We start from the raw sequence: 57,671 nt of genomic DNA, 5'->3' as shown, positions 1-57,671 counted from the left end.
TATTGATACTGTCGATGGATTTGAAAACTACTTCAATATTTTCAAAAGATATGGTAGGTTTTTTCTGAGTTGGGTTGTCGTTTTTAAAAAAGTAGACTCCTTTGTCTTGTGTAGCAATCCAAGTGTTTTTGCCAGAATCTTGAAAAGCAGTAGAAATTTTATTAGTAGTAAGCGTGTTGTACTTATTAATGGTTCTTTTAAAATTGAAATTAGCATCTAGTACTTCAATACCATTATCTTCTGAAATTACCCAAAACTGATTGTTAATTTTTTTAATTCCCTTAATATTTTGTGAAGTAATAGTTTGTGTTTCTATTTCCTTACCTGTTATGAACTTAAGACCGTTATTATAGGTGCTAGCAACAATGGTTTTATCATCAATAAAGATAGAAGTGTAGTTGTTTACATCAATTCTGTCTAGAGTTTTAGGGTTAATAAGCTTATCAAGCCTCCATAGAGATTTGTTGGTTGCCACCCAATAGAATTTACCATCATACTGAATGTCATTTACTTTATTTAAATCTATTTGAAAATTAGTGCGTAGCGGAGAAAGGTAATCTTCACGAACTCTAACGATTCCTTTATCTGTTCCTAAAAAAGTATGATTGTTGACAGTTAAAATACAATTAACACTGTTTCCTTCAAAATTATTGAACACGTTATGACTTTTAATGCTGAAACCTTTATCAGTTCCAATTAAAAGAGCATTGTTTTTGGTTTTGACAACGTTTATGTTGTTGGATATTAATCCGTTTTTTGTTGTATAGTTTACAAATGAGTTGCCATTATATTGAATTAAACCTTTATCAGAAGCTAACCATAAATAACCCGTACGATCTTGAACTCCGTCGTTAATGTGTAAACTTGGAAGTCCGTCATTTTTATTATAAGTTTTTAAAGGTTGATTTTGAGCAGAAGCACTCATCAATCCATAAAAAAAGAAATACAAAAGTGTGTAAACGAAATTTTGCATCAAGAGGTTTGGGATTCTTGACGCAAAACTATTTTTAAATAAAACTTTAGTAGAGTTAAGGTTTAAAAACTTCATTATAACAAACATACTTAAATTAAACGTCATTACGAAGAGCAGGAGGGAATTGCTTTATTCGTGATGACGTTTGTTCAACAATTATAAGTTATTATTTCATAGCATATAAACGCTTGTTGTTAGGGTCTGGTTTTACGTGTTCTAATTCGCCGTAAGGTTTTACTAAAGGTTTCAAAACACACAGAGCAGATGCTTTTCCTGTAATTATTAGTTGATTGTTTTTTACAATATAAGTCCATCTAAACTTTTCTACAGGAATGTTTGTTTTTTGTACTTCTTTCATCAAATTTTCTTCCCCAGCAATAAAATCCATAATTTCTTCTTGCATTACAAAGTGTGGAATTTCATTGTCAGAATTGTGATAATCCAATTCTAAATTTACAGGTATACTATATTGAACTGTATATGGTTCTCCTACGTAGCGTTCTCTTTCATTATTTAAAGCATCGTACCAAGCAATATCTTTTTCTTCTGGATATTTTTTAGCAATTTCTTTAGATAAATCTACTTTTCCAGGAGAATTTGCTGTTGGGTAAAATACATAATATGGTTGTGCTAAATAATGGTTAGAAAACTCTCCGCCAAAAACATTGTAATAAGGTGATGCAACTACCTGAGGTATTTTATCTTCAGTAATAAAAGCGCTTTTAAGCGTGTTAACTAAATCACTGTTTGACGCTAACTCATTTGTATGAAAGATGATTTTTGTATCATTAGTAATAACATTGCTTTTCAACAAAGGTAACCTACCTTGATCAATTGCTTTTTGTAAAGCTTCAGTAGTTACTTTTCCGCCATTTACAACTGTTTCTAAGTTCATTGCTTTAAACGGATTGTTATTGTTTACAATATGAATTTCTCCGTAAGGATTTTCACTAGCATTACTATTCATCCAAGTAATGATTTCTTCAATAGAGTATTTTCCATTAATAACATCATAGTTTTTCTCTTCAAAGTATACGCGAGCACTGTCGTAAAAATGGCTGTTACCTTTATCGTTTCCTGTAATAAAAACTACAGGGTTTCGGTATTCTACAACAGATTTCTCAATAACTTCATCTAGTTTAGCAATATTTCCCAGTTCTTGGTTTTTGTTTTCTTTTTTTGTGTCGTTGCAGCTTGTAAATACTCCGATAAGTAGTAGTAATCCCATTACCGTTCCTACTTTTAAAATGTTTTGTTTCATAGTTTTTTGTTTTAAGGTTATTATAGTTTTATTGTTGTAAGATGATGGTTACATCTTTACCTAAATTAAAATCGGTTGACAACTTATTTAAGATATTAGGTAGGTTTCTATCGCTAATCCATTGACCGTTTTCTTGCTTCTCAACAGAAGCTATTAATCCGTTATTACCGATTTGTAATTTTAAACTTGTGTATTTTTCCAAATACATTTTTAATACTGATGAATAATTGTTGTTAGACCACATAATTGTTGTTTTTATATGATCAAAATTACCACAGAAGGATAGGTGAATTGGGAGTAAATTAGAATTCGTAGTAGATAAATTAGAATTCGTAGTTTTTTGTCGGTAGCTAACATTAAAAAGGAATAATTGCCTTAAATATTAAAGCTAACTACCAACATTTATTTAATAACAATCTGTTTTAATTTGATTGTTTTTTTTAAAGTAATTTAAAGAAGTGTTTAGTTTGTTTAATACGATTTGTTCTAATGCATTTTCGACACCTTTAAGCATTTTGATAGAACCACAAATCATTATTGTTCCACCGTTTTGCAAAACCGAAGCAATTGTATTCTCTTCTTTTACCAATAAGTCTTGAACATATTCTTTATCCTGCTCTTGAGAATATGCAATATGAATGTTGTTGTTTTCTATATTGTTTAGTAAAGGAGTATAAATTTTAAAAGATTCCTGTGTTCTACCACCCCAAAACAAATGTGTTTTTGTTCCATTTTTTTGTTGAAGCATTCCCAAAAAGGGACCAATTCCAGTTCCGTTAGCTATTAAGATTACTTCTTTGCTCTTTTTTGGAAAATAAAAGTCTTTATTCTGTTTGATGTTTGCTTGAATAGGTTCGTTTTCTTCTAATTGATAAAGTAGATTAGAACATATACCGAGTTCATGTTTTTTTATACTTAATAAAATGTCGTTATCTATTTTTCCGACAGAATATAAACGTTCAATATTGTCTTTTTTGGGTGTAATAGCGATTAAATCTCCTGAATTAAAGCGAAGTTTTTTTGTAGGCTGTAAGCGAATTAAAAAAGAATCGTCGTTGTTTAAATCGGTTTTAGAAACCGTTGTGAATGTTTGTTGTTTCTTAAGTTTTTTAACTATTTGAATTAACTCTAAATCAATTCCTGTTTCTTGACTCCATTGATGCCCCCAAGTTTTAAAATCTTGAAACGATTGATTATTAATTTTATAAATAGGTAAAACCGTATTGAATTCACAGAGGTGTTGTAGTTTGTTATCTATATCAATAGCAAATTGACAAAAATGAGGATATGCTCTTGAGCCAAAACCAACTATTGAGTAGTTTATTGGGTTTAGAATAGTTATTTGTTGAACTAACTGTAAGAATTTAGAAGCGTTAGAAGGAGCTTCACCTTCTCCGTAAGTAGAAGTTAATATTATTAGATGTTTTGCACTTTTATAAGAAGTGTAATTGTTTAAGATGTCAATGAAAACAGTTTTTCCGTTTTTAATTAAAGCATTGAATAAAGAAGAAGCAAAAGGGTAGGTGTTGTTTGTTTCTGAACCTACTAAAATGATAATTTCTGCATCATTTTTACTGATTTTATTTTTAGGAAGTGAGCTTTTCTGTGTTCTTTTTAAGGTCATTGCAAATCCTGAATAGATAAAGAATAGGATAGATATTGAAGAAAGTAACAATACTATTGACCAAATGACTGTTCCATTTCCTGTGTGTAATAACAAGCTCCAGTTTAAAAGTATGCTGGTTAGCGAAAGATTTTCTTTACTGATTATGTTCCCTGTATATTGGTGAATTAGTACTTCACTATTATTTAGTTTCACAAAAAAGTAATCTTCTTCGTCTTCAGAAAAAGGGAACTCTACACTTTTTACCTCATTTAAAGAGGTGTTTTTAAATGTAGGGAAATCAGCAACTGCTATTTTTTTGTTAGAAGAAGCTGAAGAAAAATTATAAGAGTGATTAATTTTTTCTTTGGGTAAAACTGAAAACCTATCTAGTGATAAATACACTCCTGTTAGCGTGATGATAATTATTGAAACAAGCGTGTAACGACCAATAATAATATGATAATACTGTTCAAAATTTTCTTTTATAACTTTAGAAAATAGTTGTTTAATTCCACCTTGTCGTTTGGCAATCAATATAAGTCCCGTAATTGCGATTAAACTCAGTAAAAAAGAAACAAAACCTACGATAAATCTTCCTGTTGATTTTAAAAATAATGACCTGTGTAAACTCGTAGCAAATTGAAAAACAGGATGTTTTTTTTCTAGTTCTCCTAGTTTTTTTCCTGTAAACGGATTTACATAAAAAGTAGCGCTTTTTCCTTCTTTTGTAATAACAGAGGTTGTTACAAAATCATTTTCATCAACAGTAATAGAAATTACTTCATCGTACTGTTTTTGTAGTTCAGAAATAGTTTGCGCAAGTGTTATTTCTTTGGTGTTAGAAATACTGTATTCTGATAGCTGCTTTGAAATAGGTTCAAAAGCTAAAATAATACCTGTAATGGCAGCAACGAATATGAAAAGAGAAGAAGATATAGCCAAGGTTAGGTGGCTATATCTCCAAATTGAGGTGGTCATTTTTGTTAGATGTTTATTTATAAACTATTGAGGCATTAAGCGTATGTAGCGAATAAAACCTTTACCTTCAAATTTGTTTTTAAGATTTTCAGTAGTTAATTCAAACTCTACATCGTCTTTGTAGTATTCTTGATCTTCTACAGCCGATTCAAATCTGATTTTGTAACCTTTATCAATCTTATTGTTATCAATGTTTAGTATGCTAATAGTTCTACCACCACCGCTAACTGTAGCACCAGTTATAGCATCGATATCAGAACGAACTTTTCCTTGGAATTTCCACCATTCTGTAATATCAGAATACCACTCTTCATCATCACCTATTACGTATAATGTTTCTTCATATTCGTCCTGAGGGTTTAGTAAAGAAATAGTGATGTAAGCACCTTCACCTGTATAATTTTTCAGTTGAATCATACATTTATAACTAGTGTTATAACTAGTGGTAAAAGCCATAGATAAAATTGCAATTAACAGTATTGGAATTATTTTTCTCATTTTAATTTGGGTTTTAATATTGTATACAGGTTGAGTGAATCTAATATGTTTCAATTAAACTACTCAACCTGGTAAACGAACTTATTTTAAAAAGTTAATATTGATATGTTGCTTTTTTAATACTTCATTTTCTTTGGCTAAATCATATACTGTTTCATCAAAGTCGGTAGTAATTGATTTATCCGCGCCAATACTTAACAAGTAATTGATAACATCAGTATTGTTAGCTTGCATAACAGCTAAGTGTAATGGGGTTAATCCATTACTGTTTTTAGAGTTTACATCAATTTTTAAAGTATTGATTTTTTGCAACAAGTCTATACTGTTTTTTTCAATAGCGATATGAAACAATGTGTTTTTGTTAGCTTGAAGTTGTGTTAAATTTAGTCCGTTATTAATTAAAAGATTCATCTTTTGAGTAAAATCATTCACTTTTTTTGGATGGTAATTTTTTACCAAATAGTAAGCTAGAGAGTTTCCTTTATCATCTTTTACTTGAGTATCAGCTTTATTCTTTAGTAAATAATCAACCACTTCAAATGAGTTGTTTTCAACAGCATACGTAAGTGCTGAATGTCCTTTTTTATTAGTGTGGTTCATGTTTTTTGTTTTTTCTGATAGTAATTGAATAATCTCTAAAGAGTTTCTGCTAGCTGCGATAATTAAAGGAGTATTTCCGTTATCATCAACTTGATTAGCATTTACGCTTTTATTAAGGAAATAGTTAAACGTATTTACATCTTTGTTTCCACGTGCTAAATTATGAAGCGGTGTTTTTCCGCTAGTATCAGTAATATTTGGATTGATACCTAAACTTTCCAAATACTTGAAAAACTCTAGTGAATTATATCCTGCTCTAGAACCTTGAGTAGCTAGTAACATAGCATTTCCTCCTTTTTTATTTAAGTTTTTATAAGGTATGCCTTTCTTAATAAGTAGTTCTAATATGGTTTTATTACCTTTTTTAGCTGCGTAATTAAAAGCCCCATTTCCATCGCTGTCAATACTTTGTAGGTTTAATCCTTTGGAAGAAAGGTACTCTACAAAAGATAGGTTTTTCAAACTAGGTAAAACTAATAGCAAAGCATTTGCTCCATGTTCGTCAACATCTGTTTTGATGTCAATTCCATTTTGAATGCATAACTCATAAATTTCTTTATTGGTTTGCCCTGCATTTGCTGCAAAAGTTAATGGAGATAATTGATGAGAATCTTTTAAATCCATACGAGCATTATTGGCTATTAAATGTTTCATTATTTCAACATTGTTTTTGTAAGCAGCCCAGAAAATATAAGTTCTTTTATCGTGTGTTATTTTGTTAACATCATTCCCTTTTTTGGTTAATAGATGTTTAATAACCGTATTAGGAGCTCCACCCAAAATGGCTTGCGTAACAGCATCAAATCCATTCGGATTTAATGCTGTGGCATTGTTGCCTTCTTTTATTTTTTGCTCAACAAGTTCAATGGTAGGGTTGTTTTGCCAAAAAGATCTTTCAAAAAACACATTTTTAGTTTGTGCTTGTATTGTACTAACAAGTAGTGTTAGTATAAAAATGATTTGTAATTTTTTCATGTTTTAATTTTTTAGAATCTATATCGTAAGGTTGAACCAAAACTAGCAGGTTCTATTCTGTTTATGTAGCTAGTACGGTATGCATTGTATCCTATTTCATTAAAAATATTGTTACCAAAAACATCAATGCTTACTTGTTCATTGAGTTTATAAGATGCTTGTAGGTTTACTGTAGTATAGGCTTTCAAATCAAAAGGTTTTACACCAGGAACTACACCAGTATGTGTATAATTTCTGGACCAGACATTATGAGGGCGTTCTCCTAAATAGTAAGCTCCCGCACCAATTGATAATCCATCTAATGAATTTGTAAATGCATAACGAGCCCAGAAATTAGCGGTGTGTTTAGGAGTGTTCATAGGGCGTGAGTTATAGTAATAAGATACGTGGTCTTTATATCTGGCATCTAAATAAGAATATCCTCCAATCACTTCTAAATTAGGTAATACACGGCCGATTAATTCAATTTCAACACCATTTCTAACATCTTCACCACCTTTCATGTAGTAACCGAGAGAGTTACCGTTTTCATCTATAGCTTCTAAGTTTAAGTTTTTACTACTGGTATAAAAAGAGGTAATATTGAAACGTAAAGCATTGTTTAACCAAGAAGATTTAATTCCTGTTTCAATTTGATCCCAACGTTCAGTACCTAACTCATTTCCGTTGATGTCTGTATAAAAAGAACTTCTAGGGTTTGAGTTACTAGCATACGAACCAAAAACAATAATGTTTTCTGTAGGTTTTATATTAAATCCAACTAACGGGTTAAAAGCATCATCTCTTTTAGCACCGGTTAAACTACTTCCTAAAAAGTTACCTTTGGTTCTTTCAAGTGTAGTATATCGTAAACCTAAAAATACATCTGCCCAGTTGTTAATGGTAATTTTATCTTGAATTGTAAATCCGTATGATTTCGTTTTTGAACCACTAGCTCCATTAGTATTTAAAGCAACACCAACATTAGAAGAAAGTTTGTTGTTAATAGTTTCTCTAACGTCAATAATATCAATATAATTTCCGTTATCATAGGTAGTAGTATAAGAATCATTACTAAATTCAGATGTTCTATAATCTACACCAATTTGGAAAGTGTGTTTAAGAAAACCAGTTTCTACATCTTTACCAACAAGGTCTAATTGTAATACGCTATTGTTATCTTTTCTTCCTCCAGCTCTATATTGGCGGTAACGTTCTGTGGCTTCTAAAAGAGGTAAATTAGATCTTCCACCTCCTTGAGTTAAAGAAACAGACTCATTATAAGTTTCTAAATCAGATGAGAATAAACCAGCTTTTACAGTAAGTTTATCACTAATTTCTCTATCAAAACGAATTGCATAGGTTGTATTTAAGGTTGAACTCCTGTCAGAATCAAATCCTAAAAATTTGTTGTTTGAAAGTAATAAAATGTTGTTTACATCATAGGTTCCTAAGTTGATAGTTCCAGGATCTGGAGTACGACTATCATCCATATAATCCATTTCTACTATTAAAGTAGTTTTTTCATTAGGTTTCCATGCTAATGAAGGGTTAATATACATGCGTTCAGAGTTAACAATAGCTCTGTAACTATCCGCTCTATCATATGAGCCAGCGATTCTAAAAGCTACGGTTTCGTTTTTGTCTAGAGGTCCGTATACATCAAAAGTAGGACGTAATTTACCAAAACTACCAGCTCTTAAACTTACTTCACCACCACTGTAAAATTTTGGTGTTTTAGTAACAATATTAATAAGCCCACCAACAGAACCTAAATCACCACCCAAACCTTGACTGATTGCAGAAACTCCTTTTAATACTTGAATGTTATCAACACCTGCCATATCGGTGATAACTCCAGTTCCTCTAAAATCTGAGTTAATACGAACTCCGTTTTTTAAGAGAGGAATTCCTCTAAACCCTCTTAAAGACATACTTTCTTTGGTGTTGCCATAAGTGGCAAAAGTATAAACACCAGCAACGTTTTTGGTAACATCACTTAAGTTTAACGCGTTTTGTTGATTGATTAGTTTGTCTGATAAAACAGAAATACTTTGTAATTGCTCATTTGGAGCTAAAGGTAAACGAGTAAGTGTTTCTAACTTTTCTGCTCTTTTATTTCTTGCTCCAAAAAGTTCAATTTCTTCTAGTTGTGTGTCAGATTTTAAGATGAAAACAATATTATTTATATTACCTTCAGCAGTAGTAATTTTTTGAGAAGTTTGAGAGAAACCTACTGCACTAGCTACAATTTTGTAGGTTGAATAAGGGATATCTTTTAAGATGAAGTTTCCTTCATTGTTAGTTTCTGTACCAATATTGGTTCCTTTGATAAAAACACTTGCATACGGAATTGCTTCGTTGTTTTCTGATTTTACAACTCCTTTTATGGTTGCTTGACTATAGATTGATTGAATACAACTACATATAAGTAGTAGAGATACTATAATTCTCATTTCTTTTTTATTTGAGAGGTTTTTGATTTTAGCTTATTTTTTTATGAAAGATTCAATGGTTTTATCAATTTCATTTTCTTGTGAAGTCTCTTCTGAAAATAAATGTTTATAAAGAGGTTTGTTATCTACTTTATTTTCTAGAGAAAGATTGGTATTTCTACCATAAACTTCATCCCATTTATTTCTTATTAATTGCCATTTGTTCTGATTTTTTTTCCACCAGTTTTGTGCAGCTTTACATCTACTATCTGGTACTTTAACGTAGGTGTTATAACCTTTTTCATGAGCAACAACAATATCTTCTTTACCGGTTCTTCTTATAATTTTTCTATTATCTTGATCGTGTAACCAACCGTAACTTGTAATTTCATGGCGATTTCCTCTTTCTGTAATATTATAATCGCTTCTTTTGGTGTATTCTCTTCTTGGTAAAGGGGCATCTGTAGTATTTTCCCAGTAGCTTTTTCCGTCTACATGTACCCAAGTTCCAGAACCTTCGTATCGTGGGCTATCATCTACTTGATATACTTTTTGAGTCCATTGTTTCTTAACTTCTGATTTTGGCTTCGTTTGAAACAACCAATTATTATCGCCATTATACATATAAAAGTCAGTGTTTTCGTATAGCCAATCTTGCCTCCAATGCTTAACTATATGTGGATTAGTAGGGTTTCCAACTTGTAATAAGTGTTGAATAGAGATTTTATTATTCTCATCAACTATTAATTCTGCCCATTCTAAACCTTTGTCAGTTTTTGTCTTAGAAGGTTTATAAAGCGAGTCTTTACTGTTGTTAAAAGTTTCAGCAAAATTGAAAGTTACTTCATAGCAACCACACATATCTTTTATGGCTTGTCTATCTTTTTTCTTTTTACTTTGAGCGTTAACGGTAAGTGTAAATAGTAATATAATACTACTCAATAATATTTTTTTCATTGTGAGTTTTGTTTGAATTTATTTTTCGACAAAAATATAAATTTTATTTAGACTGATTAAAAATAAAAGATATATTTGCAGAAAAATTATTAAGAATGTTTCTAAATAAGATTAGTTTCCTGTTTTTATTTCTCGTAAGTTTTGTTGTTTTCTCTCAAGAAGCGAGCAAGCAAGACAGTCTATTTTATAATAAACTTGAAGAAGTTGTAATAACAGGTCAGTACAATCCTCAATCAATAAAGAAATCAGTATATGATGTAACAGTTATAGATAGAAAACAAATAGATAAACAAGCTGCCAACAATTTGGCAGATCTGTTAAACTTTAAATTAAACTTAACAGTTGTGCCAAATGCTCAGTCAGGGAAATCTACAATTTCATTATTTGGTTTAGATTCTCAATACTTTAATATTCTGATTGATAATATTCCTTTAGTAAGTGATAATGGACTGGGAAATAACATTGATTTAACTCAAGTTAATTTAGATGATGTTGAGCGAATTGAAATCGTTGAAGGAGCTATGGGAGTTGAATACGGAGCAAACTCAGTATCAGGAGTTATTAATATTATAACTAAAAAATCCGTTCGAAGTAAATGGAGTATAAAAACATCGTTACAAGAAGAAACAGTTAGTAATGAATTTGCCTTTTTTGACAAAGGAAGACATATTCAAAGTGTAAATGTAGCGCATAACTTTTCTGATAAATGGTTGGGTAGAATTAGCTTTAATAGAAATAATTTTGCTGGTTTTTATGATAATAGAAAAGGAAGAGATTATTATAATAACGATAGTTTAAGAGGGTATAGTTGGTTGCCCAAAGAACAGATTAATACAAACGGATTTGTTAACTATAAAAACGAGCGATTTAACTTAAGTTATCGATTTAATTATTTTAACGAGTATATAAATTATTACAATCCAAGTGTAAGAGCTAACATAAATACCGATACACAAACTAGTAATCCATCTGCTACAGATAGAATTTTTAAAACGAATAGGTTTGTAAACAACCTAAATGTGAATGGTAATTTAAAATCAGGAAGTTCATACTCTATATTCGCTTCTTATCAAACACAAGATAGGTATTTAAACGAGTTCAATTACTATATTTTAAGCGGAGACAAAACAAATGAAGTAGACGAAATTTATCAGTCAAGCGAAGTCTTCTTTTCTAAAGGAACTATTTCAAACTTCATAAAAAGTAATCGTCATAACTTTCAACTAGGATACGAAACTCGATACATAAGCGGTTTTGATACTCAAGCATCAGGTAGTGTTACACAGCAAGATAAAAATCGAAAGCAAAATAATTATGCATTACATGGTTCTTCTGAAATTAATTTTTCAGATTCTTTTATGATTCGCCCAGGTTTACGATTTGAATATAACTCTTTTTTTCACTCTAAACTTTTAGGTTCATTAAGTCTTCGCTATTTATTAAAAAACGGTTTTGAACTTAGGGGTAATGTAGGAACCTCATACAGAACTCCAAACTTTGAAGAATTATACTACTACTTTGTAGATTCTAACCATGATGTAAGAGGAAATGAAAATTTAAATCCAGAAAATGGATATTCAGTTTCAGTGGGTTTAAAGAAAAAAAGTTGGTTTGATAACTCAAGTATATCATTACTAAATAACATAAAAATCAACTATATAGATGTTAGTGATAAAATAGATTTAGCAATTGTAAACTCTTCACCGTTACAATACCAATACATAAACATTGATGCTTACAAGTTGTGGGGGCTTTCATCAACTAATACTATAAAAGCTAACAATTGGGTGATTAATTTAGGTGCAACTCTACAAGGAATATCTAGAATAGCCAATTATGAAGTGAATGCAAAAAATGATTTTTTATACTCATTTCAGCTAAATACAAGTGCTACTTATGAAATAGAAAAGTGGCAAACAGCATTCACAGTCTTATTAAAACATAATGGAAAACAACAAAATTATGTTGCTTCAGGTACAGATAATGAAGGGAATTCCATTTTCTCAAAATCTACTATAGCGCCCTACAATTGGTTGGATGCTTCTCTTAAAAAATCGTTTTTTAATAACAAGTTAGAAACAACTATAGGTGCTAGAAATTTATTTGATGTTACGAATGTAAATGTAAGTAATGCAAGTACTGGTGGAGCACACTCAACAAATAATAATGCTCTTTTGTTGGGTTACGGACGATCATACTATTTAAAACTATTATATAATATCAATTTTTAAAATTAATAACCATGACAAACAAGATTTTATCATTTTCATTATTAGTAGCAACTTTCTTACTTTCAAGTTGTTCTAGTGATAATAATTTACCCTCAGAACCTATAAAAGTAATAATAGAAGGGGCAACTGTAACACCAGAAATAGGAGGGGCTAATCAACCTAATCAAGTATATGTAGATTTAAGTACAAATACAACAACGAATGTAAAAAGAGATTCATGGGATTTAGGTTTTTATTCAGGAGATAAGTTTAAAGTTGTTATAAATGGAGCTATTTATATGGCGGCTGCTCAGTTGTCTTCTACTGATATAGATGCTGTTAATTCTTCAACCCAAGAAGTGAAAGATTTACAACCTAAAGTAGCTGTAGGTACTTTTGATGCTTTAAGCTCAACATATATAGATGTACCAAACGGAGATATAAATACTACTGCAATAGCAGAAGTATCAGATAATGATGAAGATAATAAAGTGTACTTAATAAATTTAGGATACGAAATAGGAACAGAAACACCAGCCGTAGGAGGAGTAGATATCTCTGATGATTCTAGAGGCTGGAAAAAAGTTCGAATTTTAAAAGATGGAGATACTTATGTTTTACAATATGCAGATTTAGATGCAACTACACATAATGAAGTTGTAATTACCAAAACAGAAGATTATAATTTTACTTTTTTCAGTTTCAATGCTGAAAATATTGTAAATGTTGAGCCTAAAAAAACTGAGTGGGATTTAAACTTTACAGTTTTTACGAATGAAATTCCAGGTTATGGAGCCTACGGTTATTCAGATTTTGTGGTAAACAATTTAAAGTCCGGTGTAAAAGTATATATGATTGACACAGAAACAGAAGATTATACATACAACACTTTTTCATTATCAGATGTAAATTTAGACAGCTTTAAAAATGATCAACGTGGTATTGGTAGTAGCTGGAGAAATGGAGGAGGACCAGGAGCGTTACCTTCTCTTAAAGAAACTGTTTTTTATGTATTGGAAGATACTGATGGAAATTTATATAAGCTAAAGTTTTTAGCAATGACAAATGAGGCAGGAGAACGAGGTTATCCTGAGTTTGTGTATAGTTTATTAAAATAATTAAGAGTTCTTTATTTATTAAATTTTGTTAATTTTTGTTTTGAAAAGCTATCTGACTGAAAGGTTAGATAGCTTTTCTTGTTTATGAACAAGATTAAAAAAAATAGAGAGTATTATGTTAAGTTTTATTTTATGGGACCAAATTTTTCTACATATTTTTTTTCGTGTCTCTTACAAGTAGTGTGTTGTGTTTTATTTCCATATAATAACTTGTAAAGTTTTTCACTATCCTTAGTAGCGTACCTAATTACATATGAGTCTTTTTTGGAATTTTTATTTGAGTAAATATTTCTTTTTTTAAGACCATTTAAATTCAAATAACGTTCAATTTCCTCAATAAAGTCTATGGATCCAATTGTTATTTGAGAAAGAATTGTGTTTTTGTATAAACTTACACAACCGCTTCCTGCCCAACATCCTCTTAAAAAATGATTTTTTAAATGCTCAGGAATTTCGGGAAATTTTATGGAGGTGTTTTTATTTGTAGTCATACCTAACCCTAGAAGAGATTTTATGATTTTCTGGTTTTCAATATAGATCCAGTAAATTTCACCTTGCACTATTCCGCCATAATTGGTTTGTCTTCTATATTGAATTTTAGAGTTAGACTTAAATATTTCTTTTACATTTTCAAGTTGATATTTATACTTACTATATATGTGGAGGAAAAATTGATTTTTCTTTTTATTTAATGCTAAATGACCATCAGTAAAAATATACCCCAATAAATAGGCGCTTTCTGTATTTAAGTCCTGAAAAATGTTTTCATTTATACTCTTTTTATTGATGTCAGCAAAGTTTCTTTTTGGAATTAAATAATAGTCTAGAATAGAAGAAATTTTATGAGGTTTTAGATTGTTTTCCAAAGCTATTAAACGAATAGGTTTTTCTCTAACAAGATAGTTGTCAATTAAGTGTTTTGAAGAAATAGGGAGTTTGATTCCCTTAATTAAAAGCTCATCCTCTTTTTTTTTACTAAAACATCTTTGACATAACTTGTTAGGATATATAGTTAAGTTTTCTTTATTATCACAAGCGCTACATTTTCTTTTCATCTTTAAGCTGTTTAAAACAATTTTTCTTTTAAATATTTTGAAGTATATGATTCTTTGTTTTTTGCCAATTCTTCTGGAGTACCTGCAAAGATTAAATTCCCGCCTTTTTTACCACCTTCTAAGCCAAGATCTATAATATAATCAGCACATTTAATCAATTCAATGTTGTGTTCAATAACAATAATTGAATGTCCTCTTTCTATCAAAGCGTTAAAAGAAGCTAATAACTTTTTTATGTCGTGAAAATGCAGTCCAGTTGTAGGCTCATCAAAAATGAATAAAGCTTTGTCTTTGGTGTTTCCTTTTACTAGGAAAGAAGCTAGTTTTATACGTTGTGCTTCACCACCAGATAAAGTAGAAGATGATTGTCCTAATTGTACATAGCCTAATCCAACGTCTTGTAAAGGTTTGAGCTTTTTAGCTACTTTAGTTTGTTGATGAGCTGAGAAAAAAGCAACGGCATCATCAATGGTCATGTTTAAAATATCGTCAATGTTTTTGCCCTCAAAAGTTACTTCTAGCACTTCTTTTTTAAAGCGTTTTCCGTTACATGTTTCACATTCTAAATGCACATCGGCCATGAATTGCATTTCAATAGTTACTTCTCCTTCTCCTTTACAAACCTCACAGCGACCACCTTCAACATTAAAAGAAAAATGTTTAGGTTGATAATTTCTGATTTTGGATAATTTTTGATCAGATAAAAGCTTTCGAATATCATCATAAGCTTTGATATAGGTCACAGGATTAGAACGAGAGGAACGACCAATAGGGTTTTGATCAATAAACTCTACATGTTTTAAGGTGTCAAAACTTCCTTTAATCTCAGTATGCTGCCCTAATTTATCGCCATATCCTATTAGCTTTTTTTGCATGGCAGGATATAAAATTTTCTTGACTAAAGTACTCTTACCACTACCCGAAACTCCAGTAATAACGGTTAAATTATTTAGGGGAAAAGCAACATCAATATTTTTGAGGTTATTTTCACGAGCACCAATAATTTCAATAAAATTCTTAGAATTTCTTCTACTGGTTGGAACCTCAATTTTTAATTCTTCAGATAAATATTTAGCTGTTAACGAATCGGATTGTAGGATTTCATCAAAAGTGCCTTCTGCAACTACACTTCCTCCATAGGTACCTGCTTCAGGACCAATATCAATAATATAATCGGCTTCTTTCATGATATCTTCATCATGTTCTACCACAATTACAGTATTTCCTAAATCGCGTAAATTTTTTAATACGCCAATTAATCTTTCGGTATCTTTTGGATGTAATCCTATACTAGGTTCATCTAAAATATACATTGATCCTACTAACGAACTACCTAATGATGTAGCTAAGTTGATTCGTTGACTTTCTCCTCCTGATAGTGTGTTCGAAGTACGGTTTAAGGTAAGGTAACTCAAACCTACATCGGTTAAAAATTGTAAACGATTGTTGATTTCAGTAAGCAAACGCTTACCTATTTTTTCTTCGTATTTATTTAATTGAATACTATTGAAAAATACAGCTAACTCGTCTAACGGAAGTGTAACTAACTCAGAAATTGTTTTACCGTATACTTGTACATAATTGGCTTCTTTACGTAAACGTTTCCCTTCACATTCCGTACATTTTGTTTTTCCTCGATAACGAGAAAGCATCACACGATTTTGAATTTTGTAGCTTTTCTCCTCTAGTTTTTTAAATAAATGATTAATTCCTTTAAACTTCTTGGTTCCGTTCCAAATAAGACTTTTATGTTCTTCGGAAAGTTCAAACCAAGGTTTGTGAATAGAAATTTCAAATTCTTCAGCATGGAGAATTAAGTCATTTTTATATTTCTTATAACTATCCGTTTTAAACGGAAAAATAGCATCTTCATAAATAGATAATCCTGTGTTAGGAATTACTAAATCTTCATCAATACCTATCACATTTCCGTAGCCTTCACAGGTAGGGCAAGCTCCGTAAGGATTGTTAAAGCTGAATAAATGCGTGTTGGGTTCTAAGAAAGAGATCCCATCTATTTCAAATTTGTTGCTAAATTCAGTAGTATTTCCATCTGATAAATTTTCAATATAACAGATTCCTTTTCCTTCAAAAAATGCAGTTTGAACAGCATCTCCCAAACGATTATAAAAATCTTCTTCGTTTTTAACCACAATCCTGTCAATCACTAAGAATAAAGTATCACCGTTAAAATCTTCCGAAGGAAATTCATCAATTCTATAAACCGTATCCTTATATTTTAAACGCGCATACCCTTGTTGTGTAAGTACTTGTAAAACGGTTTTAATGTCTCTCTGTTCATTTATTGTAATTGGAGCAAGTAATAAAAGCTTGGTTCGTTCCTCAAATGTTTTTACATGATTGATAACATCTGAAACCGTATGTTTTTTTACTTCTTCACCAGAAATAGGAGAGAAGGTTTTACCAATACGCGCATACAATAATTTGATATAATCATAAATTTCGGTAGAAGTTCCAACAGTAGATCTCGGATTAGTAGAGTTTACTTTTTGTTCAATAGCAATGGCAGGTGCAATTCCTTTTATATAATCAACCTTTGGTTTGTGTAATTTTCCTAAAAATTGACGAGCATACGAACTTAAACTTTCAACATAACGTCGTTGCCCTTCGGCATATAGAGTATCAAAAGCTAAAGAAGACTTTCCAGACCCCGAAAGTCCAGTAATAACTACTAGCTTATTACGAGGGATTACCACATCAATGTTCTTTAAATTATGGAGTTTAGCTCCTTTTATTATGATGTTCTCTTTAGGATTTACTGTTGAAATGTCAGTCTTCATGTGCTCAAAAAATAAGCGATAAAAATACCAATTTTTAAGTGATTTTAACGTGATTACAATAGTGTTTTTCTCTTTTTTGTGAGTTTTTTTTGCTTTTATTAATAAAAAATTCAATATTTGTAATTCATTATTAATCAATAAATAAAGGCCTATAGCATAATAATTACTTTATAACTTAATATCCCTTAACAAGAAGATAACTAGTAAGTTATTCTTCAAAAAAGTAATTATTATGAAAGACATAATCGACGATAGTGTTTTAGTGAAAAACTACATTAACGGCAATGAACTAGCCATTGAATTATTGATTAAACGACACCAACAGAGATTGTATAGCTTTATTTATAGCAAAATACAAGATCGAGATACTACAGAAGATATTTTTCAAGATACCTTTATCAAGGTAATAAGAACGCTAAAAAAAGGAAATTATAACGAAGAAGGTAAGTTTTTACCTTGGGTCATGCGTATTGCTCATAATTTAATAATAGATTATTTTAGAAAGAACAATCGTATGCCAACGTTTAATAACACAGAGGAGTTTGATATTTTTTCGGTTTTAAGTGATGGAGCGCTAAATGCAGAAAGTAAAATTATTAAAGAGCAAATTTTAAACGACGTAAAAGAGCTAGTTGAAGAATTACCAGAAGAACAAAAAGAGGTTTTAAAGATGCGTATTTATAATGATATGAGTTTTAACGAAATATCAGAAAATACGGGCGTTAGCATTAATACAGCATTAGGAAGAATGCGTTACGCTTTGATTAATTTGAGAAAAATAATTGAAAAAAATAAAATTATTTTAGCAAGTTAAACAATATTTGAAAAAAAGCATCGTTAATTCATTGATTATAAGTTATAAATAAGGGGTTATATGATGCAAATTTACTCAGAAAAGTCTTCGGACTTTACTATGGAACCAAAACAAGAAACAGTTCAATATTTGATTAATTTTTCTAAATCGCTAAAAGTAGTTAAAACGAAATCAAACTATCTCATTGAATTGAATTTGAATTAAGAGTGGAAAAAGCTTCAACAAGGTTGGGGCTTTTTTTAAGCTTGTTTTTTATAATAATCGTCTATTACCGACTTTCTACCTACAGTTTTAGTAATAATGTCATTTTCTAATTTCCAACCGCGAGCAGGAGAGTATTCACGTCCGTAATAAATAATTTGTAAGTGTAATTTATTCCATAATTCTTTTGGAAATAAGCGTTTAGCATCCTTTTCAGTTTGTGTGACACTTTTTCCGTTTGTTAAATTCCAACGATACATTAATCTATGAATGTGGGTATCTACAGGAAAAGTTGGAATATCGAATGCTTGTGCCATTACAACGCTAGCAGTTTTGTGTCCCACAGCAGGTAATTCTTCCAAAGCTTCCATATCAATAGGAACTTCACCATTGTGTTTTTCAATCAAAATTTTAGATAAACCATAAATTCCTTTAGATTTCATAGGAGATAAACCAACAGGCTTAATAATATCTCGAATTTCATCAACAGTAAGTTTCACCATATCATAAGGATTATCAGCCTTATCGAATAATAAAGGGGTGATTGTGTTTACACGAGCATCAGTACTTTGAGCAGACATTAGTACTGCGATTAATAAAGTGTAAGGATCTTTATGATCTAAAGGAATAGGTGTTTCAGGGTATAATTCTTCTAATGTATCTATAACAAATTGAACTTTTTCTGCTTTGGTCATTTTATATAGTTTGAATGACTCAAAGGTACAAAGAAGCTACGTATGTTTATGGAAAATCAAAATCAACTTTGTAACTTTGACATTGTAACTTTGAAACGAAATAATATGACAACATTAAAAGTAGGAGATACCGCACCAAATTTTGAATCGGTAGATGAAAAAGGAAATGCAGTAAAGCTTTCTGATTATAAAGGAAAAAAATTAGTATTATTTTTTTACCCAAAAGCTAGTACACCAGGATGTACAGCAGAGGCTTGTGATTTACGAGATAATTACCAAACATTTTTAGCAAAAGGATACGATGTATTAGGAGTAAGTGCTGATTCAGCGAAACGTCAACAAAATTTCATTGACAAAAATGAATTGCCTTTTCCTTTGTTAGCAGATGAAGATAAAGAAGTAATTAATGCATTTGGAGTTTGGGGACCTAAAAAATTTATGGGAAGAGAGTATGATGGAATTCATCGTACGACCTTTGTAATTGATGAGAAAGGTGTGATTGAAGACGTAATTACAAAAGTAAAAACAAAGGAACACGCTAATCAAATACTAAGTAAATAGTGTAAAAAAATATCAAAATAAAAGTCGAGTATTTTACTCGACTTTTATTTTTTCTAAACGAATTTCTTGAGTTGTGTTTTTTAGCTCTCGTTGTAATTCTTTACTTGTTTTAGAACTTCCATCATGACTCCAACCAGGAGGCATAAACACATATTTTAAACGAACACGTAAAGGAAGATATTTTTTTCGATGGAAAAAATCGTTGTAAATTTCTTTCCATTCATGAAAAATAATATTAATAGGTCCTTTGTCTTCTAAAGGTTTTGTAAGACCATATTTTAATTTTTCATAATTTTCCTCATCTTCTTCAGCTTGGAAAGTACCAAATATCTTATCCCAAATAATTAAAAACATACCCATGTTTTTGTCAAGGTATTTAATGTTTGAAGCATGATGAACTCTATGATGAGATGGAGTAACAAAAAGAATCCCCCACCATTTAGAAAATTTATTATTAATAAAATTGGTGTGGCATAAAGTTCCGTAGTTTTGAATCATAGCATAAGCAAATATGATATGGAGAGCTTCAATACCAAGAAAAGCTAAAGGAATAAAGAAAATGTATCTGTATAAAGGTTGTAAAACAGACGATCTAAAGCCTGTAGAAATATTGTAGTATTCTGAATTGTGATGGGTTACATGGATTGCCCAAAAAAAACGAGAGCTATGATCAAAATAGTGTTGAAGATAATATAGAAAATCTTGCCCTAAAAAAGCCAAAGTCCAATAAGCCCAGTATTGATTACCTTCCCAATCAATAATTCTATTCTGATAAAAATAACTAAGAACAAAGAATGAAATTCCTTTCATTAACAAGTCTAAACTAAAATTAATGAGGGCGAAATAAAGGTTGGTTGCTGTGTCTTTAAATTCGTAGTTTTTTACTCTTGCTCGATAACTAAAAAACATTTCAAGAAAGATAACCAAGATAAAAAATGGAGTACTCCAATAATATAGTATATCTTGGTTAAATAAGCTATTAATATTAATTGAGTTAGATAGCAAAAAACAGTTAACTTATATTTTTATAACAGCTAAAACTATAATCTTTTTTCAATCCAGTTTTTGAAACTATAAAAGTTTTGAGGAGCAACTCCATGTCCGACTGGATATTCAGAGTATTCGTTTTCTAAATTAAAGTTTTCTAGTAGAATAGGGGCTTTTCTAGCCCAATCTACAGGAAGTACTTGGTCAACCGTTCCGTGAGAAATATAATAATCAGTGTTAATCATATTATGTATCTCAGAAGGTAATAGTTCCTCATTAATATAACCACTTAAAGCAACTACATGTTGTACCTTATTAGGGTATTTAAAACTTAGCGCATAACTTAAAATGGCTCCTTGGCTAAAACCTAATAAGAAGGTTTTGTCAGGGTTGGTATTATATTTTTCTTTGATTTCGTCAATAAATATAGCAATTTTATCTATTGATTCACTTGCTTGAGCTAAATCAGAGAATTTTCCGTTAATAGCATCGAAGTTAATAGCGTACCAAGCATAACCACCATATCCCATATCATGTGGAGCTCTAGCACTTACTATTAATAAATCTTCAGGTAATTCTTCTGCAAACGAAAACAAATCTTCTTCATTACTTCCGTATCCGTGCAATAAAATTAAAAGAGGTGGATTATCAATTGAGACCTTAGGTTCTCTTACAACGTATTGTAAACTCATGTATTAAATTCCTTTAAATAGGTTTTGAAATTGCTCTCCAACAACTGGTACAAGCTTCTTTTCTCCCTTTAAAACAGCTAAAAGGCTAATTATCCAAAGTACAAATAACAATACTCCTACAGCCCAACCTATTGTATTCCCTAAGTATCTGTATACAATCCATATATTTGCCATGTATAATAAATTTAACCCTAGCATTTGTCTTATATAAAAACTAGCAAAGGCATTTTTTTTGTTCATGTTTAAAACAAAGGCAATAATAAGCCCTATAACTGTAAAGTGGCTAATTATAGCTGCCGTCTTACCTTCGTTTACTGTTAGATTTTCCATGATTTTATAAGTTTAAAATTAGTTGACTATTATTGTAAATACCGTATACTTTTCCGTCTAGTTTTTTATCTAGAAATACACTGTTTTTAGAGGTAGAAATAATGTTTTCTTCAGAAAAAGTGTATTCTCCATTAGGGTTGAAGATAGATAAAGTAGCTTTTTCATTCTCTTCAATGATAACGGAATCAACTCCAAAACGCTTTCTAGGATTGTCTGATAAACATTTTACAATTGTTTCAATATCTAATACGGTATTTAATGCTCCGAAAGCACTTTCTAAACCAATAGTTCCGTCTTTTGCAGTAGAATACTCTACTTTTTTATGTTCAATGTCAATAGGATTATGATCTGAAGTAATTATATCAATAACTCCTTCTTTTAGTCCTTGTATTAAAGCTTTTCTATCATTTTCTGTACGTAGAGGAGGGTTTACTTTTTTATTTGCATCAAAATCATGTAGTTCATCGTCTGTTAAAAATAAATTATGAACTGCAACGCTACATGTTACATCTAATCCTTTTTCTTTTGCGTCTTTAATCAGTTGAACAGATTTAGCTGTAGAAATTGTAGGTATATGTAGTTTTCCTCCAGTGTATTCTAACAAAAATAAATCACGAGCAATTTGAATTTCTTCTGCAAGTGCAGGAATTCCTTTCAATCCTAAAAGAGTACTATTTTTACCTTCATTAGCAACCCCTTCACCTGCAATTAAATTGTTTTTAGGGAAGCTTAGTACTAATCCGTCAAAGTTTTGAGCGTAGAGTAATGCTATTTTTAACAAGTTGTCATTGCTAACAGGCTTATTGTAATCTCCAAAAGCAATAGCACCCGATTGTTGCATGTCATACATTTCTGACATTTCAACACCTTTACTTTGCTGTGTTAAAGCTCCAATAGGATGAATGCTAGTTGCAGCTCCGTTTACTTTATTAATTAAAAACTCAACAGCCGATTTATTGTCAACAATAGGATAGGTGTTCGGATTAATTGCTACGTCGGTAAATCCACTTTTAGCAGCTACCTGTACACCATGTTTTAAAGTTTCACGTTCTTCATAACCAGGTTCACCAAAAGACACACTAGTATCAAACCATCCGGTTGAAACATGTAGATTATCGAGTTCTACAACTTGATAGTTTTCTTTTGGTTGGATAGAATTATCAATTTTAGTGATAATTCCGTCAGTTATTAAAATATCTTTGGTTTGCTTGTGGTAAGGGCTAGAAGCATCTATAATTGTTGCCGATTTAAGCAGCGTTGTCATGGTTTAAAGAATTTTAAAATCAAAATTTCTAACAGCAAAGATACAATAGCTAGTGCCAAAAACCATTTCCAAAGCCATTGAATTTTATTTTCGTTATTAATATTTTCTAAAGTGTCTTTAACTGAGGTAGAAATTGTAGTGTTGTTAATATCAGAAAGTGTTAAAAAGTCTAAAGAGCTTTCACTTTTAGAGTAATTAAAAGCACAACTTTTTATCAGATTATTTTGTTGTTTAATTTGATAAAATCCTGCAATTAAAGGTTGATCATTAGTAGTAATTCGTACTTTGTTTTGAAAAGTTTGTTGTAACGGAATAAATGAACCGGTGTCGGAATAGATCGATAAAATTTCGTCTTTTCCTAAGTGTTTATCAATATCAATTGTATTTTGTTTATCAATAGTGTAATACAGTTCTGAAAGTTGTAAACTTTGTTTTCCAATGTTATAAAAAACAGGAACAATCAGTGGAGAATTGATAAAATTGCTGTTTTCTTTTTGAAGAGGAGCCGCTACCCAATACAAAGAAGCTTTTGGTAAACGTACTTGTTGAATAAAACCCTGCTTGTTTTCAAAAGAAACAAGATTAGAAACATTTTTAAGTGTTGAATTAAATGATGTTTTTACAAATGGATATTGAAAATTAGTAACTCTTTTCTCAAAAACATTTTTTAGAAGCGGATGGTTGTAATTAATATCCGTAATTTTTAAACTATCATTTTTTTGAGAAAGTAGACTTCCAATATTCAACTTGTTGAATAAATTATTGTATGAATTAATGGACGTGTTTTGGCTCGGAATAATAATAATATTCCCTCCATTTTCCATATAAGACTCTAAGCTGTTGATAAGTGTTTGGGGAATGTTTTCCAATTCATTTAAAACTACAAGATGTTGCTTTGGGATTACATTGTAATTCACATTTTGCAACGAAGAAGAGGTAAAGTTAAATTCCTCTTTCGTGTAAATTCTACTCAAAAAATCAGCCGATTCTCCTATGCTTAATACATTAATTTTTTCGTTGGTGTTGATAGTAAAGTAAAATGAATTGTCAAAGCTATAAGTGTCTTTAAAATTAAGGTCAATTTTCCCTAAAAAAACAGGTGCTTTTACAATAGAAAAAGTGACTTGTGTTGTGTTGTTTTCTTCTATTGAAAAAGTTTGTTTGTTAATGAGTTTATCGGCATTATAAAGAGCAATCGGAATGTCTTTTTTTTGTACTCCTTGGTTTCTAATAGTGATATGAATATTAAAGTTAGAAGAGCCATTATCGTTTACAAAAACACTATCAATAGAAAGATTACTTTTTTGTTCAGGACTTACTTTAACCAAGGCAGTATTCGTAGGAAGATTGGTAATACCTTCTTTTTGAATATTTTGAAAGTCAGAAATTAAGATGTTTTTAGTATTACTTGAAGTGTTTTCATTAGCTGCCTTTAACAGTACATCTTTTAAATTCGTGTTTTTAGCAGTATTAGTAACTTTTAGTAAAATGTCTTTTAGCTCAGAAGCTGTTTTATTTTTATAAAAGTTATTTTGAGTAGCTAAAGAATAGCTAGCTTTATCAGATAACTTTTCAATAATTTCTTGTGTAGCGATTTGCAGTAAATTACCCTTTTCTCCAACAGCATTAGTACTTAAAGAGTTATCTAAATATATAAAGAAATGCTGCTCTTCATCTAATTTATGATTACTAAAGTAAGGTTGAACAAAGGCAAAAATTAGAGCAGTAAGTAACAGTAAGCGAGTGGCTAAAATCACCCATTTTTTTATACGAGAACTTTTACGTGTTTGTAACACTAACTTTTGTAAAAAAGCTACATTGGTAAACGGAACTTTTACAAATCGCTGTAGTTGGAACAGGTGTACCAAAATAGGAATGAGTAAAAAAGCTAAGAAATATAAAATCTCAGGATGTTTAAACTGCATAATTGTAATTTACTAACTGTAAAAATACCTAAATAGATGGTTAAAAAAAGAATGTAGTTAAAAATCTGTTAGAAGGAGGTTTCTTTTTCGACAAAGGATTAAATTTTCCTATTTTTGGACTATGACTACAAAAGAGAGTGAGTGTAACATTCCGGAAGAAATTAATTATAAAAAACACTGGAATGCTGCCTATGTAAAAAATCCAACAGAAAAACTAGGCTGGTTCGAAGAAAATTCGAAAGAAACTATTCAATTACTAAAAGAATCCAAAGTATCTAAAGACGCTAAAATCTTAAATGTTGGCGTTGGTTCATCCATGTTAATTGACGAGCTAGTAGCTGATGGATATTCAGGTTTAATAGCAAATGATTTATCTGAAAAAGCTTTAACCGATATACAAAATCGATTAGGAAAAGATGCATCAAAAGTTAATTTTATAGCTGATGATTTAGTGACTCCAACCAAGTTACATGAGCTTGATGAAGTTGATGTATGGAATGATAGAGCGGTACTACACTTCTTTTTAAAAACCGAAGAACAGAATGCCTATTTTAATTTATTAAAGAAGCTTGTAAAAGTTGACGGATTCGTAATTATTGCTGTTTTTGCTTTAAACGGAGCAGAAAAATGTTGTGGACTGCAATTACAACGTTACAATGCGGAAATGCTACAAGAAAAATTAGGAAACGATTTTGTTTTAGTCAATAGTTTTAATCACACATTTGTAAATCCGTACGGAGGAGAACGTCCGTATGTTTACACCTTATTTCAAAGAATGCACAAGTAATGAACGTAACCAATATACCTTATAAAAACACAGGATTCTTTTCTAAAACAATGGAGGATTATTTAAAGGCTGATGAAAATATTCAACCTTTTTATAACCGTTATCCGAGTTTACGAAACTTTGAAAAGCAACTAGAAGAAAAGAAAGCAAATCCTATTTCAAGCACTCAAAGAAAAAGATTGGTTGAAGTATTGAGAAAACAATACAAAGACATTGATTTGTCGTTCGACACGCAAAAAAATATAGAAAGCTTATTAGAAGAGAATACATTTACTGTTACAACAGGACATCAGCTGAACTTATTTACAGGGCCGTTATACTTTTTATATAAGATTATATCAACTATAAATATGTGTGAGCATTTGTCAATGCAATTTCCGAATGAGAATTTTGTGCCCATATATTGGATGGCAACTGAAGACCACGATTTTGAAGAAATTAACTTCTTTAATTTTAAAGGGATAAAAGTACAGTGGAACTCTGACCAAACAGGACCAGTAGGGCGTTTTACAACCGAAGGGTTACAAGATGTTTTTGAAGTGTTTGCAGAACATTTAGGAAGTTCAAAAAATGCTGTTCAAATAAAAGAGATATTTGAAAAAGGATACTTGCAACACAAAACATTAGCAGATGCAACTAGATATATAGCCGATAAACTTTTTGGAAAGTATGGTTTGGTAATTTTAGATGCTGATGAAAGAGAATTAAAAAGAGCACTAACACCGTATGTAGAATACGATTTGTTACATGAAACCTCTTATAAAGAAGTATCGAAAACAATTACAGAACTAGAGAAATCATATAAAATACAAGTAAATCCGCGTGAAATAAACTTGTTTTATATAACCGATAGGATTCGCGAACGTATTGTTCTTGAAAACGGAATTTACAAAGTAAATAATACAGATATTTCTTGGACAAAGGATGAAATTCTAGACCATTTACATAGTCAGCCAGAATGTTTTTCACCAAACGTAATTATGCGCCCACTATACCAAGAGGTAATTTTACCGAACCTATGTTACATAGGTGGAGGAGGAGAGTTAGCCTACTGGTTAGAGTTAAAGGCATATTTTGATAAAGTAAATGTTCCGTTTCCTATTTTGTTATTAAGAAACTCAGCTCAAATACTTTCAGAAAAACAATTAGGAAAGTTAGAGAAACTAAACGTTTCAGAAGAAGAGTTGTTTTTAAAACAAGATGATTTACTAGCAAAAAAAGTGTTAGCTAATGGCGATACTAAGGTAGATTTTACCAAGCAAAAGCAGTTTTTACAACAACAGTTTGACGATTTACGTAAGGTAGCTCAAAAAACCGATGTTTCTTTTGTTGGTGCAGTAAATGCACAAGAAAAAAAGCAGATAAAAGGATTAGAAAACCTTGAAAAAAGATGGTTACGAGCAGAAAAAAGACGCCAAAAAGAAATGGTTGAAAGAATCGTAGCTTTGCAAAACGAATTGTTACCTAATCAAAGTTTAGAAGAACGTCAACGTAATTTTTCAGAATTCTATTTAGAATATGGAGCCGACTTTATTAAAGTTCTGAAAGAAAATTTACATCCGTTACAACTAGAGTTTACCCTTATTACACTTTAATGGCAGATAAAAAAGGATTACACAGAAAAAACAAACACAAAAACGGATATAATTTTAAACTCTTAAAAGAAAAGTATCCAAAAATAGAGGAGTTTGTTACTGAAAAATTTGAGAAGGAAACCATCGATTTTTCTGACCCAATAGCAGTAAAAGAGTTTAATAAAGCATTATTAGTTGCTCACTATAATATTAAGCATTGGAATTTTTCTGATGATAATTTATGTCCGCCAATACCTGGAAGAGTAGATTACATCCATCATTTAGCAGATTTGGTAGCAGATGAGGAAAATGTAAAGGTGTTAGATATTGGTACAGGAGCAAGTTGTATTTATCCTTTGTTGGGAATTGCAGAATATGACTGGAATTTTGTTGCTACTGATATCGATTTAGATTCACTAGATTATGCTCAAGACATTATAGATGATAATGGTTTTACTGATAAGGTTGAATTAAGGCAACAGTTTAAAGAAGAGCATATTTTAGAAGGAATTATAGAAGCAGATGATGCCTTTACAGTAACGATGTGTAATCCACCATTCTATAAATCGGCAGAAGAGGCTAGAGGAGCGAACCGAAGAAAATCAAGAAACTTAGGAAATAATGCTGTCCGTAATTTTGCAGGGAACTCTAATGAGTTGTGGTATATAGGTGGAGAGAAAGCTTTTTTACATACCTATTTATATGAGAGTTCTAAATTCCCGAAAGTAAGTAAATGGTTTACGAGTTTGGTTTCTAAAAAAGAAAACGTAGAAAGCTTACAAAACTCAGGAAAAAAGTTAGGAGTTAAAGAATTTAAAGTAATTCCTATGCACCAAGGAAACAAGGTAACACGCATTGTGTGTTGGAGGTTTTAGAAAAGGAAAGAAACTTTCTAAAACAATAAATAAACGTCATTTCGAAGGAGGTTACGACTTAGAAACCGTAAGGTTCAGCGTAGCTAAATCTTAACGATGGGGGTTACTACCCTTGAAGAGATTTCTCCCTCCGGTCGAAATGACGTTTTGTAGTTCTTAAATACTTTTTACAAAGTCTAAGAATACTTTTTTATGAAGCTCTAAATCCATATTAGGAGAAAGCGCTACACGAGCAATATAATCTTTATCACCCTCTTTCGTAGTTCCTTGTGTTGAGGTTGCAGGAATTGTCCAGTAACAACCCTTTAACTGTCCGTAGCTTACACAATACTTACTTTCATTAGGTATTTCGGTAATCATTAAATTGATAAGCTTTAAGTTTAAGGCTCTTTTATACGCTTCTTTTTCTTCCGCAGTATTTCCTTTGGTAGGAAGATCTAACGAAAATACCGATGGCGTAAATCCTTGTGCTGCTAGTTCTTCTGAAACAAAATTGATTTTAGCATCAGGTAAAACTTCATGGATAAAGTTTACAAACTCACGAGTATTCTTATAAGCATCACTAATTCGTTGCGTCATAGAAGGCATTTGTGCAGCCAATATTTCGTATTGAAGCGGTGTAGCCTCATTATCGCAAATGTGTAAATGCTTTTCTATTTTTTCTATTAAAGCATTCGTTGTTTTATTTCCAACACAGTATCCAGCAGTACATTTTCCACCACTAGGGAATTTTGATCCACTAGCAAACGAAATAGTTCTAATATTGGCTAACATGTCTGTATCTCCTAAAAAGTGAACATTCGGACAAAAAGTTTGGTCTAAAATAAAAACAGGATCAATCGCTGTTTCACCAGTTGGAGTAGTACGCTTTTTACTCAAAACATCTCTTAAATCAGTAAGGTTTGGTACTTCTACTCTTGGGTTGGTTGGAATTTCAGCAATGATATAAGGAACCGCATCTTGCGCTGCAATGTTAGTTAACACGGTATCAATACTTTCTACCATGTCGTTATCTCCATCAACAGGTAAATCAACAATGTCTACGTTGTTTAAACAAGCAGCAACACGTCTTGCTTGGTCGTTTGTACCACCGTAACAGTTTGGAGGCACTACAATTTTAATAGCTTTTCCTTTATGGTTTTCAAGAGCATCGTCAATTAATCCCATTAAAATGGCGTATTGTATTGAAAGTCCACTTGATGCTACTAATGCTTTTGTACTCGTATTGGTAATTTCATTGATTAATTTCTCAACCTTTGCTTTGTTTTGTGCTACGTTAGTAACCGTAGTATCATAAGGCTCATCGATAAGGCTTTTTAAAGCTTTTAACGAATTAGCGGGAGTCATGGCAATAGTTTCTCTTCTTCTTACATGTTGAATGTCTGAAATATAAGCGTCGTTTTGTGCACCGTTAACTAATAAAAAGCTTCCTAATTCAGGGTGTGTATTGATGTAGAAATCAACATTTGGTACAATGGTAAAGTTGCAAATAGCTTCTTGTTCAACAATCAATACGGTGCTACCATCAAACTCAGGAATAGCTTCAACACTATCCACCTTTTTTAATTCAAACTGATATCCGTATACATTTTTAATTACTTCTGCATCAAAAAAGCTAGGGATTTCATTAGTGTACACTATTTGCGTGTTTTTATTAGCAAACAAATTCGCTCTTAATACAGCCAACACAGGAACTGTTTGTGACGAAAAACTAATTACATTTTCTGCTTTTGTATTATATAGTTTGGAAATCGTCCACTCTAATACAGATGATAACGGATGCCCTAAACGAATATAATCGTATGCAGTTGGTAACTCGCTTAAAGCTGAAGCAGTAGCGTTATTGTTTTTATACAAATCTTCAAACTGCTCTAAAAACTGGGTTTTGGCTAGTTTTTCTACATAAATATCCAGACGGTGTGTGGTTAGGTTTAACCAATCTGCCGGCATATTTTCTACAACATTTTTTATATAAGTATGTAAGTTTTTGTCTTGCATTATAGGTGTCTTTTAATAAGACTGCAAGATACGTTAATTAGATTTTTTTAGAAAGAGAGTAGAGGGGAGTTTTGTTGTTAAGTCATTTGTAAAGTTAATAGTTGAAGAGTGTTTTTACATTTCAGTTAAATTATAGTTTGGAATTGATATTCTTTTGACAAAAATTAATCCATCATACGTTTCAGCATATGTTTTACTAATCATAATTTTATATAATGGTTTGGGCTGGTATCCTCCTGCTCCTATTAATAAGTGTTTGTTTTTTTTGTTAAAGAATTTTGTTGGTTCATTTTCGATAGCATGAAGAAGATCAATAAAATAAATATCTTTGTTTACAGACATCAGTGTTTTAGCATACGTTTTTCGAAACGGTTTTGTAATGTGGTAAGTTTTCCAATGATTTCCTTTCTTTTTGTCTATTACATAACCTTTTATATTTCCTGTTCCAAAGTCAAAGCCTATACTATAATAATCCTTCTTATAATAATTTTTCAAATACTGACCTAGATTAGTTATACCGCTTCCAGAGCCATACATTTCTTTTTTGTTTATATGTTCATTATGAGCCCAAATAAAGGCTTTTCCATTTTTAGAACCATTTTCTAAAATCCATTTAACATTCTCAAACATTTTTAAATCCCTGAATTCAGTGCTCTTTGGATATTTATCTTTAATAGATGAAGCGTATTCAACATAATTTATTAAATAATTTAAGCTTCTTATTACAGATAAATATTTTTTATTATCTGTTTTATGATTAAGTATTTGCTGTTTTAATTTATTTAATTTAGGAACCTGAAACAGCCACCAATTAGTGTGTTTTGTATAATCTATCTTTTTGTTTGAACAACTATCAACAACTTTTAAAAGGTTTTGGTCAATAGGAACTTTATTTTCTTTAATAAAATGATGTACCTCATGGTTAATACCTTTTCCTAGCTGGATATCCATTCCATAAAAGCGAATTTGCTCTTTTTTTGGTTTGTTCAAGTTGTAATTTCTCATCCACAGTAAAAGATTTACAATTTCTTTAGTGTACCAAAAACCATTATTAAAATTCTTAGCAATCTTTTTAATATCTCCTTTACCTCCACTTATCCACTCATTTATTCCTGATTCAGCTTGGTAAGATTCTTCCATTATAAAAGTTTTAACATCTTGCGTTTTTACTAAATGTTTGAAAAACTTAACTTTTAAGTTAAAAAACTCTTTTGTATTATGAGATGCTTCTCCAAACCCGTAAATTTTTGCATTAGCAAATTTATTAGGTATGTTTTGTTCAAAAATTGTGAGCTTTGAGTTAGGGTTTGCATCTTCAATCTCTATGGAGTTAATGTTGAGCCAATTGATGGTTTCTTTATTCTGAGAGTAAATATGAAAATGAGAAATAAATATAAAAACTGAAAGAATCTTTTTCATTTTTAAACTTTTTTATAAAAATTATATAGCACTTTTTTTTGAATAAAACTTTAGTTAAAAATAAAATTAACTAATTACGAAGTTAACCGTTTAAATTATAAAATCAAACTAAACTTTAAGTAGTCTCCTCAGTATCCAGTTTATCTATTTCATAACTCATATATTCTTTATACAGTTTCGCGATAGACTTGGTTTCTCCAAGTATAGTAAGTACATCGTCTTTTAGAAAAACAGTTGAACCGTTAGGGGTAAACGTTTTGTCGTTTCTTTCAACCAAAGCTACTAAAACATCTTTTGGTAACTGAATTTCCTTTAACTGTTTTCCAATCATGGTGTCTTGCGGAGTTCCTTCTAGTAGTTTGATACTTACAAATCGCTCGTTTTGTAATAAAAACTCTTTAATCTCCCTGTGGCTATTCATTTTAAGCAAGGTTTTTACGATGTGCTCTCGTTCTAAAATATCAAGAAGTCTCGATAGCATACGCAATTGCTGTTTTGGGTTTTCATCAGAATTAATTAGAAAAGCACAGATTTGTATGGGCTTTTTAAACTCATAATCTTCAGACGGAAATGCACCTTCAATAGGTTTTTTAGAAATAACAATTTTCATGGAAGGATGCGTAACACTCTTAAACTTGGCATGAAAAACTAAAATACCAGGTAACGCTATTACAGATTCATCGGGTATCGATTGGAAAAATTTGTGTAGTACTCCTTCTTTGTTGAGGTCTAACTCCCTACAAAAGTAATCGGAAGCGATATTTAATACGTTGTCAAAGTTAGTGGTATCCTTAATTATTTTTATTTTCGACTTAATTACGGTTTCATCAAAAGGATCGCCTTCACGAAGTCCTTTTTCTTTTAAAATAGTCATTAATTCATTTTCCAACTCGTCGTACTGATGCCTCCCTAAAAGCGCAAACCAATGAAAAATAGCGCCTTCTCGTTTTACTTTTCCTTTGGAATAGAAGTGATACCAAAGTAAGCCAATAACAATAATACCTGAGGTAAAAAGTATAGGCATCCATCCTAAATAAATAATAAGGATGAATGAAATAACAATTCCAATAACCTGCATAAATGGGTATAATGGAGATAAATAGCCAGGGTCGTACGATTCTATTTTACTTTTTCTAAAAACAATAACAGAGAAGTTAATAAAGATAAAAATTAACAGTTGAAAGGTACTCGCAAGCTTTACAATACCTTCTTCTGATAGTACTAGAATGAATACTATAATTAATGCTGTGGTTAAAAATATAGCGACTACAGGACTTCCTTTTTTACCAATTTTGGCTAGAATAGCAGGAAACAGTTTATCACGTCCCATAGCAAACGGATATCGTGATGCTGATAATAGTCCTGCGTTTCCTGTAGAGGCAAAAGCGGCAAGTGCTGCTACCGACATTAATAATACTCCTACATTATCGGGTAACCATTTAAAAAGTTGTTCTGCGGCTGTAGCTGCTGGTGCTAGTTCGTTAGCAAAGGCAGTAGGTTCAATAAGTGTAACCATAATAAAAACACCCAAACCATAAATTAATCCTGTAACGACTAATGAAAGTATCATACCCAAAGGAATGTTTCTTTCAGGGTTTTTAATTTCTTCTGCAACGCTTACTATTTGAGTGAGCCCTAAATAGGAAACAAAAACAAAACCTATGGTGGTAAACATACCTCCAAAACCATTTGAAAAGAAGGGGGTAAATTGTTTGTTGATAGATTCGTTGGTAATAGTATCTGAGGTAAAGATGGAGAAAAGACCATCTGCAATAAAACCAACTAAAATGACTAATAGGAATATGACAAACACTTTTTGAAAGGCGGAGGTTTTTTTAGCACCTACTAAGTTTAACGCCATAAAAAAGAGAGTAGCCACAATGGCAACTATTTTGGTTGGAACTTCCCAAAATATAGCAGCATAAGCACCAATACCAATAATAGCAAAGGCTGTTTTAAGCATTAAAGCAAAATAGGTACCCAGTCCGCCAATGGTTCCCATGAGTGGTCCTAAACTTCTATCTAAAAAAAAGTATGCTCCACCTGATCGTGGTAAGGCTGTTGATATTTCAGCAATGCTAAACATGGTGGGTAGTATTAATACACCTGCAAGTAAGTAGGCTAAAAATACAGAAGGCCCTGTGTAATGTGAGGCGATTCCTGGTAGTAAAAAGAAACCAGAACTAAACATAGCTCCAGTACTTATGGCAAAAACATCAAATAATCCTAAGTCTTTTTTTAGTTTGTTCCTCATGACTTTTGCGTTTAAGGCTTATTATTAAGTGGTTAGACCATGAGAAGATATGAAAAAAATTACACTTTTTAGAGTGATGCAACTAAAAGGATGCTTATAGTATTCTGTTTTACAGTAGAGTAAAAGTGTTTAATAAGGGGTTTTACGCAATCTTCGTCCCATTTTTAACTGCACGTTCTGCAGTTAATAGAGTTACTTCTTTATCATCGCCTAAACCTCCTAATACCAAGCATTCGCTCATCATGTTGGCAATTTGTTTTTTAGGAAAGTTTACCACAGCAACCACTTGTTTCCCTATCAAATCTTCAGGTTGGTATAGTTTAGTAATCTGAGCTGAGGTTTTTTTAATTCCGTAGTCTCCAAAATCTACTTGCATTTTATAGGCAGGATTTTTAACCTCTTTAAAAATCTCCGCAGAAATAATCGTACCAATACGCATTTCTACTTTTGCAAAATCGTTCCAAGTTAAATTGTTATTGTCTTCCATAGTTTAGTTATTTTCTAGCAATCTTTTTGCAGCAGTAAATGGAGTGGTTTTCCCATTTTCCAGTTTAGTAACTTCCTGCTGTAAGCGTTCTTTAATTTTTGGATTATTGTAAAAGTTATTTTTCAATTGTTGATTGATGGTTTCTAGCAACCAATAATTATTTTGTTCATTTCTTTTCTGTTGAAAGTAGCCAGATTTTTTTACTAAGTTCATGTACTCATCAATCATGGTATAAATAGCATCTACTCCTTGATGATGAAGTGCACTCGCCAATAAAACTTTGGGTTGCCATCCACTTTCTTTTGGCGGATATAAATGCAAGGCTCTGTTAAATTCTACTTTAGCAATTTTTGCATTTTTCTCATTACCGCTATCCGCTTTGTTAATCACAATAGCATCTGCCATTTCAATAATTCCGCGTTTAATTCCTTGTAGCTCATCACCAGCACCTGCCAATTTCAACAATAAAAAGAAATCGGTCATAGAATGTACAGCCGTTTCCGACTGTCCAACACCTACCGTTTCAATAATGATTGTATCAAAACCAGCTGCTTCACATAAAATAATACTTTCACGTGTCTTTTGAGCAACGCCACCTAACGAAGTTCCAGAGGGAGAAGGGCGGATAAAAGCATTTTCATCGGTAACCAACTCTTCCATACGAGTTTTATCACCTAAAATACTTCCTTTATGTACCGAACTACTTGGGTCTACCGCTAACACCGCTACTTTTTTGCCTAACGAAGTTAAATGCTTGCCAAAAGATTCAATAAACGTACTTTTTCCTACACCAGGAACACCCGTGATACCAATTCTTACCGATTTATTGGCATGCGGTAGGCAAGCTTCTAAAATTTCATTCGCTTGTTCTTGGTGTTTTGGATTGGTGCTTTCTACCAAAGTAATGGCTCTGCTTAAAAAAGGAATATTTCCTGCCAATATTTGGGTTACAAATTCTTCAGTAGAAGTGATTTTTCTTCTGTTTCGTTTTATTTTTTCTGCAGACGATTTGCTGGTGGTTTCTGGTTGAGAAACCCCACCTTTTTCAGAGAGTGCAGATTTGTTTTTGTCGGTCATTGTATAGCTAAAACGGAATAAAAACGTAAATTTAGAAATAAAAATGCAGGAAAATGCAACGGAGTAAAAAAAGACTCGTCTTTAGGGTAAGAAATCAAGAATGAAATCAACCAAACAGATACATCAACGGGTTATAGATGCCTGTAGAAATAATGATGCAAAAGCACAAATGCAATTGTATGATTTGTATTGTGATGCTATGTTTACTGTGGCATTGCGGTATGTGAAAGATTCGTTTACGGCGGAAGATGTAGTGCAAGATGCATTTATAAAAGCGTTTAAAAACATTCATTCGTATAAAGAAGAAGTAGCGTTTGGTGCTTGGTTGAAGAGGATTGTAATCAATCAAAGTATTGATTATTTAAAGAAGAAGAAACTAGAATTAGTTTCAATTAATGAAGAAACTACCACGCTAGTGGAAGATGATAATGATAATTGGAATGTAGCGTCAACCATATCGTATCAAGATATAGTAAACTGTATTCAGCAATTAAAAGAGAAGTATAGAATTGTGTTAACCTTGTTTTTGTTAGAAGGGTATGATCATGGAGAAATTTCGCAAATATTAGGGATTTCTGAAGTGAGTTCAAGAACACATTTATTACGAGGAAAAAAGAAAGTACAAGAGCAATTAAAAGCAGTACATCATGTCTAAAGATATTAGAGAAATACTAAAGAATGAAGTTGAAAACACAGAGAGGTTATCAACAAATCACAGACAACGTTTTCAACAAAAGTTGATGGATGAATTGCATGAAAAACCATCAACAAAAAAATCATATCAATGGTTGTTTATTGCTGCATCAATTATGTTATTGGTGAGCATAGGCGTTAAATTTTATCCAACTAATACTATAGAACCAGCCATTAAAGAAATTCCTGAAGAATATCGAAATAAAATTAGTTTAGGTTCTATTTCACCCGAATTAAAAACGGTGGAAGATTACTATGTAAACACCATTAATTACGAGTTAAGTCAATTAGAATTAACAAGTGCTAATAAAGAACTTTTTGATGGTTATTTAACCAAGATAGGTGAACTAACCAAAGAATATAAGTCGTTAACCAAAGAGCTCAATACAAAAGGAGTTAACGATGATACTATCAATGCATTGATTGGAAACCTGCAACTGCGTTTACAGCTGTTAAAACGTATGCAAAAACAATTACAAGAATTTAAAAATCCAACTCAAAATGACATTCAAACAATTTAAAATTAGTGTTTTTTCACTGTTAGTAACTGGAGTTGTATCTGCACAGCAGTATAATAAAAAGTATAGTGAAAATTTTAAAACCAATAAAGATGTGGTGGTTAACATCAATGCGTCTAACGCCGAAATAGATGTAACTACTTGGAATAAAAACGAAGTTTTTATAGAAGCAATTGTAGAGGTTGAAGGGCTAGATAAAAAAGAGGCTCAAAAGTATTTAGATAATTGGAAGTTTGAAGCTTTAGGAAACAAAAGTAAAGTGCAAATTAATGCCAATAGAAGTAGTTTTCGTTCTGTAGGAAGTGACAATATTGTCTTTTTTAATTCGTCTGATAATAATTACCCAAAAGTATTTCAATTTGATAATGATGATAAGGTAGTCGTAGTACCTGAAATGCCTGAGTTACCAGAGGTAAGAATTCCAGAAATACCTGAGATTCCAGAAATACCTGAAATCGAAATTCCAGAAATTAATTTTGAAGAAATTGTTACTGGTTTAGAAGATGTAGAGTTTGATTTTGATAAGTATGCAAAAGATGGAGGAACTTACTTTTTTCAATGGAAAGATGGTGTAAACGATATTACTATCAAATCGAAAAAAGAATGGGAAGAGTTCAAGAAAACAGCTAAATACAAAGAGTTTAAAAAACATCAAGAAGAACGAAAAAAAGAAATTCAAGAAGAATTAAAAAGAATAAAAGTAGAGCGAATTAATCAAGAAGAACTTAGAAGAGAAGTAGCGAAAGCTAGAGCAGAGGTTCGAAAAATTAATAGAGAAGAGATACGAAAAGAGATGGCTAAAGCTAGGGAAGAAATGCACAAAGTAAGAGAGGAGATGCATAAAGCAAGAAGAGAAATGAATAAAAACCGTGTTAGCTATTCTTTTTCATCAGATAGTAACAATTTTATGGTAAATGGTAAGAAAGTAAAAGTTACCAAAAAAATTATTGTAAAAGTACCAAAATCAGCAACGTTTGATTTAAATACGCGTCATTGTAAAGTTACGCTACCAAAAACTAAGGCTTCAGGAAAAGTAAGTTATGGAACTTTTAAAGCAGATGCTTTAGACGGAGGTAAGTTAACCGTGTCATTTTCACCAGTAACTATTAACTCATTAAACACCTGTACGTTGTTTTTAAATAATGTAACCGATGCTCAATTAGCGTCGGTTACTAACGCAACAGTAAATTCGAATTCATCAGGAGTTGTGGTTACTAACGTGTATAATAACGTAGAGGTAACTAACAAATTTGGTAATTTAACGATTGTAAAAGTGCATCCAAATCCAAACAACTTTAAAGTGTTTTTAAATTATTCAGATGCAACTATAAACCTTTCTGAATTAAAAGGTAAGTTAAATTTTAAAGTTTCTAATGAAATTCGAAATGCTAAAAACGGAAGTGTAGAGTATAATGGAGACTTTACACTAACTTCAAAAGATAAAAAGATTGTAATAGATGGAAAATACAGTCAACTACAACTAAAAAAACAGTAGTTATATATGTAAAAAAACTACTTTTTTTCTTAACAAAATTACTGCTAAATTCCATTTCTGTATTCTTTTTAAAGTGCCTATCTTAGCGTTTGTAAATAGTCACTTTTACCATGGAATTATACAAAGAAAATCAACTTAAAATATATAACTCTTTAAGCAAATCAAAAGAGCTTTTTAAACCAGTAACTGAGGGGCGCGTAGGAATGTATGTGTGTGGACCAACAGTTTATAGTAACGTGCATTTAGGAAATATTAGAACCTTTATGTCGTTTGATATGGTTTTTCGTTATTTACTACACTTAGGCTATAAAGTACGTTATGTACGTAATATTACCGATGCTGGTCACTTAGAAAATGATGCAGATGAAGGTGAAGATAGAATTGCTAAAAAAGCACGATTAGAAGAAATTGAACCTATGGAAGTGGTTCAGCGTTACACGGTAGATTTTCATACAGTAGCAGCAAAATACAATTTTTTACCGCCGAGTATAGAGCCAACTGCAACAGGTCATATCGTAGAGCAAATAGAAATGATTAAAGAAATCATAGAAAAAGGTTTTGCTTACGAAGTAAACGGATCTGTATATTTTGACGTGTTAAAGTATAATGAACAAAATAACTACGGAATCCTTTCAGGGCGTACTATTGAAGATGCTATTCATAACACAAGAACTTTAGACGGGCAATCAGATAAGAAAAATCCGCAAGACTTTGCACTTTGGAAAAAAGCCGATGAACGCCATATTATGCGTTGGCCTTCTCCTTGGAGCGATGGTTTTCCTGGTTGGCATTTAGAGTGTTCAGTAATGAGTACAAAATATTTAGGTGAACAGTTTGATATTCATGGAGGAGGAATGGACTTAAAATTCCCTCATCATGAATGTGAAATTGCGCAATCACATACTTGTTCTGGTGTACAACCCGTTAATTATTGGATGCATGCTAATATGTTACTGTTAAACGGTCAAAAAATGGCAAAATCTACAGGAAACTATATTTTACCTGAAGAGATTTTAACAGGGGCGAATGCTATTTTGCCAAAAGCATTTAATGCCGGTGTAGTACGTTTCTTTATTATGCAGGCACATTATCGTAGTATCCTAGATTTTTCAGGAGAAGCGTTGTTAGCTTCTGAAAAAGGGTATAATAAATTAATGGAAGCTGTAAATACTTTAAATAAGGTAACTGCTGAAGCTACGTCTACATTTGATGTGCAAAAATGGAGACAAGATTGCTACGATGCAATGAATGATGATTTTAATACTCCTATTTTAATTTCTCATTTATTTGAAGCTGTAAAAGTTATCAATCAAATAAAAGAAGGGAAATCTAGTTTAACTGAAGAAGATTTAACGGCGTTAAAAGAAACTATCGGAGCGTTTGTTTATGATGTTTTAGGGTTGTTGAATGAAACTTCAGAAGGAAATAATTCTGATAAACTAGATGGTGTGGTAGAGATGTTAATTACTATGCGAAAAGAGGCGCGAGAAAATAAAGATTGGGCGTTGTCAGATGAAATTCGTGACAAACTACTTGCTTTAGGTATTCAATTAAAAGACGGTAGAGAAGGAACGACATTTACAGTTAACTAATAGTAAAATCCTAAAAAAGCATAGTGAAACTAAAAACCATCATAGCATACCCATTTATATTGTTAGTTCGATTTTACCAAACAGCAATTTCACCATTTACACCTGCTACATGTAGGTATTCACCTACCTGTTCAAGTTATACTGTTGAAGCATTACAAAAACACGGATTGTTTTACGGTGGTTGGTTAGCATTGAAAAGAATTTTTAGTTGTCATCCGTGGGGAGGGAGTGGTTATGATCCTGTTCCAGAAAAAAGAGAAAAAAAGAATCGTCATTAAAAAAGAATGACGAAGTAATCTCTCTTTTTTAAGATTGCTTTATTACATTCGCAATGACAATGTTAAAATAAATAAGAATAGATGAATTTTTTATCCATAGTGTGGGATTGGAACCCAGAATTAATAAACATTGGAGGTTTTGGTATTCGTTGGTACAGTTTAATGTTTGTAGCAGCATTTATATTAGGACTTCGATTAATGAAAAAGATTTACATCAACGATAATATTCCTGTTGAAAAACTAGATCCGTTATTTATGTACGTATTCGTTTCTATGTTGATAGGAATGCGTTTAGGAGATGTGTTTTTTTATAGTTGGGATTATTACCAAAACCACTTACTAGAAATTATTTTACCTATTAAAAAGCAAGAAGGAGCTTCAGCTTTATTCGGTTTGTTAGATGGATGGAAATTCACAGGGTTTACAGGATTTGCTAGTCACGGAGCAGCAATTGCTATTCCAATAGCGATGTATTTTTACGCTAAAAAGCATTTACAGAAACCATGGTTGTTTATTTTAGATAGATTAGGAATTATGGTTGCCTTAGCAGGATTTTTTATTCGTTTCGGAAACTTTTTTAACTCTGAAATTTATGGAAAACCAACAGGTAGTAGTTTTGGGGTAATTTTTGAGCTAGCAGGTGAAACGGTACCACGTCATCCAACCCAATTATATGAGGCATTTAGTTACTTAGTATTGTTCTTTTCTTTATGGTATTTCTATTGGAAAACAGACAAGAAAAACCAAACAGGCTTTTTATTTGGGCTGTTTATGGTTGTGTTATGGTCGTTACGTTTTGTAATAGAATTCCTAAAAGAAGCACAAGTTGAAGGACGTGAAGATTGGGTTTTCAATTCGTTAAATACAGGTCAAGTATTAAGTATTCCGTTAGTATTAATTGGTTTTTGGTTAATGTTTAGGAAAACGAAGTAATTCTACAAGAAAGAAGGTACAGAAGAAGTAAAAACTTTTTAAAATTAATCAACCATATCAGATAAAGCTCTAAAAATATTCATAGGATATTCAGCGATACGGTTGCAAAGGTATAGATACCATTCTTTACCATAAACGAAATATAGTTTTGTATTATATCCTTCATTTTTTAAATTAATAAGTTGTTGTGTTTGTATACCATAAAGGCTTTCAAACTCATACATTTCATTAGTTGGATTGTATAGGTTGATAAGTTTTTTAGCTTCTTGTTGTATAATATAATCATGTGTAGCTATAGAACATTTGTGATTATTAGATAGTAAATGCTCAATATAATATAGGTATATATTATTTAACTCTTCTCCTCTAGGGATAGATAATTTTTTAGGGGTTTCAAAAGCACCTTTTACAATTCGAATTCTTCCTGTTTCTTTTACTAATTCTTTAAAATCATCTTTACTTCTATGTAAATACGCTTGCATAGTTATAGATAGGTTGTCGAATAATTTTGAACCTTTTTTGTAGATATCAATAATATTATCTGTTCGATTAATTCCTTCTGCGCTTATTGTAACTTCTATATTTGGGTTTTCGTTACAAATTTTTGATAGGTTTTCATAAGCTAAATCTTTGGATATTGCTAAACCAATATGTGAAAGATCTAAAGAAACAGTGGCGTTTAAACTTCTAAGATGTATTTCCTGTATAATTTTTAAAAATTCATTTGTAGCTTTATTTGCCTCTTCAATGGTAGAAGTATTTTCACCCATAAATTCTATAGAGCACTTAAATTGTTTTTCATTTTCCTTAAGAACCTTAGTTATTGTTTCATTTAAGGTTTCTCCACCTATATATCTATCTGCTGCTTTTTTTAATACATTAAAAAGAAGAGGGTTTGCCATTAAGTATTCTTTTGCATTTTCATTGATGGCTGCTTTTTTAAGAGCTTCCGAACCAAGTAAAAGTAAATCTTTTTGCATTTTAAATTAGTTTTGTGACTATTTTATTTTCCTATTAATACATTATATTCTTCTGGTATTTTAATTCCAGAAAACCCATTTGTTAGCCCATAAAGAGTTATTAAAGTGAATATAATTCCTGTTATAAAAATAATTTTTGATTGTTGTTTAACTGATAAGCCTACGAATTTTTTTTTCATTTTTTGATAATGAATAGCAGCGATATGCCCAAAAAAAGAGATTATGGCAAAGCTATAGTAAGGAATAAAAAATATACTTAAAGGGAAAGTGTTTAATCCAGCAACACCAAAATAAAAGTTAGTATCAAGATTTAGTAGATATCTACCGCTTAGTACAGCACTAACATGTATAAGTAGAAAAAAAGCTAAGTACAAACCAGTCCAAACTTGCAATCTGTCGAAAAATGTAACTAATGTTTTTCTCTTATAAATAAATAGTTTTAATCCTGAAATAATTTGAATAATAACTGTAATGAAGAGTATATATTCTATAAAAATATTTCTGTATACGATTCTTAGTTGATCCATGAATTTAATATGGGTTTCTTCTCCAAAAACACTTAAAAAATGGTTCAATAAATGTAATCCTATAAAAATAGTAATTGTTACTCCTGAAATGTAGTGTAGACGTTTCATTTTTTTAAAACAAAAATCTATACTTTTTAGTAGAATTCATTTGATATAAATCAAATTCGTTTTTTAGGCCTCCTAATTCTACTTAAGGTTTCAAGAGTAATTCCTAAGTATGATGCTATGTGAGTTAAAGAAACTCTCTGTGTTATAGTTGGATAAGTTTTTAATAACTGCTCATACCTTTGTTCTGCTTTTTGAAATAGTATAGAGGAAATTCTTTCTTGTAGACTTAACATGGTTTTAGTAACAACAATTCTAATTAATCGCTCGAAATCATGATGCTTGTTTGAGATAATTTCAACATCTTCTTTTGTAAGTTCTAATAATACAGAGTCTTCAAGTAATTCAATATAATGTGGACTGGGTTTATTGGTGAAATAACTTATAATAGGACTTATAAATTCATTTTCAAAAGCAAACCAATCTGAAATATCTTTTCCATTTTTTAAATAATAGGCTCTAGCAGCTCCAGAAATTATGTAATATGTTTTGTTAGAAAATTGCCCATCACGTACAAGGAGTGTCCCTTTTTTTAAACTTAATATTTTAGTAGTTTTTAATAAGTCTAATTGACACTTCGAAGATAATTTACTATGTGAGTTACTGATAGAGTTTAATATAGTTTCTTTATTCATAGTTAAGTATTGTAATTTTAGAAAATTACTAATTTACTTAATAAATGAAAGAAATAAGATTATAAAGGTTAATGTTTAGGAAAACGAAGTAAAAGTTGTATTGATTCGTTAGAAATTAAGGATTTTTATGCTATAGTACTTTTTGAGTAGTTAGTATTTTTTAAGTTAAATAAGTTGTTTAATGGAGAAAAAAATGAGGAGGTGTAAAAAATGAAAAATGTTAATGTTAAGTTAATTCTTTTTGTTTACTTTGTAGTAGAATTTAGAAAAAGACATTATTAATAAATACGGTAGTTTTCCGTGTTTGTAAAACAAAAAGCTATGAAGAAAGGCCTCGCTTTTTCCTTTTTTTTATGGGTATGTATTATTCATACCGTTATAGGTAATGCAACAACAGCTATTGTGAAAAATAATGAAACAGAAAAACATTATTTTTTAGATAGTTTATTCGCAAATAAAACAGATTCTTTTTTTTATGCCAAGTTAGACGAAGTAAAAAGTTTAGAGGAAAGTTACATTTTTTCTTGGTCCAATATTAAAACGTGGTATCCTACTTCTTCACTTGTAGTTAACGATAGAGATAAAGCACTAGCTTCATTTGAACAAATTGAAAAACATGAGTCTTGGGTAGATAGTTTTTCAAATGAAGATATAAAAGAACTTCCGGTTGGAGTTAAGCATACTAGAGAGAATATTCAATATGCGATAGGAATAACACAAGCTAACATATACAAAGACTATACAGAGTTAACTGTTTTTGCAAGGGTGCGATTACCACAAACTAATGAAAACGGCTATCCTATAGAGTTGTTTTTTGGAGCTAATAATGTAAAGTTATCACATGCTGGAGGTATTGTCGGAGACGCCAACTTAGTACTGTTAGGAGATATGCATATACCTTTTAATGGAGGCAAATGGATGTTAACTTTAAAAGGAGGTTTTGATTATAGAACAGGCGTTACCCAAAACAAAACATTTGTAACTATTAATTGTGATGGTGTTAAAGAGTTAGGGATAGAAGGAGAAGTTGAGTTTTCAAGAGAATTGATATTACCTTTAGAAAAAAATGGAGAAGTAAATGAAGGAAAGACAAAAGTTCCTTACAAAGTAGAAACAGAAAATGGAACACAAACACTCCAAGTACCTTATCGTGTAAAAGGAGCTTTTAAAGCTATTGCTTCAGATTGGAACGATTTATTAGTTGGAATAAGTTTACAACCTTTTGTTTTAGCTAAAAAGAGAAATAAAAAAGATTATGACGGTAATTTTCAATTTTATTTAAATGAAGCTGTTTTAGATTTTAGTGACTTAAGAAATTCTCCTAATGTTAAATTCCCTGAACATTATCATAAAAACGGATTATTACTGCCAAATCAAAATATTTGGAGAGGAGTTTATGTGAATACTTTAGATGTAAAACTACCTAAAGAGTTTAAAACATCGGAAACCATATCAAAAGGAAGTAAGAGAGTTACTTTTGGAGCCCATCATTTAATAATTGATGGAAATGGAGTATCAGGATCCTTTTATGCAGAAAATATTTTTCCATTAAATAAAGGAAGAACGAATAAAAATAAAGCGTGGGCATATTCTCTAGATAAAATAGAAGTATCATTAGCTACTAATAAACTAATAGGAGCATCTTTTGAAGGACGTATCCAATTACCTGTTTCGAGAGTAGAAAAGAAAGATACGATACAACAAGGATTAAGATATACTGGGATTATCTCAGAAGAAGAATATCTACTAAATGTTCGTAACGATTCAGTTGTCGATTTTAATTTATGGAAAGCCAAAGGAGAGTTATTGCCCAATAGTGCCATTGAATTAAAAGTAAAAGAAGGAGAATTTAGACCTAAAGCCATATTACATGGACGATTAGCTATTAGTGCTAATCAAGTGAATAGTTTAGAAAAAGAAGGAGATACTTTAGTAGATAGTTCAGGTAAAAAGAGATTAGTCGAATTTAAAGGGATTGTTTTTCAAAATTTGGTATTACAAACCGAAAGCCCAATCTTTTCAGTAGATTATATGGGGTATCGTGATAAGGTAGCTTTAGCTGGTTTTCCAGTATCTATAGAGAATATAGGAATTACAGCAAATAAAACGAATGCAAACTTATATTTTGATTTAGGGATTAACCTAATGGGGGAGAGTAATGGATTTGCTGCAAAAACTAGTTTAGGGATTATAGGGGGGGTTGAAGAGGAAAACTACAAGCAAAAGTGGGAATTCCAAGGGGTAGATCTTGATGCTATAGCATTAAAAGCCGACTTAGGAGGTTTTTCTATAGAAGGAAACTTAACATTAATGAATGATGATCCAGAGTATGGAGACGGGTTTTCAGCAAAATTAACAGCAGATTTTAAAACTCTTGGATTAAAAGCTGGTGCTAAGGGAGTTTTTGGTAAAAAAACTTTTAGATATTGGCAATTTGAAGCAATGGTGGAAGGGCTATCAATAGGTACAGGAGTGTTCAATTTAAGTGGTTTTGCAGGTGGAGCATCGTATAGAATGAAGCGGACAGATTTTTCATCAGATTTTTCCCCTACAGGAATTGGATATACGCCAGACGCTAAATTGGGTCTAGGTTTAAAGGCTATGGTCATGTTTAATGCAATAAAGGATGATGTTTTTGAAGGAAGAGCTGGTTTTGAGATGGTTTTTAACAGAGTTGGAGGTTTAGATTTCTTAGGTTTTTATGGACAAGGAACTTTTATGAATGTGAAAATACCTGGTATGAATAGTATTTCAGAATTAATGGGTACACTTAAAAAGAATACAATTGCTAGAGGAAAATTTTTAGGGGTAACCAAAGAAAATATAGAAAGTTCATGGACAGGAAGAAACCTTTTAAATAAGGCATCAAGTGATTTTCCGCAAATACCCACAGATAAAATGACTATTAGTGCTAAAGTTGGTATTACCTACGATTTTCAAAATGATGTGCTTCATGGTGAGTTAGATGCTTATGTAAATGTGGCTGGAGGCTTTGTAGAAGGAAGAGGGCCAGGAGGTAGAGCAGGTTGGGCAGTGTTACACTTTTCACCAGAGGATTGGTACATATATATAGGTACACCAGAGGATCGTTTAGGTTTGCGTATAGGTGTTGGTCCTGTAAGTGTAGAGTCAGGAGGCTATTTTATGGTAGGGTCTAAATTACCAGGATCACCACCTCCACCACCTATAGTTGCTGAGATTTTAGGAGTTGATGCTAATGAACTCGATTATATGCGTGATGAAAATGCTTTAAGCAATGGTGGAGGATTTGCTTTTGGAGCTGATATTTCTATTGATACAGGAGACTTACGTTTTTTAATATTCTATGCTCGTTTTCAGGCTGGAGCTGGTTTTGATATTATGCTTAAAGATTATGGAGAAGCTAGATGTTCTAATACAGGAGATCAAGTTGGAATAAACGGGTGGTATGCTAATGGACAAGCGTATGTTTATTTACAAGGAGAGTTAGGTATTCATGTTAAGTTATTTTTTGTAAGCAAAAAAATACCAATTATAAAAGCAGGAGCCGCTGTACTTTTACAAGCTAAAGCTCCAAACCCTGTATGGATGAGAGGTTATGTTGGTGGACATTTCAGTGTACTAGGAGGTTTAGTGAAGGGAAGGTTTAGATTTAAATTAACATTAGGGGAAGAATGTGTATTTGAAGATGCTTCTCCGTTAGGTGGACTCAAAATAATTACTGATGTAACTCCCGATGATGGAGGTAAAGATGTTGATGTGTTTACCATATCTCAAGCTACTTTTAGTATGAAAGTAGGAGAACCAATTGTAATACCTGAAGACGAAGGAGATAAAACATACAAGATTATTCTTGAAAAATATAGAATACTACACAAAGGAAAAGAAATAGATGGAAATATTGAGTGGTCAAATTATAATGATAGAGCCAATTTTGTTTCTACTGATATTTTACCACCAAATGAGGAATTAACCGTTGAGGTAGAAGTAAGTTTTAAAGAAAAAGTAAAAGGGGTTTTCCAGACAATTATGATTGATGGGAAAAAAGCCATAGAAAAGGAAGAAAGAACCTTTGTTACTGGAGGAGCTCCAACAGTTATTCCATTACATAATATTACATATGCATATCCTGTTTTAGATCAAAAGTATTTTTTTGAAAAAGAATATGATAAGGGGTATATCCAATTAAAAAGAGGACAAGACTACCTATTCGATGATACGCAATGGAAAAGTTATATAACTTACGAAAAAGAAGGTGAACTACCAGTAAAAAATGAGTTTAATTACAATACATCAGATAATATAATTACATACAATTTACCTAATGTAGTACAATCATCTAAATATCATTTAAGTATTGTAAGCGAACTAAAAGGTAATGTATCTAGTACCAATATTTCGTCAAAAGAAAGTAACACCTCTGAAAATGAAAGTTCTTATAATAATAATGTTGAAAGTACTGAAGTAGAAGTTAGAGAAAGTAAAGCAGAAAACATTTCAAAGGACGGAGAGATAGAAAGATTAGCTTACGATTTTAGTACTTCAAAATATAAAACATTTAAAGATAAAATAAACTCAATAAATACAAAGGAATATAACTGGGGAAAACTTTATTCAGATGTTATTTATTTAAGTAATAGAATAGAGAGTCATGAACCATTTGATATAGTAGAACTGTTAGGAACAAGCTACACTGATAATGTTCCTTTAGTAACTATAGAAGCAACTTTACAAGACGATTATTTTGAAAAAGATATAAATCCACCATTGTATGCAAAATATCCATTAGGAGGTTACCGAGTAAAAAGACGTGACGAAAGCGAATTGGGAGCGCCTCCAAAATATGCACTCCCATTATTAAATACCTATGTAAACAATGTAGAATATGAGGTAAATAAAAACATGTTAGAAACGACATTTCCTTTCAGGTATAATTTAGGGTATGTATATAAACAAGATTGGATAGATATAGAATCACAAATAGTAAATGATTATAGTGACGGAATTATAAACAACGGAAATTTAGTATTGGAATTCTTAGATAAGAATTATCTATTTATGAGATATGGAGAGTATAAAGTAAAACTGTTCTATACATTACCAAGTGGTATTAAAGGAACCAATACTACTTATAAGTTTAAAAACCCAAATAAATTTAGATAAACAAGTAAATTAATTATAAACCCAAGTAAATTAATTATAAACCCAAGTAAATTTTAAAAATGAGAACAATTAAAAATGCAATGATTTTAACTTTAGTAGTATGTGTAAATGTATTTTTTACATCATGTAGTAGCGACGATACACCACAAGATACATTAATAGGAAAATGGCAAATACTAAAAGATGTGGCATCCAATGGAGAGGAATATGAGCTTACTGAGTGCGAAAAAAAAGGAATAGTTGAATTTAAATCTGATAACACGTATAAAGATGTTTCTTATGAAGTAAATATGAATGAAGAATGTGTTTCGTATATAAGTGAAGGAACTTGGAAAGATAAAGGAAATAACACCTTGGGAGTAACCTATGAAGGAACAACGAATGACGTAAAATATTACTTTGTGGATGGAAACTTGAAAGTTATGACAAAAGAAGAAGGAGTTGAAATAGGTTACACTATTTATAAAAAAATATAATTAAAATTAAGTAAGGGTAGGTTATGTTAACTAACACCTACCCTTATTAAGAAAAAGCTAGAAAAGCATGAAAAAGTTATTTGCTGTGTGTTATTTAATACTAGTAAATTTTTTATTTACTTCTGAAGCATATGCACAAATTAAAGAGGGTAGTAATGTACCGAATGTACAAATACTTGCTAGGGTACAAAAAGATAAGATTTTATTACGTTGGGCAGCAACTACAGCAAATGCTTGGAAAAAGACAAATAAAAGTGGTTTTATATTAGAAAAGTATGTACTATCTAGTAATGGTAAACGATTACCAAGTCTAGAAAAGGTATGGGCAAAAAATATACAAGCAGCACCTCTTGAAACTTGGCAAGAAATTGTAGAAAAAGATAATAATGCAGCCATTATAGCACAAGCATTATTTGGTGAAAGTTTTTTTATAGAAGGTGGAAGCGAAGGGCAACTGGCTGACATTTACAATTTGGTCAATGAAAATGAACAACGTTTTTCATTCTCTTTATTAGCGGCTGATATGAGTTTTGAAGCAGCAAAAAAAGCAGGTTGGGGTTTTGAAGATACAGATGTAAAACTTCATGAAAAATATGTGTACAAAATTAAACCTGCAATTTTAGAAAGCGCTTCAAAAACTATTAAAATAAAAGGAACTGCTACCATAGCAAGTATTAAAAATTATGAACCATTACCTGCCCCTATGGATTTTCAGGGGATTTTTGGAGATAAAAATGTAATTCTAACATGGGAATACCAACTGTTTAAAAATATATATACCTCCTATAATTTAGAGCGTTCAGAAGATGGTGTAAATTTTACACCTTTAAGCAAAGAACCTTTGGTAAACTTGAATGATAAACCTGAAGCCCCAGCAAAACGTATGTTTTATATTGATTCCTTAGCAAATAATACAAAGACGTATTATTATAGAGTTAACGGAATTTCCCCGTTTGGAGAAAAAGGATTGTATTCTAAAATAATTTCAGGAGAAGGAAAACCTATTTTACCTTACACGCCTAGAGTTTTTGATGTACAACTTACCAAAAACACTAATGAGGCAGTAATTACATGGGAGTTTCCTGAAAAGGGAGAAACATTGCTAGAAAAATTTCAACTTTTGATTGCTCCAGTTGATAAAGGTCCATATGTTGTGGCTGTAGATAATATTTCTCCACAACAACGTAAACTTACCTATTCCAAACTACAAGCTTCAAACTATGTTAAAATAAAAGCAATAGGAAAAGATCCAAAACAAGAAAAAACATCGTTTTCAACACTGATACAACCTTTAGATAGGACTCCACCAGCGATACCTACAGAATTAAGCGGAAAGATAGATAGTTTAGGTGTGGTTCACATAACTTGGAAACAAAATATAGAACCAGATTTCTTAGGATATAGAGTTTTTAGAGGTTTCTTAAAAGATGAAGAACCTTCACAAATAACAGTATCACCTATAAACCAAAATAGTTTTATTGACACAGTAACAGTAAAAAACTTAAACGCTGAAGTGTTTTATAGTATAGTAGCTGTTGATAAGCGTCACAATCATTCCGAAAAATCAGAAGTGTTGGTATTAGAAAAACCAGATGTAATTCCTCCAACTGCTCCTGTTTTTTCAGGATATAAAATAAAAGAAGGAAAAATTATCATAGAATGGATACCTTCTTCAGAAGAAAAAGTAACACATGTTTTACTGAGAGAAAACCTTACTGAAAATAAGGAACGAGAGACTGTATTTAGTACTAATGACTCAGTTCGTCAATATATAGATACTGAATTGAAACCTAATAATAGGTATCGATATCATATTACAGCTATTGATAAAAGTGGATTGACTTCGCTTCCTTCCACTCCTTTAACTATTGAAATGGTAAACTTGGCTCCAAAGGAATATATAAAGGGACTGGATTATGTGGTAAATAGAGAAACTAATCAAATAGAACTTTTTTGGAGAGCAAATAATAAAGAAATAGCTGAATACACTATTTATAAACAGTTAAAAGAAAAGCAACCTAGTACATGGCGTATTTTACCATCCAATATTAAAAATGTAATTGATAAAGAAGTAAGCCCCAACGAAACGTATATCTATCATATACGTGCTACACTAATAAATGGAGGTTATGCTAAAGTAAAAACTATTGAAATAAAATTTTAGAAGATGAGGAAGATAATATTATTTATAGTTTTATTTACGACTTTTATAAGTTTTGGACAAGAGTATTTGTTTACGGTTAAGAATTATAAATATATAAGAGATTCGGGAAGCAGAGGTGTGTATTCGGATGAAGGAACAAGAATTTATTTAAAATTTGAAGATGGTTCCGAAGAAGAAATTTACAGAGGAAAAGCTAGGAACAGTCTTACAGTAAGTGAATTACTATCTATTAAAAGACCTCAAAAAATTGTTCAAGTTCGTTTTAAATCTAGATATAATAGAAATGACTGTTGTGGTGGTAAAGGAGATACGTCTCCACTATCAGTAAGTGCAAGTGTAATAAGTGATGAGAGAGGCTGTCCATTAGAAGGTAGTCTAAAGGATAAAGATACGAAAGGAGGGGCTAAGTCATCAGTATATTTTGAATACGAAATAAAACCAGTAATCAATTTATTTCAGCCAACTCCTTCTACATTAATCGGTTTTGACGATAACTTTTTTGTTTCTGTAGATAATAATTCGCTAGGTTTTCCTGCTACATTTTACAATTGGCAATATCAGGTAGTTGCTAGTGGTACTCCCAACACTAATGATTGGGTAGATATGCCTTCGCATACCAATGCAAATGGAAAATCTTCATTTATGGTAAAACCGTCTTCATTTTTGCAAGTAGAAGATATAGGTAAAAAAATCTATTTCAGAATCATTACTTGTAATTCTCAAGAATCAGAAGATGAGATTTTTTATAAGTTATCAAAGTCAGCACCACATTTTAGTAAAGTGTCACCACAAGAGGTTACATGTTATGAGGAAACAGATGGAAGTGTAACTTTTTATTTTGATAGAAATCCTAGTGCAAATGAAAAACTTAGTATTGACATCAAAAATATAACAAAAAATTCTGTGCATAATGCAGATAATGTAGAAAATGATATTATAAATAAACAATATACTAAAAATGAATTACCACCAGGAGATTATATTGCAGAAGTAATAGGTTTTGGAATTTTAGCTTATAATGGAGAAACATGGAATACATATACAGAATCTCCAACCCATAAAATTAATTTTACTATAAGAGAACCTAACCCCATCGAATTTTTAGCAACTTCAACTAGTGTTTGGTGCCATGGAGGAAGTGATGGCACAATTACTATTAAAGCTAGCGGAGGGCAAGATAGAGAAAAGTATAAATATTTATTACGAAATGAAGGAGACACTAGCCTTATAGAAGAAAGTGATTGGATTGAATTTACAAACCTAGCAACCTATATAGGAACCTTTCCAAACGGAAAATTAGAAGCTACAGAAGTTATCACAGGAAAACCAGAAGGAAATTATATTGTTCAAATAAAAGATGCTAATGATTGTATAGCTAAAGTGCCCGTAAGAGATGGAGCAGGAAATATTATTGGTTTAGCAGAAGAAAAAAAAGACCCCGTAATAGTTAATGAACCAGATTCACCTGTAAACATAGATTTCGTATATGAAAAACAACCCACTGCTTTTGGGTTTTCTGACGGACAAATTCGTGCACAAATAACAGGAGGAACTCCATTACCTAATGGGAAGTACAATTATACGTGGAAACACGAAAATGGCACCACATGGAATACCTTTAGTGATATTGTAAATGCAGATGGTTGGTATTTAACGTTAACAAATGCTATTGCAGGAAAATATAGTCTAGCTATAACAGATGCAAATTATAACAGTGCTACAAATAAAGAAGGTTGTACAGTAGCAAATGCAGAGTATGTATTGCAAGAACCACCAAAGTTAATGTTGAAAATAGAAGAAACTAATTTCATTTCTTGTAATAGTAGCAATACTTATGGAGATCCATCTAGTGATGGAGAACTTACAGCTATAGCTTCAGGAGGAGTTCCTTTTAGTCCACTTATACAAGGTATGTACAAGTATAAATACACATGGAAAAAGAAAGAAGCATCAGGTATTTATCAAATCATACCTGGAGAAACAGGAAATGTACTTAAAAATAGAGAAGCAGGAGAATATGCAGTTAATATTGAAGATGCTAATGGAATTATTATAGGAAGTTATAACAATAATACATTAGTCAACCCAACAGATGTAGAATACGAGCTACAACAGCCAGAATTATTAAAAATAACATACACTAAACAAGATGTATTTTGTCATAAAGGAACTGACGGAGCTATTAATGCAACAATAACAGGAGGAACGGGGAACTATACCATCTCTTGGAATACAGGAGAAACTATAGAAGATATATCTAATCTAGTAGCTGGAGACTATACTATTGAAGTAACTGATGAAAGAGGTTGTCAAGTTCAAGAAACAATAACAATTGAAGAACCTCAGAATCCTATTAATATAAATTATAACTTTTTTGAACCAACATTCGCTGGTGCTACAAACGGATGGATTAAAGCAACAATAACAGGCGGTACTCCTCTAAACGATGGCTCTTATACTTATACATGGCAAGATGCGAATGGAAATAATTTAAATACTCAGGTAACTGCAAGATTTAATGCTGGGAGTTATGAATTAACACTCAATAATATTGGTGAAGGAACGTATAAGTTAACAATTCAAGATAAAAACTACTCTTTAGCAGTTGATAAAAAAGGGTGTACTGTAATAGAAAGTGAATATTATATTGAAGATCCTGAACCGTTAAAAGCAAGTATTGAATTAAGAAAACCAATTTCATGTAATAGTAGTAATAGTTACGGAGACCCTTTTTCTGATGGCGTTTTAGAAGTAATAGCTGAAGGAGGAATAAAACTACAACCCAATGAAAATAATGGTTTACCTTATTACTATACTTGGAAAAAAGAAACAAGTCCAGGAGTATGGACAATATTGACTACACAAACATCAAATATAGCAAGCGGTTTAGATGCAGGAAATTATGCAGTAAATATAAAAGATGCTAATGGAATTATTTTAGGTGTATATAAAAATAATGTATTAGAAACCCCAACAGATGTAACATATAATTTTGAAGAACCACCATTGCTGGAATTAACTTTTGAAAAGCAAGATGTGTATTGTTACGAAGGTAGTGATGGTTGGGCAAAAGCAATCATTAAAGGAGGAATACCTCCATATAACATCGAGTGGGAAAGAGGAAACAAAGTAGCACAAATAAATTCCTTAACAAAAGGAGAGTATAGTGTAACGGTTACAGATACTAGAGGTTGTCAAGTAACGGGGAGTATTTTAATAAAACAACCAGAGAATCCAATAAGTATATATTTTACAGCTTTTGCTACGCCTTCTACTGGAGGAGCATCTGATGGTTGGATACAAGCAGAGATAGAAGGAGGAACCTCTTTTACAGATGGTAGTTATACTTACTATTGGCAAGATGAAAAAGGAACAATACTTAATGAACAAACAGAAACAAGTATTGTAAATGGTAAATTTCAAATAAAAATAGACAATATACCAAAAGGGTTGTATCACTTAACGATTGAAGATGCAAATTATGTTTCAGCTACTACAAAAGAAGGGTGTACCCATATAGAAGAAGAGTTTATTTTATACGATCCTATAGAAGCTACTATTAGTATTGAAAATCCTATTTCATGTAATCAGAATAATAAATTTAACAATCCTTATGCCGATGGGGCTTTGAAGGCGAGTGTAACTGGAGGTTTACCTTTTAGTGCAGGGCAATCGTACATATATTATTGGAAAAAGAAAAATAGTAGTGGAGTATATGAAGATTTGAATCAAAACAATCCAATAGCTACTAATTTATCAACAGGTGAATACGCTTTAAATGTAGAAGATAGCAGAGGAGTTATAATAGGTGTTTATGAAAGTTTACAGTTAATCAATCCATCAGATGTATTGTTTAGCTTTGAAGAACCAGAATTACTAGCATTATCGTTATCTGCTACAGAAATTTCTTGTGATACAGGAAATGATGGAACAGCAACTGTAGCTATTTCAGGAGGAATACCTCCTTATAATATACAGTGGTCTAATGGAGCAACAACAGCAACAGCAGAACATTTAATAGCAGGAAACCATTTGGTATTTGTTACTGATGCTAGAGGTTGTGAAGTAACAGGAAGTATTACAATCGGACAACCTGGAGGATTAAAAATTGAAGTAAATAAAAAGAATCCTACTTGTTATGGTGCAAATGATGGAGCCATTTCTTTAGATATTTCAGGAGGAGAAGCACCATATACTTATAAATGGGAAACAGGAGAAAAAGCTACAAGTTTATTGAACTTAGTAGAAGGAACCTATAAATTTTCATTAACAGATGCCAATGGATGTAAAGCTTTTGCAGAAGTAAAATTAGAAAACCCTGAAAAATTAATTATAGACTTGGGGAGTGACAAAACCTTATGTATAGATCAAACCTATGTTTTAGACGCCAGTATTGATGATGAAAATGTAACATATAGTTGGGTATCAAGTAATGGGTTTAGCTCAAATGAAGCATCAATAACCATAACAGAAGAGGGTATTTATACTGTCACTGTAACATCTTCATTAGGTTGTGTGGCTACTGATACTATAACAATTAATTACAGCAGCCAAGAAATAAACGCTGAGTTTTTAATGTCGTCACAAGCGTATATTAATGAAGAAGTGGTTGTGTTTCATACAAGTAATCCTACTCCTGAATCTTTTGAATGGATGTTGCCAGAAGAAGCAAAAGTAGTAGAAGAAAAGGAAAATACAGTAGTTCTTAGTTTTTCTAAAGAAGGAACCTATGAAGTTGGATTATTAACAAAAGTTGGCGATTGTGTACAAGAAATATACAAAAAAGTAGTAGTTGAAGAGGAAAGTAGTTTAGTCGACCCAGGAGATACAGAAACTCCATTTATTGAAGCGTTTAGTGTTTCTCCTAACCCAAATGATGGAAATTTTACTGTTAACATAGATTTAGTAGAAGCAACTCCTATTTCTCTCCGTATTTTTAACACACAAGGACAATTTATAACAAAGCATATACCCAATCAGACATTAGAAGAATATAGTATTCCGTTTACAATGAATTTAGCTTCAGGAATGTATGTTGTGGTGTTAGAAACAGCAAAGCAAACACAGGTAAAAAGAATGATTGTAGATTAAAAGAATGAAGAAATTTTATAGCTATACATATATTTTACTAGCAGTAGTTTTTGTAATAACTGCATGTTATAAAGAAACTCCAATTTTTATAAAAGCGGATTTTGAAACTTCTTTTGTTAATGAAGATGAATCAGTACCTGTACAAATAAGTATTCGAAACAAAACTGAAGGAGCAGATACTTACGAATGGACTTTTGAAGGAGCCACAGTTACTTCTTCAACTGATAAAAACCCAGGAGGTATTGAATATACGAAAGCAGGAACATACACAATAACCTTAAAAGCCTCTAATGTTGACGGTTTGGAAGAAACGTTAACAAAAGAGATTACAGTTGTAGAAGGAATAGATATACAGTTCTCAACTGAAATAATAAAAAGTAGTTATCCTCCAGTAGAAGTTAAATTAACAAATAATACAGTTGGAGAAAACTTAACCTATCAATGGACTTTTGAAGGAGGAAAACCAGCAAAGTCAACAGATAAAAATCCTACAAATATAGTATTTGAAGAACCAGGAAAACACCGTATACAAGTTGCGGTGTCAAACGGTTTTGAAACAATAACCAAAGAAGAAATCATAACAGTTTTACCTGATATAGATATAGACTTTGATTGGGAAGTCGATTTTTTTGATGATGATTATCAAGCTCCAGTAACTATTACCTTACAAAATAAAACAACCGATGCCTTAAGTTATCAATGGGCTTTTGAAGGTGGAACAGCTAGTAACAGTATAGAAGAAAATCCAGAGATTACTTTTCAAAATGTAGGGATATATACAATTAAGTTGATTGCTTCTAATGGGAAGGCAGAAAAAACAATAACAAAAACTATACAGGTTAAACCAAATACAAATTTAAGAACATTTACAGATGTTAAGTTAGGAATTAACTCTGCTCATAGTAACAATAATGTAGGAGCTTTTTTTTCAACAGAATTAAGAAAAACAGTTACTGCAAATGAAGTTACTGAAGAAAACGGATCTAAAATAGATCTCGTTTTTCTGGGACTTAGTAATGGTTTTACCTATAATAAATTTCTGTCACCAACCGAAGCAGGTTCCAATGGTTTTGTAGCAATCCCTAATGCACAACACACGAAATTAATTAACTCTCAAGAAACCTGTAGCTGTGGGGTAAGTTTTAGTGTTGCTCAATTTGATGCAATGAAAAATGACATTCCTTTACAAACTATAACAATTACGGAAACTCCAAACGGATTATTACATTTTGATAGTACCATGAAACCAAGAATTGTACTGTTTCAAACTGCTGATGGAAGAAAAGGAGCCATAAAAATAAAGGAGTTTGTAGATAACGGAAGTAATTCATACATCCTTTGTGATATTAAAGTTCAAAAATTGCCTTAGAATGAATTTATCGAAATTAAAATATAGATTAAAACAAGCATTATTTTTTTATTGCTTACTTCTAGTTGTAGGAGTATATGCGCAACGTTATCCAGTACAAGTAACGCAAACCATTATTCCACCATATTCAACAAAATTAAGTGACTATGCAACGGCAAGCGATGTTAAGTTTCGTTTAAACCTATTGTTAACCGATGTGGTAGCTAATAACAAACAAGTACGATTAAAGCTACGTATAAAAGGAAATGGTTTTGATATTCAGTCAACAGACTTTGTTGCAGGAGCTT

At 31.4% G+C, this 57,671-nt stretch carries 43 protein-coding genes (2 of these 43 cut by a window edge); 19 read left to right on the top strand and 24 right to left on the bottom strand.

Annotation, left to right across the window (positions count from 1 at the left end; translation table 11 throughout):
- From C8N26_RS09980 to C8N26_RS09945, 8 genes are all read right to left on the bottom strand, one after another.
- Nucleotides 1–973 carry the beginning of a sensor histidine kinase gene (locus tag C8N26_RS09980; RefSeq protein ID WP_170141645.1) on the bottom strand. Its footprint begins 1,019 nt before the window's first position, so the window shows 973 of its 1,992 coding nt (coding positions 1–973); it begins with the start codon at nt 971–973; its stop codon lies beyond the left edge, outside the window.
- 166 nt (nt 974–1,139) lie between these two features.
- The gene (locus tag C8N26_RS09975; protein ID WP_120187156.1) at nt 1,140–2,234 is read right to left on the bottom strand and encodes a hypothetical protein; all 1,095 of its coding nucleotides are present in this window, start codon (nt 2,232–2,234) and stop codon (nt 1,140–1,142) included.
- A 28-nt stretch (nt 2,235–2,262) separates the two neighbouring features.
- A complete protein-coding gene (locus tag C8N26_RS09970) occupies nt 2,263–2,478 on the bottom strand; it encodes a hypothetical protein (RefSeq protein ID WP_028890892.1) in 216 nt (71 codons plus the stop codon).
- A gap of 162 nt (nt 2,479–2,640) precedes the next feature.
- Nucleotides 2,641–4,818 (bottom strand): PepSY domain-containing protein, encoded by a 2,178-nt coding sequence (locus C8N26_RS09965; protein WP_120187155.1) that lies wholly within the window; start codon nt 4,816–4,818, stop codon nt 2,641–2,643.
- A 24-nt stretch (nt 4,819–4,842) separates the two neighbouring features.
- Nucleotides 4,843–5,316, bottom strand: coding sequence for a DUF2271 domain-containing protein (locus C8N26_RS09960; RefSeq protein WP_211327801.1), 474 nt, complete (start codon nt 5,314–5,316; stop codon nt 4,843–4,845).
- An 81-nt stretch (nt 5,317–5,397) separates the two neighbouring features.
- Nucleotides 5,398–6,891 carry an ankyrin repeat domain-containing protein gene (locus tag C8N26_RS09955; protein ID WP_120187154.1) on the bottom strand — a complete coding sequence of 498 codons (1,494 nt, stop codon included), beginning with the start codon at nt 6,889–6,891 and terminating at the stop codon, nt 5,398–5,400.
- Nucleotides 6,892–6,902: 11 nt separating this feature from the next.
- The gene (locus tag C8N26_RS09950; protein ID WP_120187153.1) at nt 6,903–9,326 is read right to left on the bottom strand and encodes a TonB-dependent receptor; all 2,424 of its coding nucleotides are present in this window, start codon (nt 9,324–9,326) and stop codon (nt 6,903–6,905) included.
- Between the two features lie 33 nt (nt 9,327–9,359).
- Complete coding sequence (locus C8N26_RS09945; protein WP_120187152.1) at nt 9,360–10,262, bottom strand: DUF6607 family protein; 903 nt, start codon at nt 10,260–10,262, stop codon at nt 9,360–9,362.
- A gap of 95 nt (nt 10,263–10,357) precedes the next feature.
- Here C8N26_RS09945 and C8N26_RS09940 point away from each other — a divergent pair, with 95 nt between their 5' ends.
- Nucleotides 10,358–12,493, top strand: a complete 2,136-nt coding sequence (locus tag C8N26_RS09940) for a TonB-dependent receptor plug domain-containing protein (protein ID WP_120187151.1) — start codon at nt 10,358–10,360, stop codon at nt 12,491–12,493.
- Between the two features lie 11 nt (nt 12,494–12,504).
- Nucleotides 12,505–13,590, top strand: coding sequence for an HmuY family protein (locus C8N26_RS09935; RefSeq protein ID WP_120187150.1), 1,086 nt, complete (start codon nt 12,505–12,507; stop codon nt 13,588–13,590).
- A 125-nt stretch (nt 13,591–13,715) separates the two neighbouring features.
- Here the strand turns inward: C8N26_RS09935 and C8N26_RS09930 are convergent, their stop codons facing one another.
- On the bottom strand, nt 13,716–14,645 hold the full coding sequence (locus C8N26_RS09930) for a hypothetical protein (RefSeq protein ID WP_120187149.1): 930 nt from the start codon (nt 14,643–14,645) through the stop codon (nt 13,716–13,718).
- A gap of 11 nt (nt 14,646–14,656) precedes the next feature.
- A complete protein-coding gene (gene uvrA, locus C8N26_RS09925) occupies nt 14,657–17,446 on the bottom strand; it encodes an excinuclease ABC subunit UvrA (protein ID WP_120187215.1) in 2,790 nt (929 codons plus the stop codon).
- Nucleotides 17,447–17,678: 232 nt separating this feature from the next.
- Between uvrA and C8N26_RS09920 the strand changes: the two genes are divergently transcribed.
- Nucleotides 17,679–18,260, top strand: coding sequence for an RNA polymerase sigma factor (locus tag C8N26_RS09920; RefSeq protein ID WP_028890901.1), 582 nt, complete (start codon nt 17,679–17,681; stop codon nt 18,258–18,260).
- Nucleotides 18,261–18,499: 239 nt separating this feature from the next.
- On the opposite strand, the gene C8N26_RS09915 is transcribed toward C8N26_RS09920, so the two are convergent.
- Nucleotides 18,500–19,156: an endonuclease III domain-containing protein gene (locus C8N26_RS09915; RefSeq protein ID WP_120187148.1), complete on the bottom strand. Its 657-nt coding sequence runs from the start codon at nt 19,154–19,156 to the stop codon at nt 18,500–18,502.
- Between the two features lie 105 nt (nt 19,157–19,261).
- On the opposite strand from C8N26_RS09915, the gene bcp reads away from it, so the two are divergent.
- Nucleotides 19,262–19,717: a thioredoxin-dependent thiol peroxidase gene (gene bcp, locus C8N26_RS09910; RefSeq protein ID WP_120187147.1), complete on the top strand. Its 456-nt coding sequence runs from the start codon at nt 19,262–19,264 to the stop codon at nt 19,715–19,717.
- 33 nt (nt 19,718–19,750) lie between these two features.
- On the opposite strand, the gene C8N26_RS09905 is transcribed toward bcp, so the two are convergent.
- The 5 genes from C8N26_RS09905 to C8N26_RS09885 all read right to left on the bottom strand — a co-directional run bounded on the left by C8N26_RS09905 (nt 19,751) and on the right by C8N26_RS09885 (nt 24,915).
- Entirely contained in the window at nt 19,751–20,527 is a 777-nt protein-coding gene (locus C8N26_RS09905; protein WP_245962553.1) for a sterol desaturase family protein, read from the bottom strand.
- Nucleotides 20,528–20,757: 230 nt separating this feature from the next.
- Complete coding sequence (locus C8N26_RS09900; RefSeq protein WP_120187145.1) at nt 20,758–21,396, bottom strand: alpha/beta hydrolase; 639 nt, start codon at nt 21,394–21,396, stop codon at nt 20,758–20,760.
- Nucleotides 21,397–21,399: 3 nt separating this feature from the next.
- Nucleotides 21,400–21,726, bottom strand: a complete 327-nt coding sequence (locus tag C8N26_RS09895; protein WP_120187144.1) for a hypothetical protein — start codon at nt 21,724–21,726, stop codon at nt 21,400–21,402.
- Nucleotides 21,727–21,730: 4 nt separating this feature from the next.
- Nucleotides 21,731–22,990: a dihydroorotase gene (locus tag C8N26_RS09890; RefSeq protein WP_120187143.1), complete on the bottom strand. Its 1,260-nt coding sequence runs from the start codon at nt 22,988–22,990 to the stop codon at nt 21,731–21,733.
- On the bottom strand, nt 22,987–24,915 hold the full coding sequence (locus C8N26_RS09885) for a BatA domain-containing protein (protein ID WP_120187142.1): 1,929 nt from the start codon (nt 24,913–24,915) through the stop codon (nt 22,987–22,989). Before C8N26_RS09885 ends, C8N26_RS09890 begins: the two co-directional genes overlap by 4 nt.
- Nucleotides 24,916–25,036: 121 nt before the next feature.
- On the opposite strand from C8N26_RS09885, the gene C8N26_RS09880 reads away from it, so the two are divergent.
- The 3 genes from C8N26_RS09880 to rlmF are packed head-to-tail and all read left to right on the top strand — an operon-like array spanning nt 25,037 to nt 28,151.
- On the top strand, nt 25,037–25,702 hold the full coding sequence (locus tag C8N26_RS09880; RefSeq protein WP_120187141.1) for a class I SAM-dependent methyltransferase: 666 nt from the start codon (nt 25,037–25,039) through the stop codon (nt 25,700–25,702).
- Nucleotides 25,702–27,297, top strand: coding sequence for a bacillithiol biosynthesis cysteine-adding enzyme BshC (bshC, locus tag C8N26_RS09875; protein WP_120187140.1), 1,596 nt, complete (start codon nt 25,702–25,704; stop codon nt 27,295–27,297). Before C8N26_RS09880 ends, bshC begins: the two co-directional genes overlap by 1 nt.
- Nucleotides 27,297–28,151: a 23S rRNA (adenine(1618)-N(6))-methyltransferase RlmF gene (rlmF, locus tag C8N26_RS09870; protein ID WP_120187139.1), complete on the top strand. Its 855-nt coding sequence runs from the start codon at nt 27,297–27,299 to the stop codon at nt 28,149–28,151. Before bshC ends, rlmF begins: the two co-directional genes overlap by 1 nt.
- A gap of 156 nt (nt 28,152–28,307) precedes the next feature.
- On the opposite strand, the gene C8N26_RS09865 is transcribed toward rlmF, so the two are convergent.
- From C8N26_RS09865 to meaB, 5 genes are all read right to left on the bottom strand, one after another.
- A complete protein-coding gene (locus C8N26_RS09865) occupies nt 28,308–30,149 on the bottom strand; it encodes a PLP-dependent aminotransferase family protein (protein WP_120187138.1) in 1,842 nt (613 codons plus the stop codon).
- A gap of 114 nt (nt 30,150–30,263) precedes the next feature.
- Entirely contained in the window at nt 30,264–31,568 is a 1,305-nt protein-coding gene (locus C8N26_RS09860; RefSeq protein WP_120187137.1) for an erythromycin esterase family protein, read from the bottom strand.
- Between the two features lie 115 nt (nt 31,569–31,683).
- Nucleotides 31,684–33,822 (bottom strand): amino acid permease, encoded by a 2,139-nt coding sequence (locus tag C8N26_RS09855; RefSeq protein ID WP_120187136.1) that lies wholly within the window; start codon nt 33,820–33,822, stop codon nt 31,684–31,686.
- A gap of 142 nt (nt 33,823–33,964) precedes the next feature.
- A complete protein-coding gene (locus C8N26_RS09850) occupies nt 33,965–34,309 on the bottom strand; it encodes a tRNA-binding protein (protein ID WP_028890916.1) in 345 nt (114 codons plus the stop codon).
- Between the two features lie 3 nt (nt 34,310–34,312).
- The gene (meaB, locus tag C8N26_RS09845) at nt 34,313–35,386 is read right to left on the bottom strand and encodes a methylmalonyl Co-A mutase-associated GTPase MeaB (protein WP_120187135.1); all 1,074 of its coding nucleotides are present in this window, start codon (nt 35,384–35,386) and stop codon (nt 34,313–34,315) included.
- Between the two features lie 100 nt (nt 35,387–35,486).
- Between meaB and C8N26_RS09840 the strand changes: the two genes are divergently transcribed.
- The 6 genes from C8N26_RS09840 (at nt 35,487) to lgt (ending at nt 40,895) form a co-directional block, all read left to right on the top strand.
- Entirely contained in the window at nt 35,487–36,041 is a 555-nt protein-coding gene (locus C8N26_RS09840) for an RNA polymerase sigma factor (protein ID WP_120187134.1), read from the top strand.
- Complete coding sequence (locus C8N26_RS09835) at nt 36,034–36,600, top strand: hypothetical protein (RefSeq protein WP_120187133.1); 567 nt, start codon at nt 36,034–36,036, stop codon at nt 36,598–36,600. The genes C8N26_RS09840 and C8N26_RS09835 overlap by 8 nt, the downstream gene beginning before the upstream one ends.
- Complete coding sequence (locus tag C8N26_RS09830) at nt 36,581–38,092, top strand: hypothetical protein (protein WP_120187132.1); 1,512 nt, start codon at nt 36,581–36,583, stop codon at nt 38,090–38,092. Before C8N26_RS09835 ends, C8N26_RS09830 begins: the two co-directional genes overlap by 20 nt.
- Before the next feature lie 110 nt (nt 38,093–38,202).
- On the top strand, nt 38,203–39,684 hold the full coding sequence (cysS, locus tag C8N26_RS09825) for a cysteine--tRNA ligase (protein ID WP_120187131.1): 1,482 nt from the start codon (nt 38,203–38,205) through the stop codon (nt 39,682–39,684).
- Between the two features lie 23 nt (nt 39,685–39,707).
- Nucleotides 39,708–39,962: a membrane protein insertion efficiency factor YidD gene (gene yidD / locus C8N26_RS09820; RefSeq protein ID WP_028890922.1), complete on the top strand. Its 255-nt coding sequence runs from the start codon at nt 39,708–39,710 to the stop codon at nt 39,960–39,962.
- An 81-nt stretch (nt 39,963–40,043) separates the two neighbouring features.
- Nucleotides 40,044–40,895, top strand: a complete 852-nt coding sequence (gene lgt, locus C8N26_RS09815; protein WP_120187130.1) for a prolipoprotein diacylglyceryl transferase — start codon at nt 40,044–40,046, stop codon at nt 40,893–40,895.
- 44 nt (nt 40,896–40,939) lie between these two features.
- Here lgt and C8N26_RS09810 read toward each other — a convergent pair whose 3' ends face one another.
- From C8N26_RS09810 to C8N26_RS09800, 3 genes are read right to left on the bottom strand one after another with little or no spacing between them, the layout of a single operon-like run.
- Nucleotides 40,940–41,875 (bottom strand): proline dehydrogenase family protein, encoded by a 936-nt coding sequence (locus C8N26_RS09810; protein ID WP_120187129.1) that lies wholly within the window; start codon nt 41,873–41,875, stop codon nt 40,940–40,942.
- A 23-nt stretch (nt 41,876–41,898) separates the two neighbouring features.
- Nucleotides 41,899–42,510, bottom strand: coding sequence for a hypothetical protein (locus C8N26_RS09805; protein ID WP_120187128.1), 612 nt, complete (start codon nt 42,508–42,510; stop codon nt 41,899–41,901).
- A 50-nt stretch (nt 42,511–42,560) separates the two neighbouring features.
- Complete coding sequence (locus C8N26_RS09800) at nt 42,561–43,142, bottom strand: Crp/Fnr family transcriptional regulator (protein WP_120187127.1); 582 nt, start codon at nt 43,140–43,142, stop codon at nt 42,561–42,563.
- Between the two features lie 321 nt (nt 43,143–43,463).
- On the opposite strand from C8N26_RS09800, the gene C8N26_RS09795 reads away from it, so the two are divergent.
- The 6 genes from C8N26_RS09795 to C8N26_RS09770 all read left to right on the top strand — a co-directional run.
- A complete protein-coding gene (locus C8N26_RS09795; protein WP_120187126.1) occupies nt 43,464–48,284 on the top strand; it encodes a hypothetical protein in 4,821 nt (1,606 codons plus the stop codon).
- A 59-nt stretch (nt 48,285–48,343) separates the two neighbouring features.
- Nucleotides 48,344–48,760, top strand: a complete 417-nt coding sequence (locus C8N26_RS09790) for a lipocalin-like domain-containing protein (protein WP_120187125.1) — start codon at nt 48,344–48,346, stop codon at nt 48,758–48,760.
- A 67-nt stretch (nt 48,761–48,827) separates the two neighbouring features.
- Nucleotides 48,828–50,924, top strand: a complete 2,097-nt coding sequence (locus tag C8N26_RS09785) for a fibronectin type III domain-containing protein (protein WP_120187124.1) — start codon at nt 48,828–48,830, stop codon at nt 50,922–50,924.
- Nucleotides 50,925–50,927: 3 nt separating this feature from the next.
- Nucleotides 50,928–56,015 carry a T9SS type A sorting domain-containing protein gene (locus C8N26_RS09780; protein WP_120187123.1) on the top strand — a complete coding sequence of 1,696 codons (5,088 nt, stop codon included), beginning with the start codon at nt 50,928–50,930 and terminating at the stop codon, nt 56,013–56,015.
- A 4-nt stretch (nt 56,016–56,019) separates the two neighbouring features.
- Complete coding sequence (locus C8N26_RS09775; RefSeq protein ID WP_120187122.1) at nt 56,020–57,384, top strand: PKD domain-containing protein; 1,365 nt, start codon at nt 56,020–56,022, stop codon at nt 57,382–57,384.
- 1 nt (nt 57,385) lies between these two features.
- A protein-coding gene (locus C8N26_RS09770; RefSeq protein ID WP_120187121.1) for a hypothetical protein crosses the window boundary here: on the top strand, nt 57,386–57,671 show its 5' portion. The gene runs 2,939 nt beyond the window's last position; the window shows 286 of its 3,225 coding nt (coding positions 1–286); it begins with the start codon at nt 57,386–57,388; the stop codon falls past the right edge of the window.

The organism is Tenacibaculum lutimaris (genome assembly GCF_003610735.1).
Classification (GTDB): Bacteria; Bacteroidota; Bacteroidia; order Flavobacteriales; family Flavobacteriaceae; genus Polaribacter; species Polaribacter lutimaris.
This window is presented reverse-complemented; position numbering and strand designations above follow the sequence as displayed.

What these genes read in the sequence shown, in the direction of transcription:
- C8N26_RS09900 (WP_120187145.1), bottom strand. Translation starts at nt 21,396, where the DNA reads ATGAGTTTACAATACGTTGTAAGAGAACCTAAGGTCTCAATTGATAAT.
- C8N26_RS09955 (WP_120187154.1), bottom strand. Translation starts at nt 6,891, where the DNA reads ATGAAAAAATTACAAATCATTTTTATACTAACACTACTTGTTAGTACA.
- bcp (WP_120187147.1), top strand. Translation starts at nt 19,262, where the DNA reads ATGACAACATTAAAAGTAGGAGATACCGCACCAAATTTTGAATCGGTA.
- C8N26_RS09895 (WP_120187144.1), bottom strand. Translation starts at nt 21,726, where the DNA reads ATGGAAAATCTAACAGTAAACGAAGGTAAGACGGCAGCTATAATTAGC.
- C8N26_RS09880 (WP_120187141.1), top strand. Translation starts at nt 25,037, where the DNA reads ATGACTACAAAAGAGAGTGAGTGTAACATTCCGGAAGAAATTAATTAT.
- C8N26_RS09865 (WP_120187138.1), bottom strand. Translation starts at nt 30,149, where the DNA reads ATGCAAGACAAAAACTTACATACTTATATAAAAAATGTTGTAGAAAAT.
- C8N26_RS09890 (WP_120187143.1), bottom strand. Translation starts at nt 22,990, where the DNA reads ATGACAACGCTGCTTAAATCGGCAACAATTATAGATGCTTCTAGCCCT.
- C8N26_RS09960 (WP_211327801.1), bottom strand. Translation starts at nt 5,316, where the DNA reads ATGAGAAAAATAATTCCAATACTGTTAATTGCAATTTTATCTATGGCT.
- C8N26_RS09850 (WP_028890916.1), bottom strand. Translation starts at nt 34,309, where the DNA reads ATGGAAGACAATAACAATTTAACTTGGAACGATTTTGCAAAAGTAGAA.
- C8N26_RS09780 (WP_120187123.1), top strand. Translation starts at nt 50,928, where the DNA reads ATGAGGAAGATAATATTATTTATAGTTTTATTTACGACTTTTATAAGT.
- C8N26_RS09945 (WP_120187152.1), bottom strand. Translation starts at nt 10,262, where the DNA reads ATGAAAAAAATATTATTGAGTAGTATTATATTACTATTTACACTTACC.
- C8N26_RS09950 (WP_120187153.1), bottom strand. Translation starts at nt 9,326, where the DNA reads ATGAGAATTATAGTATCTCTACTACTTATATGTAGTTGTATTCAATCA.
- C8N26_RS09855 (WP_120187136.1), bottom strand. Translation starts at nt 33,822, where the DNA reads ATGAGGAACAAACTAAAAAAAGACTTAGGATTATTTGATGTTTTTGCC.
- C8N26_RS09975 (WP_120187156.1), bottom strand. Translation starts at nt 2,234, where the DNA reads ATGAAACAAAACATTTTAAAAGTAGGAACGGTAATGGGATTACTACTA.
- C8N26_RS09860 (WP_120187137.1), bottom strand. Translation starts at nt 31,568, where the DNA reads ATGAAAAAGATTCTTTCAGTTTTTATATTTATTTCTCATTTTCATATT.
- uvrA (WP_120187215.1), bottom strand. Translation starts at nt 17,446, where the DNA reads ATGAAGACTGACATTTCAACAGTAAATCCTAAAGAGAACATCATAATA.
- C8N26_RS09790 (WP_120187125.1), top strand. Translation starts at nt 48,344, where the DNA reads ATGAGAACAATTAAAAATGCAATGATTTTAACTTTAGTAGTATGTGTA.
- bshC (WP_120187140.1), top strand. Translation starts at nt 25,702, where the DNA reads ATGAACGTAACCAATATACCTTATAAAAACACAGGATTCTTTTCTAAA.
- C8N26_RS09920 (WP_028890901.1), top strand. Translation starts at nt 17,679, where the DNA reads ATGAAAGACATAATCGACGATAGTGTTTTAGTGAAAAACTACATTAAC.
- C8N26_RS09970 (WP_028890892.1), bottom strand. Translation starts at nt 2,478, where the DNA reads ATGTGGTCTAACAACAATTATTCATCAGTATTAAAAATGTATTTGGAA.
- C8N26_RS09795 (WP_120187126.1), top strand. Translation starts at nt 43,464, where the DNA reads ATGAAGAAAGGCCTCGCTTTTTCCTTTTTTTTATGGGTATGTATTATT.
- rlmF (WP_120187139.1), top strand. Translation starts at nt 27,297, where the DNA reads ATGGCAGATAAAAAAGGATTACACAGAAAAAACAAACACAAAAACGGA.
- C8N26_RS09800 (WP_120187127.1), bottom strand. Translation starts at nt 43,142, where the DNA reads ATGAATAAAGAAACTATATTAAACTCTATCAGTAACTCACATAGTAAA.
- C8N26_RS09965 (WP_120187155.1), bottom strand. Translation starts at nt 4,818, where the DNA reads ATGACCACCTCAATTTGGAGATATAGCCACCTAACCTTGGCTATATCT.
- lgt (WP_120187130.1), top strand. Translation starts at nt 40,044, where the DNA reads ATGAATTTTTTATCCATAGTGTGGGATTGGAACCCAGAATTAATAAAC.
- C8N26_RS09905 (WP_245962553.1), bottom strand. Translation starts at nt 20,527, where the DNA reads ATGAAAGGAATTTCATTCTTTGTTCTTAGTTATTTTTATCAGAATAGA.
- C8N26_RS09885 (WP_120187142.1), bottom strand. Translation starts at nt 24,915, where the DNA reads ATGCAGTTTAAACATCCTGAGATTTTATATTTCTTAGCTTTTTTACTC.
- C8N26_RS09915 (WP_120187148.1), bottom strand. Translation starts at nt 19,156, where the DNA reads ATGACCAAAGCAGAAAAAGTTCAATTTGTTATAGATACATTAGAAGAA.
- C8N26_RS09775 (WP_120187122.1), top strand. Translation starts at nt 56,020, where the DNA reads ATGAAGAAATTTTATAGCTATACATATATTTTACTAGCAGTAGTTTTT.
- cysS (WP_120187131.1), top strand. Translation starts at nt 38,203, where the DNA reads ATGGAATTATACAAAGAAAATCAACTTAAAATATATAACTCTTTAAGC.
- C8N26_RS09935 (WP_120187150.1), top strand. Translation starts at nt 12,505, where the DNA reads ATGACAAACAAGATTTTATCATTTTCATTATTAGTAGCAACTTTCTTA.
- C8N26_RS09810 (WP_120187129.1), bottom strand. Translation starts at nt 41,875, where the DNA reads ATGCAAAAAGATTTACTTTTACTTGGTTCGGAAGCTCTTAAAAAAGCA.
- C8N26_RS09940 (WP_120187151.1), top strand. Translation starts at nt 10,358, where the DNA reads ATGTTTCTAAATAAGATTAGTTTCCTGTTTTTATTTCTCGTAAGTTTT.
- meaB (WP_120187135.1), bottom strand. Translation starts at nt 35,386, where the DNA reads ATGACCGACAAAAACAAATCTGCACTCTCTGAAAAAGGTGGGGTTTCT.
- C8N26_RS09785 (WP_120187124.1), top strand. Translation starts at nt 48,828, where the DNA reads ATGAAAAAGTTATTTGCTGTGTGTTATTTAATACTAGTAAATTTTTTA.
- C8N26_RS09835 (WP_120187133.1), top strand. Translation starts at nt 36,034, where the DNA reads ATGTCTAAAGATATTAGAGAAATACTAAAGAATGAAGTTGAAAACACA.
- C8N26_RS09930 (WP_120187149.1), bottom strand. Translation starts at nt 14,645, where the DNA reads ATGAAAAGAAAATGTAGCGCTTGTGATAATAAAGAAAACTTAACTATA.
- C8N26_RS09840 (WP_120187134.1), top strand. Translation starts at nt 35,487, where the DNA reads ATGAAATCAACCAAACAGATACATCAACGGGTTATAGATGCCTGTAGA.
- C8N26_RS09805 (WP_120187128.1), bottom strand. Translation starts at nt 42,510, where the DNA reads ATGAAACGTCTACACTACATTTCAGGAGTAACAATTACTATTTTTATA.
- C8N26_RS09830 (WP_120187132.1), top strand. Translation starts at nt 36,581, where the DNA reads ATGACATTCAAACAATTTAAAATTAGTGTTTTTTCACTGTTAGTAACT.